Raw genomic sequence first — 57,671 nt, 5'->3', positions numbered from 1 at the left:
ACTGGCGGGAAAGATCGGTGACATGCACACCAATGTAGGCATGACTGGAGTGGGACCAGTTTCCGAGTCCGTAGCTGTAGTTCGAGCCGGCATCCCATTTGAAGCGACCCCGCGGACGTTCGGCCAGCTCGACCGAAACATCAATTTTTTCGCCGTCACGGAACAGACTTATCGTCACCTGATCACCAACTTTGCGTTCATCCAGCAGGTCGACCAGATCGTCATAATCGGTGACTTCTTCGCCATCGACCGCGACAATTATGTCATCGATCTCAAGCCCGACCTCTTCAGCCGGAGAATCTTCGACAAGTTCATTGACGATGACGCCATATTTGATATCGAGGTCGAATGCCTCGGCCAGATCGTAGTCGACCGATTGGGTAACAACGCCCAGCCAGGCGCCGCGATTGGAGCGAGAGCTTTTGGCCAAAGCCACGGCGCCTATCATGGCAGCCAGAGCCAGGATTATCAGAGTTATTTTTAGGTATGATTTCATCTGGTCACCTCGGGGTTCTTTGTAAAGTGTCTCTTTGGCTGTTTATACGGCTTGAAACTGCCAGAGTTTCACCCGGCGCAATTTCAGTGGGGCGGTCAATCCTTTAGGTTTTGAGGACCAATGACCTGGTTCTGAAGCTACTGCTCGGGAGCTTATATTAGCTGCAATGGCCGTGTAAAACCGGTTGACAAAATGCCGAGAAAGAATATAATGGAGCCTGCCCGACGTGGGTGATATTCGTTATACTCCCCTGTAGCTCAGTTGGTAGAGCAGCTGACTGTTAATCAGCGGGTCGCTAGTTCGAGTCTAGCCGGGGGAGCTTAAATTGCATTTGGACCCCTTCAGCTATGTAGTTGAAGGGCTTTTTGTATGTGGGGTAAAGAGTTGTGTTTTAAGTGCACTAGATCGGATCTTCTGCGGGTCTGCTGCAACTGAGAATAGCTGACATCAGATGGTATTGTTGTTTGGGGGCTGCTGATTCTCAGTTGGTATCGGCTTCGGTCTGGATGGGCTGGTCTTTCCTGCCACTGATTTAACTTTGGAAATCGACGCGTTGAGCAACAGTGCTATCTGTTCAATCGAAACCTCGGGGTGATCCCTGATCATTTCTCGGATGCGTTGTTCCAAGTGCAGGTCTCGTCGATCCCTGACTCTACCCATGCAGTGTTCTCCAGCGCATATATCTATGTCTGAAAGTAAGAAACCTATCATAGACGATTACCTGCAACATAAAAATCTCGAAATCATCGTGCCGCTATGCGGCTGGTGGTTCTTTCTTGTATAGTGTCTGATACAATTCGCGGAGCGCATCCTGAGTATCAAAGCGTGTCTCTAGGGAAAGAGTATGGAGGAGGCACTTCTTCCTGGATGGGGAGAAGTGGATTTGCCTGAGCTCCAGATATGACAAAGCCAGGCTCGACATTGACTTGCTTTCGCTGTGTGAGAGATAGGCCAGAAATGAGAGAAGAGCACGTGTCTCGTCGTTTTGGGCCAAACCCGCCTTCTCTCCCAAGATCTCAAGCCTGTGCAGAGTATCTTGGACAACGCGGTGACGGTTAGAAGCCAGAGCGGCCTCTCCAATTTCAAACAGAACTACCGCATTTCCAGCTGAAGCTTTGAGAAACTGGTGACAGACTGTTCTGGGCTGGGTTCGGACAGCTTCAACTCCCAGGCGCCTGATTAGCTCCCACACCAAATTAGCGAGTTTGTGACCGGCTTGGTTTGTATCCTGCCGACCGTCGATAATGCTTGTGGCGAGTGCGAGCAAGCCAAAGTAATTCTCTTCGTTACCCGGCTGGGCAGGATTAATGACAATGTTCACAGCTTTCCTCAGTACCGACTCCAAATACACGTCCCCACTTCTACTTCTCGGTGGGATAAGCTCAACGAGCAGATCAATCACCTGATTCTTCTCTCCGCCGGCCTCACAGTATTCTCCAATGAACAACAAGTCTTTCAAGTGATCAGGAGATATCGCGTCACGATCTTCCAAACCACTCTTGAGTTTCTCACCGAGTAATTGGATCAATCTGGAGACTCCAGAGAGCCTGAAATAGACAACCCAGGTGGCCAAGCTGATCGCCAATCCGAATACTGTTAAGTGGCCTGCAAAGCTACCATTCCAGGGCACGAGCGGCAGCAATGGGGGGTGAGGGAAGATGAGCCAGGCAAAAGCAGCCGACAACCCGAACAGATACATGGTAGCAGGTAGGAGTCCAAAGAATACTCTCCCTTGATATCTCCTGATGAGAGTCCGGAATCTCTCTGGAGTTGCAATCTGGACAATTAGACCGGGAAGACCTACGTTAAAAACCAGTAAGGTCACCGAGATAGTCAGGAATGTAGCGGCATCCGAATGTGAAAGTGGAGTATCCAAGTGATTCTTACTGTAGACTACTGTTTTGCTTCAATACTCTCGATCAATTCGAGAAGGATATTCGATCCGGCATCCTGTGACTTGTTCCGGTATGCATCTTCAGAAATCGCAAGGTCGTCAAGGTGATCGCAAAGCTCCGCCCAGGTCTCAATCGACAGTACTCCCACTTGAGATTGAGTCAGCCACTCGACAGACTTGTCGAGTTTCATCGTCGTCTTCTCCGGCAAGAAAATGGCATACAGCAAGACAAGTCCTAGTCTGGCTTCTTCTTTGTTACCTTTGGCTGATGCGAAGGATTCTCTCCACTTCTTCCCTGATCCTGAGTCCAATCTGATGTCGAAAATGACAATATCAAACTTACCTCCTGCCAATTCTCGCTCAGCATCGGTAGCGTCCAGCGCTATGACCAGTTCGTAATTGCGGCTATTCAAAACTGGAGCAGAAACATGCTTGTACTCAAACAGAGCGCCGTCTTCAATCCAGAGGACTCTTTTCCTTGATTCCATTCTCGACTCCTTACCGTTTTCTCGGTATTCTCACCGTGACAATTACCATGAAGGGCCCGGCGTACGGATCATTTGGGTCTGGCCTTGTTGCCACCGATCTGGCTGTTACTGTGATATCTCCGTCATGTTGGCGAATGACATCCCGGGCATCATGCAGTCCGACTCCGGTCCCAAGTCGACCCCGGTCACCGGACCAAACGCCACGGTAACCAAGTTCGAATATCAGTTCCTGATCGATCTCTTCCTTAGTTATTGCTACACCATAGCTGCTGATCTCGGTGACGGCATCATCTCCCTTAACGTACGAGTGAATTCTAACTTCCGACGGCTGAACAGCCTTGGCCCAGCTATACTTTATCGCATTGTGAATTATGTTCCCAAAGGCTCGGACAATATCTGACTCAGCGGCCGTTATTTTTGTCGAACGAGCATCGTTTCTGAAATCGAATCTGACATTTCGTGAAACGGCAAACGCACGGTGTTCACTGACTCCCTGTAAGATGACTGCATCCAGGTTGTATTCGCTCATGTTAAGGTCTGTGCGTTGACTCGATATCACGAAGCTGCGAAATGCTCGAACCTGATAATCCATATTCTGAACTGCGTTCGCAAGAAATCGAACGTCCTCCAAACAGCAGTATCGTTCAACATCTTCGGCCGCTCGCAGTACGTTACCAACGAGTTCATCAAGAGCTTCGTTGGTCAGAGATACATCCGACAGGGTGGCGATCTTGGTTGCTGAGTCATGGATTGCTGCAAGATGAAGCTCAGGATAGGAGACTCGAGTATCGTAGTCGGCGAGGTTAAGCAATTCTGTGTGTAGCAGGTCACTTGGCAGAAGAGGCTCCACATCTCCGCTTTTCGCAAGCTGTTTAGCAGTTTCAAGAAGTTCTTCAAGCCCGCTCTTCAGATGGTGTAGGATGGTCTCAAGTGTGTACGTTTCGTCATCAGGTGCCGTACCCGTTGCTTCAAATGGCGCTCGTTGGGTATGGGCACGGACCGGCTCAATCGTATATTGGATAAGGTTGAGCATCGAACTGTAAGTATGCAAGGTGTGTCCGACATCCCGCTTCAGTTCCCATAGTGCTGCCTCATCGCTAATATCTCGGATAGCACCGACCCGGCCGATCTCCTGGCCGCTCTTGTCAGTCAACAACCTGACATTCACTTCTATCGTAAACTCACGAGGTTCTTTCTCAAGCGTTTTCACCTTCAGCCCGTAGCCAACAAGTGGACGGCCCTGCTCGTGCTCCTTTTGTACTTCCGCCTTGAGATTCTCGTAGTCATCTGTATTCACATACATATCGAGGATGTCTCTACCAATCATCTCATCGGGTGTTTCGCACCCAAAAATCCTCAGGAAAGCGTTATTGCAAGCCCGTACAATGTCTTTTCCATCCTCCGTCCGCAGCAAGAACATCCCCACCGGCATTTCGTCCAAAATCTCTCGATACCGTGCCTGGGTGGTTATATCAATTACAACACCCTCGCGACCATCGTAGTGATTGTCTGGTGTGAACAATCCTCTAGTGAATACAGAACAGATGACAATCTCGCCCGACTTCTTGGTCAGTTCCACCTGCTCTATAACATCCGTTTCTCCATCAAGCATTCGAGTTTTGATTGCCGATGCCCGGCTGAGTTCGGCGTAGAATAACCCGATGTGCTTACCGAGAAGTTCTTCGGGGGAGTCGTAGCCGAGCATCCGCGCAAGCGACTGGTTAACCATCAGGTAATTCTCATCCTTGTCCAGACGAAAAACTCCAATGGGAACATCCTCAAAGAGGCTACGATACTCAACTTCCTCGGTAACATCAACCAGATAGCCGTGGTAACCAATAACATTCTCGTTGTCATCATCCCGTATAGCTCGACAACTTGACTTAACCCATATCTTACTATTGCTTACGTTAAAGACTATCTCTTGGTTTTCAACGAAACTACCTTTGGGCTCAGCACTTCTAGCGAGCTCAAGTAGCTCTTCGCGACTACGTTTTCTGACGTAGAAGTGTGCGATGGATTTATCCCGCCAATCGGCTTCGGAAAGCCCCAGTATCTGTCGCAGCTTCGGGTTGCAGTCAACAAACTTGCCGTTTGGAGTAACCAGATATAAGCCGAGTGGAAGGTCACGAAAGGGGGTCAGATCAACCTTGCCTTTGAGCTCTTGTTCCAGGCTCTGTGCGTCCATCATATCTCCCTTGCCAAGTGCACCCGTTGACCGATTTGTCGCAATGCAAACACAGCCATCTCCAGTATGAAACTTTACTTCCAAAAGAGAAGTGGGTTGCTAACACACAGTAACATACATCCAATAGACGATCTCTGTCAATCGATATTCGGGTCTGTCGGCGGCTGCACCAGACAGCGAAACGATCACGGCTTCCTGTAAGCTCGAGCGGTAGGCTCACGGCTTGAGCGCAGTTGGGTTGGGTCGGCTCTGCTCCCCGCACCTTCTCCTTGTCGAGCGAAACATAGGATGTGCTGTCACGGCCGATTCTTTTCTTGTCTCCCGGCTGATCTGAGAGCCAAGCACAGAAGGATCCGAGTTGAATAAAGACATCAGAGGCCGCATCCATCAGCCAGTTGCAAAACTCGTCTATTCGGGGGAGCTTTGTTTTGGCACCACAATCAGTTACAAACCTAATCACTCAGGGTCAATCCAGCAAAGGACCCAAAAGCACTCTGACTGGAGTAAGTCAAAAGCAACGATGTGGGTAGATAAGTCGATAGGATCAATCCCCAAATCGCAGATTCTGGGCTCTGTGGAGAATCCTGCAAACAGCTTAGACCCTATTCGCGTATTCTAAGCATGCTGATAAAAAAGTATTATAGGTCTAATATGTACATGTGCAAAGCCGCTCCAGGCAGGCATTTTCAGCTTGCCAGTGGACGGTATTTGTGTTAAACTCTGTTACTAAACAACAGGCCGGCGAATCCATCTTCTTGCAGCCTACAACTACTCACCTTAGAGAGTATGGAAATAAACAGTACTAACCGTTAACGCTCTTTTCTAGAAGGAGAGGGACTATGAAAAACCTGTTCACGACAAATGGAAGGCAGTCCGCTTTGGTGTTCACCATAGCGATTCTGTGTTCTATCGGCCTTTCGGCCACCGCTTTCGGACAGGCAACCAGCATTACATCTACGGGCTACCGCGCCAATGAAGGCGGCGGCGGTGCGATTACGGCTGAATGGACCACCGGTAACCTGGGTAACACCTGGGCCGAAGGCGAATGGGTGCCATATCAGTTGATTATCAGCAACGTCCAAACCGACTTCCCGAATATGGACGGTTTCCCGGACATCCACATGTCTTATGACTTCACCAGCCAGGGCAACCGGTTTGTCGATCTGGTCAGGGGCATCCAGGCCGGCACTACAGTTCTGGCCGACGGTGAAGGCTGGGTCAATGATGCCGGAACGGCCTATCCTGACGCCACTCGGGCCGGAATCGAAGACGCCCAGAACGATATCGGCAACGCCGATCCTCTGGACAACGAATGGACCAACTTCTCTCTGCTGAATCTGCCCAACTCGCAGGTCAACCGCGCCTCCGACTTCACGAGCGAGAATACGCCCGATGCGGCCGAGGCCACATTCACCATCACCAAGGCCGACCTTGTTGCCGCCGGTATTCCGTTGACTACGAATACTATCGTGATTTACTACCAGTTGCACGAGTCACGCAGTTTTGTCTGGGCCAACTCGCTACAGGAGCAGTACGACCAATACCCCACCGATGACTGGGGTGGTTATCTGTATTCGCTGGGCGCTTTCCCGGCCGACGTGCGCAACGGGGCCGGCTGGGTGCCGGGCTCGTCCGGTCACATTGAGGTCGAGTTCGCCGGTGGCGCCAAGACAGTACCGATTCCGATTCCGGAGCGGCTACCCGGCGCGGTCAGCGGTCTCAAGTGGCAGGATACCGACGGCAACGGACTCCTCGACAATGCCGAGCAGACTTTGTCCGGATGGAGGATCTATGTTTCCGGATCACTCGAAGGCATTAACTTTGAAACCTTCACTGTGACGGATGAAACCGGCAACTACTCCTTCCCCAATCTGACCTCGAACGTTGTCTGGAATATTGTCGAAGATGCTCAGCGATTCAATCCGGCATCTATCGGTTGGATGCAGACCTATCCGCAGCCCGGCGACGTCGTCGGTGTTGGCACAGGGTTCGACTTTGGATTCGTGGATGATAGTGCTGCCTATGGTTGGAAAGTCGCGTTGAGCGCCGATGTCACCGACCAGGGCGACATGAATTTCGGTAACAAACTCTGCGCGGTGACGATCACCTGCCCGCCCGATGCCACTATCGGCTGCAACGCCAGCGCAGCTCCGGCCAACACCGGCTGGCCGCTGGTCGATGCCAACTGTCCGCCGATCGACACCACCTACAGTGACAATGTGACCGAAGGTGACTGCGATGTCGACGGCTATCTCGTATGGATCGAGCGCACCTGGATCGTTACCGATGTGGCCGGCATGGCCGACACTTGTGTGCAGAATATCTACATCACCGATGAGACTGATCCGGTTATCACCGGCGTAGGACCCGATGATACAATCGAATGTCCGGCCGTGCCTCAGTTCAGCACACCGAACGCTACCGATAACTGCGGCGATCCGGAGTTCGGGTTCAACGATGTCACCACTCCGGGCGCCTGCCCCCAAGAGTATAGTGTCACTCGTACCTGGACGGCTACTGACGCCTGCGGCAATTCAGTCAGCGTCAGTCAGACCATAACGGTGGAAGACAACACGGCGCCGGTCATCACCGGTGTAGGTGGTCCTGAGACTATCGAATGCCCGGCCGAGCCGGTCTTCAGCAATCCGAGTGCCACCGATGCCTGTGGTCCCGCTGATTTGTCGTTCAACGACGTCACAACCCCGGGCAACTGCCCGCAGGAGTATTCGGTCACTCGCACCTGGACGGCTGCCGATTCATGTGGCAACACGTCCACGGCCAGCCAGACCATAACCGTCGAGGACAACACGGCTCCGGTTATCACCGGTGTCGGTGGTCCTGAGACTATCGAGTGTCCGGCCGAGCCTGTGTTCAGTAACCCGAGCGCAACCGATGCTTGTGGTCCCGCTGACTTGTCGTTCAACGACGTCACCACTCCGGGTAATTGCCCGCAGGAGTATTCGGTCACTCGCACCTGGACGGCTGCCGATTCATGTGGCAACACGTCGACGGCCAGCCAGACCATTACGGTCGAAGACAACACGGCTCCGGTAATCACCGGTGTCGGTGGTCCGGAAACTATCGAGTGCCCGGCCGAACCAGTCTTCAGTAACCCAAGTGCGACCGATGCGTGTGGTCCGGTTGACTTCTCGTTCAACGACGTGACCACCCCAGGCGCTTGCCCGCAGGAATACAGCGTCACTCGTACCTGGACAGCTACCGACGACTGCGGCAATTCATCCACGGCCAGTCAGACCATTACCGTTGAGGATAACACCGCCCCGGTCATCACTGGTGTCGGTGGTCCCCAGACTATCGAATGTCCGGCCGAACCGGTCTTCAGCAATCCAGACGCGACTGATGCCTGCGGCCCGGTAGACTTCTCGTTTAACGATGTAACGACTCCGGGCAACTGCCCACAGGAGTTCTCGGTAACCCGCACCTGGACAGCGGTCGATGACTGTGGTAACACTTCAACGGCCAGCCAGACAATCACGGTCGAAGACAATACTGCGCCGGTCATCAGCTGCCCGAACGATGTTGATTTCAGTTGTGAATCGGTCGGTGCCTTTGGTGAAGCCACGGCGGTTGATGCCTGCGATCCTGATCCAAGTATCGACTTCAGCGACGACACGGTCACTACGACCTGTCCTCTGGAGATCGTGCGCACCTGGACCGCGACCGACGCTTGTGGCAACTCCTCGTCATGCCAGCAGAATATCATCATTAATGATGAAACTCCGCCGGTTATCTCTGGCGTGGGTGGACCGCAAACTATCGAGTGTCCCGCCGAACCGGTCTTCAGCAATCCGTCGGCCTCAGACAATTGCGGCGACCCGACGCTTGAATACAACGACCAAACCACTCCGGGCGCTTGCCCGCAGGAGTATTCGGTCACACGTACCTGGACAGCTACCGATGCTTGCGGTAACACTGCCACAGCCAGCCAGACCATTACGGTAGTCGATAACACCGCTCCCGTAATCACCGGTGTCGGTGGACCGGAAACCATCGAGTGTCCGGCCGAGCCTGTGTTCAGCAACCCGAGTGCGACCGACGCCTGTGGTCCGGCTGACCTGGGCTACAACGACGTGACCACTCCTGGCGCATGCCCACAGGAGTACTCGATCACTCGTACCTGGACGGCTACCGATGATTGCGGCAACGCTTCAACGGCCAGTCAGACAATTACCGTAGTCGATAACACCGCTCCCGTAATCACCGGTGTCGGTGGACCGGAAACAATCGAGTGTCCGGCCGAGCCTCAGTTCAGCAATCCGAGTGCAACCGACGCCTGCGGTCCGGCTGACCTGGGCTACAACGACGAGACCACACCGGGCGCATGTCCGCAGGAGTACTCAATCACTCGTACCTGGACGGCCACCGATGATTGCGGCAACGCTTCAACGGCCAGCCAGACGATTACGGTCGTTGACAACACCGCGCCGGTTATCTCTGGTGTGGGGGGCAACGAGACCATCGAGTGTCCTTCCGAACCGAACTTCAGCAACCCGTCAGCAAATGACGCTTGCGGTCCGGTAGACTTTTCGTTCAACGACGAGACCACTCCGGGCGCCTGTCCGCAGGAGTTCTCGGTGACTCGTACCTGGACGGCTGTGGACGAATGCGGTAACACTTCCACGGCCAGCCAGACGATCACGGTCGAAGACAACACGCCACCGGTCATTTCTTGTCCCAGCGATGTTGACTTCAGTTGTGAGTCGGTTGGCGCCTATGGTGAGGCCACGGCGGTCGATGCCTGCGATCCGAACCCGAGTATCGTATCCAGCGACGACACCGTGACTACCACTTGTCCGTTGGAGATTGTGCGCACCTGGACAGCTACTGATGCCTGTGGCAACTCTTCGTCATGCCAGCAGAACATCATCATTCGCGATGAGACTCCGCCGGTTATCTCTGGCGTAGGTGGACCGCAGACTATCGAGTGTCCGGCCGAACCGGTCTTCAGCAATCCGTCGGCCTCAGACAATTGCGGCGACCCGACGCTTGAGTACAGTGACCAAACCACTCCGGGCGCTTGCCCTCAGGAGTATTCGGTTACTCGTACCTGGACGGCTACCGATGCTTGCGGCAACACGGCAACGGCCAGCCAGGCCATAACGGTGGTCGATAACACCGCTCCGGTTATCACCGGTGTAGGTGGTCCTCAAACCATCGATTGTCCGGCCGAGCCTCAGTTCAGCACTCCGAGTGCGACAGACGCCTGTGGCCCGGCCAGCCTGAGCCATAGTGACCAGACCACTCCGGGCGATTGTCCGCAGGAGTACGCGGTCACTCGCACCTGGACGGCGGCTGATTCATGTGGCAACACGTCGACGGCCAGCCAGACCATTACAGTTGTCGACAACACGCCACCGGTAATCTCCGGCGTGGGCGGCAATGAAACTCTGGAATGTCCCGCCGAACCGAACTTCAGCACGCCAAGTGCGACTGATGCCTGTGGTCCGGCTGATTTGTCCTATGCCGACGACACCACATTCGGCGACTGTCCGGCTGAGTATAGTATTACTCGCACCTGGACGGCTGCTGACTCTTGTGGCAACACTTCGTCGGCCACTCAGACGATCACTGTGGAGGACAACACGCCACCGGTGATTGCGTGTGCTGCTGCCGACACCATCGGTTGCGAGGATGTGCTCGAATTCACTCCGCCAACGGCTACTGATGACTGTGATTCTGATCCGGCCATAATCATGGTCGGTACCGACACAGCCGCCGGTCCGAACGACGGCGAGTTCATCTACACGCGGTACTGGTACGCGATGGATACCTGTGGCAACGCTTCCGATACTTGCTCACAGGAAATATTCAGAGAGTCCTGTCCGCGTGAGTTCTGCACCTATACGATGGGTGGCTGGGGCACCGACTGTCCGGATAGCCAGGCCGATGACATGTTCTCGACCCAACCGGGCTGCATCCGAGATCATTATTTCGATGATGTCTTCCCGGACGGTGTCACCATCGGTCATCCGGATTATTACACGGCCCACTGGACCAATTCCAGTAAGGTCCGGAAGTACCTGCCGGCCGGCGGGACACCCGGCACACTCGACGATGACTACCACAACCCCACGTACACAAGTGCGGGCGTTCTGGCCGGTCAGATACTGGCCCTGAAACTGAATGTCGGGTTCTCAGAAGCCGGTATCCCGGTGCTGCTGGGTCTGCTCGATGGCGGCGGCAATTATGGCGCCTATGTCATCGATTCTTGTGGCGGACCGTTTGCCGGTTTGACCGTCAACGAGTTCCTGGCCGTTGCAGATATGGCGGTCGGCGGTAACACCGCGGTGCTGGACGGCTTCGGAGCAACTCTCTCCGATGTCAACTTCACCGCCACCTGTCTGAATGAGTTGCACAACAACTGCCGCGATGACGTTGTCCCGTTCGTGGCTCACCCGACAGACGAGAACCTGCCGATCGAGTTCGGATTGGGACAGAACTATCCCAACCCGTTCAACCCGCTGACTGAGATCAGCTTCGCGCTGCCGAATGCGGCCCGAGTGACCCTTGAAATCTTCAACATCATGGGTCAGAAGGTTGCTACGGTTGTGGATGGGTCTTTCGGTGCCGGTCATCACAGCGTTACCTGGAACTCCGGAAGAAACGCCAGCGGTGTTTACTTCTATCGCTTGCAGGCTGACGCTTTTGTTGATACCAAGAAGATGCTACTGCTGAAGTAGCAACACAGTAGATTGATTGATCAGAGGACAGACCAATGCGGTCTGTCCTCTTTTTTTATCCCCGCTATTTGTCATTCGCAAAACCGATTTCTCAATCACCCAGTAGTGGAACTTGTTTCGTAGACCCGGCCATTGGGTCGGATGCTATCCCGACTTAGTCGGTGGCGGCCTGACTCACTCCGCGAGGTCGAAGCCCTGAAGACTCTCACCCAGTTTGTCTGAGATAGGTGAGAACCAGCTCAGAGTTCCAGTTCCGTCCAGCCGGGGGGAGCTCTTCTGTATGACCGGGCAAATCAACAAGGCAAATGGAGGGCTTTTGTATGTGGGATAAAGGGATGAGAGCTGCCAACCGTCTCAAACAAGGGCCGAGAGGATTGGGAGACTATCGATGGCTACTGCGGCAGGTTTACCACTGAGCCGGATTTTCATAGATCACTCGACCACTGTTTCGGTCAATATTGCTTGACAAATCTGGGATTCTGGGGTACTTTGTTCGGTAAGAGAACAAAGTCTTGTTTTTCGTAGCGCGACTGTTTTTTGTTGCCACGCGGATGCTTATTTTGTTCGCTAACAAAGACTTAAACAGAAGGTAGACTTGGATGACTACTGCAACTCCGCGTATCAATCATACCGTATCGGTCGTTATTGTCTTGCTGGCCATAGTAATTGCCGGCACTTCCGTTCAACCGGTGATGGCGACTGAAGTACCAACAGTCAAGATCATCAATGACCAATCGGGATCGAAGCTCCAGGTCAACGGCGCCGATTTCATGATCAAGGGAATGAACTGGGGCTATATCCCGATCGGAAAGAACTATGCTTACAGTCTCTGGACTCAGTCGGACGATTTTATCATGGCCGCCCTCGCCCGTGAGATGCCGCTTTTGCAGAATATGGGTGTCAACACCATTCGTCACTATGTTGGCATCCCACCTCGATGGGTCAAGTACATATATGAGACGTATGGCATCTATACCGTTGTTAACCATCCGCTGGGGCGCTACGGGTTGACGCTCAACGGTGTATGGACACCCATCACCGACTACTCCGACCCCACCACGCGCGCCGTGCTTATGGCGGAGATGGAAGCTCTTGTCGCCGAGTTTGATGGTACGCCGGGAATGCTCTTCTGGCTGTTAGGCAACGAAAACAACTATGGACTTGAATGGAGCTCGGCCGAAACCGAGGCTCTACCCGAGGGTGAACGCAGGGCGGCCAAAGCTCGTTATCTCTACACGTTGTTCGGCGATGTTACCGACATGATTAAGTCCAGGGACCCTGGGCGTCCTGTCGCGATGGCCAACGGTGATCTGCAATATATCGATATCATCGCCGAGGAACTATCGAACCTGGATATCCTTGGTTCCAATGTATACCGCGGGATTTCGGCACGAGACGCCTTTGAAGTTGTCAAAGAGAAAATGGGTATCCCCTATATCTTCACAGAGTTCGGCGCTGATGCGTTCAATGCCAAAACCCTGCAGGAAGATCAGCAGACTCAGGCGCGCTATTTGATCGGTCAATGGCAGGAAATCTATGAACAGTCGCATGACAAAGGCAGAATCGGTAACGCCTGCGGTGGATTCACATTTCAGTTCTCGGATGGTTGGTGGAAATACAAGCAGGAGGAGAATCTCGATATACACGACATAAACGCCTCCTGGCCCAACGGCGGATACCAAGAAGACTTGATACCGGGCGAGAATAATATGAACGAGGAGTGGTGGGGTATTTGTGCCAAGGGATTCCCCGATGCTTCAGGTCTATACCAACTTTACCCGAGGGCTGCTTATTACGCGTTGAAAAAGGCGTATACTCTGGACCCATACGGGCCAAGCACCTCACTGGAGACAATTCGCGCTCACTTTTCCAAAATCACTCCAATGGGAGCGGCCCTTGAAGCTAGAGGCAACAAAGCTGCCCTCACTGCGGAGACAGGCGGCAGGGTTAGGGTAAGTCGCGCCTGGTTCAGATTTGAGACAATCAGCACGGGTGGTATCAATGTCACCACACCCAAAAATCCAGGCCCGCCGGGATACCCCGCGTTCCAAGGTTTTGATCACCTGGAGTCTTATTACACAGAAATCGAGGCGAAGCCCTCGGGGGCTGTGCGAGGCACGTTGGCATTGAATTATATAGGACACGTTCCTGAGAACCCGATTGACGAGATTTTTTATGAGAATCGTGGCCGGGTGCAAGCTATCGTGTTCAATAACGGCGAGATCGAATTGAAAGATATCGAACGTCTCAAGGTCTATAGCGCATCAGTTTCCTGGGCCGGACGCTTGTTCGACGTTGAAGGGTTCTACCGAACAGGTCACTATCACTGGGGATATGAGGGAGATTTTTTCGGTCTTTACCGCGAGGCCAACTACGGACCGAACATAGACATTTATAACGGCGAAGCACCGTTGGGGTTGGAGTTCACCGGAAAAAAGAACCTCAATGGTCTTAAGTTCGCGATAGGGCCGGAACTCTGGTGGGGAGCGAACCCGGCCGCCCTGTTGAAATACCAACGGAGAATCGGATCTGTTCTGGCGACTGGAATCTACCAGCATGATCTTGCCGATCAAACGAACGCTGTTACTTCCACGGCGATCCCCCTGCCCAAGACAAAGAAGGCCACTCTCCATCTCGAGATCAATCGCGGACCACTGACAGTCGAACTGGGCGGAATCTGGTCTGGTGATAACAAAGTTGGGCAGCCTTTTCAGTTCGTAAAGGGAACAGAAGGTAACTACGAAGTTTTGCAGGACAGCATAGAATCCAAGGACGCTTTTGGCGGTAAATTCAAACTGAGCTACTCCATGGGAAGCTGGCTTTGGTACCTTCAAGGAGCATCCATGGGACTGGTTGCCGACGGTGGACCTACATTGACCCAAACTTACTCTGATTGGTGGTTGAAGGAGAGTGGGAAGGGAAACCAACGAAATCTCATAACCGGTGTTTCAACCCGTTTCGGAAATCTCGAAGTATCTCCCAACTTCTTGTGGCAAAAACCTCTCAAGGGTCCAATGCCTGCAGATGTTCCACAACCCGGACATCCGCGCAACGTTCGGGACGATGCCTTTGCTGTTCGTGAAAACCGCGAGATGGTCGCCGGCGAAATCGTTATTACCTACGACCCGACCCCTGCTACATGGATGTATCTCTGGGATAGCGATATACGCGAAGACGCCAAACTCGCAGCGACCTTTGGTCTCATTATCAAGCACTATAAAACGACTATGGATGCGGCTCTTTTCTTTGATTCTGCTGCTGGTAATCCTATCTACCCGTTCCCCGGTGCCACCCCGGCACGTGATGTATGGGAAGCTCGTGCTCGAATAGTCTCGAAACTTAGGCCAGACTTTAGTATGATTGCCAATCTTTACGCGGGCAAAGGTGAACCACACGGAGACGATCCAAGACTGATTGATCGGTATGGAGCTGATGTTCGCCTTATCTCCGGATCCACGAGGTTGCAGGCTGCTATTGAACTTAACGATTGGGGCCCTTATGATTACCATCGTGATCACAACCTTACCTTTCCGATTCAATTGTATGCTGACATTTCAACGTTCATCGGGAAGCCCGAGTGGTTCGCCCTGCCGCAAACACGGCTTGGCGTGAAGGCCATCTGGCGGTCGCTCGACGAATACTCCTCCCGGTATCGTCCCACTTCACTGCCGGGCCCGGACGGTCCCATACCAAACCCAGATGCTGACGACGGTAACGAGTGGGAGATCAGAACTTACTTGCACCTATATGTCGGTAACTAAGTGAAGGATGAAGATTGAGACAAGTGACTGACAATCCGGACGTAGTTGAAAAACGGACTACCGATCTTCTGGAGCAAATGACTCTTGCAGAAAAGATCGGGCAACTCTCTCTGATCAACGGTGGGGGTGGCTCCATCCCGCCGGAATTGCGAAACTCCATTGCGGGTGGCAAGATCGGCGGCCTGTTGAACGAAGTTGATGTCACGACTGTTGACGAACTCCAACAAGTTGCACTGAAGGAGAGTCGTCTGGGGATTCCTTTGTTGATTGGCCGCGACGTTATTCACGGATTCAAGACCGTTTTTCCGATTCCATTGGGATTGGCGGCCACCTGGAACCCAACCTTGGTGGAACAATGCGGTCGAATCTCGGCAATTGAGGCTTCCGCAGCGGGTGTCAACTGGACCTTCGCTCCGATGATAGACATAAGCCGTGATCCGCGCTGGGGTAGAATAGCAGAATCATTCGGCGAGGACACACACTTGTGCGCAGAGCTGGCCAAGTCTATGATTGCCGGTTTCCAGGGTGAGGACTTGGCTCGGGCGGACAGTATTGCTGCGTGCGCCAAACACTTCGCTGGTTACGGCGCCAGTGAAAGCGGCAAAGACTACAACACTACCAATTTATCGGAACACGAACTTCGCAATGTCCATCTGGTTCCGTTCCGTGCAGCCGCTGAGGCCCAAGTGGCGTCATTCATGACTTCGTTCGGTGACCTTAATGGCGTCCCTGCATCGGCCAATCCGTTTCTATTGCGACAGATTCTCCGCGAAGAGTGGCGATACGATGGATTTGTGGTTAGCGACTGGGAATCAATCAGCCAGCTATCGGTCCACGGACTTACGTCCGACGACAAGGAGTCGGCTTACGAAGCTGCCAGCGCGGGTGTCGATATGGAAATGACCAGCAGCACATTTGCTGACTACCTTGGTGCGCTCGTTGAAGAAGATAGGATATCTGTCGAACGTATCGACACGATGGTTGGCAATATACTTAGGGTGAAGATTCTGCTGGGACTCTTTGATGATCCAATAAAAACGACGGCAGCATCAGATCCACTGTCGCCGGCCAACCACCTTGAGATTGCCAAAAGAGCGTCTGTTGAGAGTATCGTGCTACTGAAAAACAAGAATGAGCTTCTGCCTCTTAAGCCCAACCGATTGAAGTCACTGGCCCTGATCGGTCCACTGGCTAACGATGGATACGAACAGCTTGGGACATGGGTATTCGACGGAGATCCATCGTTGAGTCAGACTCCCGTGGCGGCACTGCAGACACAGTTTGGCGGAGAGTTTGAAATCCACTACGCTCGTGGCATGGAAAGCACGCGTAGCCGAACACGCGATGGGTTCCCTGAGGCGATAGAAGCCGCTAGTAAGTCTGATGCAGTTGTTATGTTCCTGGGTGAAGAGTCGATCCTGGCCGGTGAGGCTCACTGCCGGGCCGATATCTCCCTTCCGGGAAATCAGGAAGAGCTGATTGAGGAGATGTGTCGGTTGGGCAAGCCGTTAATCGTAGTGCTAATGGCCGGCCGACCACTCGCTTTGCAGAGTGTGGTCGGTAAGTTCGACGCCCTCCTTTGTGCCTGGCATCCGGGTAGTATGGCCGGACCGGCGATTGTTGATCTTCTTTTCGGCAAAGAGTCCCCTTCGGGCAGACTACCGGTTACCTTCCCCCGAGTTGCCGGACAGATTCCTATTTACTACTCGCACAAGAACACCGGTCGTCCGGGCACGTCCGAATCGGTCGTGAGCATGGATGACATCGAGCTCAATGCACCTCAACACTCTTTTGGCGACACCTCGTTTCACCTGGATGTACCAAACTCTCCACTGTTTCCATTCGGCTTCGGTCTTTCGTATTCTAAGTTCGAGTATACGAATCTCATGTTGTCCAGCGTCAGCATACCGATGGGCAGTAGCTTTACAGTGACGGTCGACCTTCACAACTCAGGTGCTGTCGAGGCAGAGGAAGTCGTACAGCTATACGTCAGAGATCTGGTGGGGAGCGTAACTCGACCCGTCAAAGAGCTAAAAGGATTCCAACGGATCAAACTTAGTCCAGGCGCCGGCAAGACGGTCAGCTTCGAGTTGAGCACGGATGATCTGGCCTTTTACAACCGACAGATGCAACTTGTCACCGAGCCGGGAGAATTTCACCTTTGGATCGGGGGATGTTCCGATACTGACCTAAGAGCAGAATTCGAAATCACCGATTGAGCTTTAGCCAAAGTCATACAAAAAAAGCATCACTTCACGGTGATGCTCTTTTTCTGGTCGTCGGTCGACAATCATTACGATGCTACTTCGTTCCCCTTGCCTCTTCTGCGTTCCAACTCTTCTCTTACTTCGCGCGCTTTCTTTTCGGTAATCGGGAATGTGGCCACTGCCCAGATCGCAATCGCTGATGTCACAATTGGGATAACGACGTCAAAAATCCGCATCAAGAAGAGGGCACTAACGGTCTGACTTTCCCCCAGCTCAACATCGAAGCCACTAGCGTTGAGCAAGAATCCGCCACCGGCCAGAGCGGCTGACATTCCGAGTTTTACAACCCACCAGAATATGGAGCCGAACATCCCCTCGCGGCGTTCGTGAGTTTCGAGTTCATCGAGATCAACAACATCGGCCATCATCGAAGGCATCAGCGTGAACAAACCCCCCAGACTGAAAGCAAGCAGCGGCGCCGGGACCACGACCAGCCAGGGAATTTCAGGATTGTAACAGATCCATTTTACAGCATAGCCGACCATGGAGATGCCGGTCGAGTAGAAGAAGGCGCGCCGTTTACCAATCTTGGTAGCGAGCCATGTTACGATGGGAATAACGATAAAGGTGGAAACCGCAGCGACGCTTCCGGTGTACCCTACGTATTCCGCACCCAAATTCTGATCCCCGCCACAGACGTAATAAATAGTCACGTAGGACTGAAAGGCGGCTATCAGAATGAAGCCATTGAAAACTAAAAAGGTCGCCAGGCCGAGTTTCAAAAACGGTCCCGACTTTATAGTAGCGGCAAACCCTTTGAAGAACTCGATAATATTTCGCTTGAAGGCGGCAGCGGTACTCTGGGATTTCTGACCCTCAGCGGTAATCTCGGCCACAGCGATCCCTTTGAGACGCTCTCTGAGAAAGATGGCAGGTAGGATACCAACTCCAATAGTCACCGCGGCGATGATGATGGCCAGGCCGGCGGCGCCGTCGATCTGATCTTTGAACCAACCCTGGTAAGTCATTATCCACAAAAACCAGGGTGATACCACGTAGGCGAGTTGGCTGAGGAAGTTCTGCGTACCCATGAGACGAGTGCGCTCGTGATAATCTGGCGTCAACTCATACCCCAAGGCAACCCAGGGAGTGGCAAACACGGTATATCCCATGTAGAAAAGAATCGAACCGGCAAGGAACCAGATAAAGTAGAAAGTCTCGCTCTGCCCTCTCGGTAATTGCCACAGCGCGGCAAATATCAGACCGGCGGCTATGGCGCCACAAAAGATGTATGGCCGACGCCTTCCCCATCTTGACTTGGTGCGGTCGGAAATAAATCCCATCATCGGGTCCGTCAGCGCATCGGTGAAACGAGGCAGCGCTCCCAGCAGACCGACGAGGGCGGGATTCATGCCGAGGCCGAGATTGAGAACAATCATCATACCGCCACTGGCAGCGGCCAGTAAGTTGTTTATCAATCCGCCGAGGCCATAGACCAGTCTTTGTGCGAGGGAAATCCGGTCTTCCGGAGCAGTTTCAAAGTGCTGCGATGGGTTCATCAAAACTCCTCAAAGGGGTTGTCACGCAGAAGGCCGTGAGTGATCATGACTCTCCAGCGTATACTCGAACGTAGTCAATCAACATTGTTTGCGGGAAAACAGTGTTTTCGTTGGGCGGTCCGACCCAGTGGCCACCTACAGCCACATTCAGAATAATATAGAACGGGTGATCAAACACCCAATCACCATTGGCATGCTCCGGCAGGATAGTCAGGTAGTGACTACCATCCACGTGCCAATCGATCCTCCCCCGGGTCCATTCAACCGCAAAAACGTGAAAGTCGGTATCGAATCCTGCTCCATCAAGCGTGTAACTGCGAGACAGGGCGCGTCCCCCGGCGTAGCCTGGGCCATGCAGACTGCCGTGGATGACATGCGAATGCTGACCACGATATTCCATAATGTCTATCTCGCCGCATTGGGGCCAGCTAACGGTTTTGATGTCATTACCCAGCATCCAGAAAGCCGGCCAGATACCCTGACCGGTCGGGAGTTTGATTCGGGCCTCAATCCTGCCGTACTTTGGTTCGAACAAATCCCGTGTCACGATCCGAGCCGAGGTGTATGGTTGTCCCTGATAGGACTCCTTGCGGGCGACAATGGCTAGATTGCCGTTTCCATCCAGGGAGACATTCTCAGCTCGGTCGGTATCGTACTCAAGTTGAGCGTTACCCCAGTCGGTACCGACATCGTAGCCCCATTTGTCGGAGCCGAGCTTTTGGCCCACCGGTCCGTCAAATTCATCGTTCCATACTAAGCGGTATATCATTTTCGAATCTGTAGAGTTGCTGCATCCGTTCAACACCAAAGTGGCAACGATCGAGATTATATGAACAGTATTTGTTAGCGTCCGCCAGCGCATCATGTCCTTGGCTGCTCACTGCTACCAACCGGTTGAGGATCTGAAAACATCGCCTGCAGGGCCAGTGTTGCCGCACCGACTGCAACCGCTCTCGGGCCGAGTTCGCCGATCCTGATACTCACCGCCGCTTTGCTTACCAGAGTATTGCCCCTGACCTTTTCCCTCAGAGGACCCACAACGAATTCACCGAGACTGGCCATACTTCCGCCCAGAATTGCGAGTTTGGGATTCATGAGATTGAACCAGCCTGCAATCGCAATGGCCAGATAATCGGTGATTTCATCCACAAGTCGAGTTGCGAGTGCGTCGCCCTGCTCTACAGCTACCCTCAAGTCTGAGAAAGGTGCAGAATTGATCTTGAGGCAACTGTCGGGATAATCCCCTGCCAATTCACGCGCACGCTCTGATACCGCCGGCGCTCCGACTAATGTTGCCAGGCAGCCCTTGAGACCGCAGACGCAAGGGGAGCCGTTTGGATCGATAGGCAGGTGGCCCATCTCACCTGCTACGCCTGCGGCGCCACGATATACGTCTCCATTCAGGATGTAGCCGGCGCCGATTCCATGTGCGACCTTAATGTATACGAGATCCTCAATCCCTTGACCAGCCCCCCACCAATTTTCAGCCACCGCGCCCAAATTGGCGTCGTTGTCGACATGGACCTTGACGCCGTAATATTGCTGAAGTTGCTCCAGTCCGCTTTCTCCACGCCAGGCGGGAATCACTACTTCCGAAAGAAGTTTTGGGTTAAGAGGATCTACCGGACTGGGCACCGCTACCCCGATACTCAAGAGCGATCCCTTATCCTTGCCACTCTCATTCAGGCACTCGTCACACAGGGCGATGACCAGTTCTCGGGAACCCTTGGGATCGGATCTCACCGGATGGCGGCGCTCCTTCCAGGCCAGGACGTTGCCTCGAAGATCGGTCAGAACTACCCCTACGTGAGTAGCTCCCAGATCTACACCCAGGATACACCTGGCTTCATCCTGAAACTCAAGTACGATCGGACGCCGACCGCCGCTTGACTTGCCGGCACCGATCTCTTCTATGAGCCCGGTGGTTAGCAGACTGTCAACAATCTCGGAAACTGTAGAACGAGACAGCCCGGTCAACCGTGCAATCTCAGCTCTGGTTGTTCTCTTTTCGCGCCAGACCAGACGGCGAACCGAATTGGCCAGGGGTCGCTCTTTGGGAGGCGTGTTGTTTTTATCTGATTGTGAGCACATTTAGTTTTGCCGTTCAAGAATTATCTGCATCATATTACTTATGAAAGTAGACATTATCAACATATACAGTATTGGGATTACCCGAAATTATCAACTGAGCCAAATGTGCTCTGGTCGTCAGACCGGTGAAATCCGACAGAGCAAGTTCAATACTAACCCAGCTACCGGTATTCATTGTATTGTGGTCAAGAGACAACTCATGTTCGACATCGTCACCACCACCATCCCAAACTCCATTGGCGCCAAAGTCGACCAGCTTGATATTGAAAACCGCTGGAGACATAGTTGGGTCCGGCGTCCATAAATCCATGTGAAAATGAGTCATGGCCGATGCATCAACGGTAGTAGTCTTGAACTCTATACCGGCGTAAACAAGGTTGGTGTATTTCTTGGTGTTGTCAGAACCGATTGCATAGTCCTCAACATCGGCAACATCCCAGACAGCCGACCAAGTGTCTACCGGCACATCGGTGTAGGCATCGCTGAACAAGGATATAACATCGGCAGCACCAACTGTCGGCGTCGGAGCCGCAACTGTCGGAGCTGTGGGAGAACCGGCATCATAGAAGTAAATATTATCCACATAAACTGTATTTGGATCACCCGAGATGAGTAACTGAGCCAGATGCTCTTTGGTTGTCAGGTTAGTGAAATCTGTTAAAGCAAGATCAATACTTACCCAGCTTCCGGTGTTCATAGTAGATTCGTTAAGGGTTATTTCGTGCTCAACATCATCGCCGCCGCTCCAAACACCATTGGCACCAAAGTCTACCAGCTTAACTTTGAACACCGAAGGCGCATTGGTGTTGTCCGGGGTCCATACATCCATGTGGAAATGGGTCATCGCAGAGACATCAACCGTAGTAGATGTAAACTCTATACCGGCAAAGACAAGGTTAGTGTACTTCTTCGTGGCATCAGGACCGATCATAAAATCTTCGACATCAGCCTGGTCCCACGGAGCCGACCAGGTATCAACGGTCACATCGGTGTAGGCATCACTGAAAAGGGAGATTACACTGCCGGCATCAACTGTCGGCGTCGGGGCTGATGTTGCCGGTTCGTCTGGAGGTGCGTTTACATTGACTGTAATCGTCCCGGTAGCAGCCGTGGCGCCGAGAGTTGCTGTTATGGTTGCAGTGCCGATTCCAACGGCTGTGATAGTTCCATCGACACCGACCGATACCACAAGTTCATCTGAAGATAAGAAGCTGAAATATCCCGGCATAAAGCTCACATCTAAATCAGTGCCGTCAACGTCGAAAGTAGCCGTACCGTAATCGACAAAGATAGTATCACCGGATTCCACGTCAACTGTCTGTGAGTTCAAGGCGGGACGCGGGTTGGTTATGGTCGCCAGGTCTTCGAAGATAATTTCATCCATCCAAATCTGATACCCGCTACCGTTTTCCGGTCCTTCGGCAAAGTAGAAAAGTCCTTGCTCATTGTCTAACTTCTCGGCAAGGGGGAAGGGAATGATGTATTTTTGCCATGTTGTCGTAAGTGCAAGGTCATTCACATCGACTGTGTATTCTGATGTTCCGGTATTATCATTGCCGATCCCGGCGATATCCAGTGTTGCGGCTGTACTCGCTTTCGCCCAGAATGTAAGTGCGTTATACTTTGTTAAGTCAAAGGCTATGGAGGTCGTAAATGCCCCCCCGGCATAATTTCCGGATGGGTCTCCAACATCCGGAACGGTTACTACCAACCCCTGTGTGCCTGCATACATAATAGTCTGATCGATCTGAACGGCGTCCAGTTTGGAACCGAGGAATGCCTGATAAAATACCGTACCGTGGAATTCATCCGTGAATACAAAATCCAGCGGGGCTGGACATTCGAGAGGCAAAGGACCACCGGTAAACATGTAGTCGACAAGATAGACCAGGTCACCAATGTCAATCCCCGGACTCCCGTCCATATCGACTTCTTGCATGCAAGGTGGGGGTGAGCCTCCTGAAAACATATAATCGACCATATAAACCAGGTCAGTAATATCAACTGTTTCGCTCGGTGAATTGTCAACATTGCCTGTGAAACCTCGACAGCATGATTCTGCAGATGAACCCCTTTGGTAAACTCTGACATAATCGACGAGCATTGTCTGAGGGAAAACCGTCGAACCATCGGGAGGTCCGGGCCAGTTACCGCCGACTGCTACATTCAGAATAATGTAGAACGGGTGGTCAAACACCCATTCGTTGCCGCCGAGACTGTCCGGAGTGACTGTATAATAATTGACGTCGTCCACATACCACCTGATCACGTCTTCTTCCCATTCCACCGCGAAAACATGAAAGTCGGTATCGAACTGTCCGTCCTCCAAAACATACGACGTTCCAACACCACCTCCGCCATAAGCACCGGGACCGTGAATAGTACCATAAACCGTATTTGTCTGATGTCCGAGATATTCCATGATATCAATCTCGCCACACTGGGGCCAGCCAACTGTGGTGAAGTCACTGCCGAGCATCCAGAATGCGGGCCAGATACCCTGTCCGGTTGGAAGATTGATACGAGCCTCGACTCTGCCGTAAGTCGGTTCATACAGACCCCTTGTCACTATCCTTGCCGACGTATACTGCCGACCCATATAGGATTCTTCACGGGCGATAATGGCGAGATTTCCGTTTCCATCCAAAGACACATTAGAAGGACGGTCGGTGTCGTATTCAAGCTGCGCATTGCCCCAGTCGGTCCCTATATCATATCCCCAGTTACCAGCATCGGGCGACTCTCCGGCCGTACCGCCGAATTCATCGTTCCAGACCAACGTCCAGGTCCCGGATGAATCAGATGGACTGGAATAACCGTTATTGGACATTAAGATCGCAAAAGAGGCCGACAGGAAGATTAGCCTCAGGATACGGCAAAGCATTACAAGTTCATTTTTAGAAGGTTATTCGTTGGCTCTGAGACGATAGAACGGGACAGTCCCACCTGCCGGGAATCGTCCACAGGAGTCGCCTGCTTCTCCCGCCAGATGAGACGTACTACCGGATCGGCCAAAGGTCGTTCTTGGGAACCTAAGTTATTCCGATCCGATAGTACATTCACTCATTGTCTCCGTTCACTAATTATTCACACAAGACTACTTGTGTAGATACACATTATCAACCCACATGGTATTGGGATCACCCGAGATGATCATCTGAGCCAGATGGCCCTTAGTCACCAGACCGGTGAAAGCTGACAGGGCAAGTTCAATACTCACCCAGCCGCCACTGTCCATGGTGCTCTCGGTAAGAGTCAACTCATGTTCAACGTCATCGCCACCACCCCAGGCACCGTCACCACCGAAATCAACAAGTTTGATCATGAAGACAGCAGGTGCACCTGTAGCATCGGGAGTCCAGACATCGATATGGAAGTGAGTCATCGAGTCAGCATCAATCGTGGATGATGTAAACTCTATCCCGGCAAACGAGAGGTTGGTGTACAGTTTCGCGTTGTCGGAACCAACCAGTACGTCTGCAACGTCGGCAGCATCCCAACCAGCCGACCAGGTATCTACCGTCACGTCGGTGTAGGCGTCGCTGTAGAGAGAAATGACGTCGCCACTTGGAAGTGTCGGCGTCGTAGCCGCACTGAGCGGAGCGGTCGAATAGAAGTAGACATTATCCATGAACACTGTACTCAGAGAATCGCTGGCGATAATCATCTGAGCCAGATGACCGGTCGTTGTCAGACCGGTGAAGTCGGAAAGCGGGACATCGATGCCGACCCAGCCACCGGTGCTCATCGTGGTCTCATCAAAAACCAGCTCATGTTCAACGTCATCACCACCACCCCAGGCGCCATCACCACCGAAGTCAACCAGTTTGACTCGGTACAGTTGGCCGCCCGGTGTTGCATCAGGAGTCCATACATCCATGTGGAAGCGGTCCATCGAAGATGCATCAAGCGTGGTAGTCGTGAACTCAATACCGGCAAAGACGAGGTTGGTATATTGCTTCGAGCTGTCCGCATCGACCACAAAGTCTGCTACATCAGCCACATCCCAACCAGCCGACCAGGTGTCGACCGGATGGTTGGTGTAGGCATCACTGTACAGAGCAACAACACTTCCGGAACCGTAGTCAGGTGTCGGAGCCGCTTCTTGTGGTTCGGTAGCAGCAGTCACGTAGAAATACAGATTATCTATGAAGAAAGTACTGTATGTACCGGAGAGGATCATCTGAGCGAAGTTTCCTGTTCCAGTCATACCACTAAAGTCAGCCAGTGCTATATCAAGGCTTACCCAGCTGCCGGTACTCATTGTAGCATCACCAAGAGTCAACTCATGTTCAGAATCATCTCCACCGCCGGGATTACCATCGGCACCAAAGTCTACCAGTTTGATCTTAAACTCAGAAGATCCATCGGTAGCATCCGGTGTCCAGACGTCCATGTGGAAATGAGTCATAGAACTGATATCCTGAGGGCCCGTTACGCCTACTGAATATTCAGACAAGACATAACCCCAGTTGGTGTATTTCTTGAGATTATCAGCAGCGATGGTAAAGGCAACAACATCGCCCATATCCCAGCCAGGTGACCAAACGTCAAACTCTGTGCTTGTGTAAGTATCACTGAATACAGAGAAAACATCACCGGCATCCTGAGTCGGCGTCGGTGCTGATGTTGTCGGTTCGGTCGGCGGACCGGCGGTAGTGTAGACGTAAATATTGTCTACCCAGACCTCTGACATGTCACCTGAGATTATCATCTGAGCCAGGTGACCGGTTGTAACCAAACCTGTGAAGTCGGTGAGCGGGATATCGATGGAAACCCAGCTGTGGCTGCTCATGGTGGTTTCGTCGAAGGACAACTCGTGCTCAACATCGTCACCACCGCCCCAGGCACCATCGGCGCCGAAGTCTACCAGTTTGACTTTGTAGACAGCCGGAGCACCGGTCGGGTTTGGTGTCCATACATCCATGTGGAACCGATCCATACTTGATGCATCGAGCGTGGTCGTGGTGAACTCAACACCGGCAAACACGAGGTTAGTGTAATGCTTGGAGCTGTCGGCATCGACCACGAAGTCTGAGACATCGGCCTGATCCCAACCGGCCGACCAGGTATCAACCGGATGGTTGGTGTAAGCATCGCTCAAGAGTGACACTACATCGCCGGCATCCTCAGTCGGTGTCGGGGCCGCCTCTTGCGGTTCGGTCGGAGGAGGCGTCCAGAAGTAAATATTGTCGACATAGATCTCACCCAGATCACCTGAGATTATCATCTGGGCAAGAGCGCCGGTCGTTGTCAGATTGGTGAAATCGGTAAGTGGGATATCGATACTAACCCACTCGTGGCTGTTCATAGTGGTCTCGTCAAAAGACAACTCGTGTTCGACATCGTCGCCGCCGCCGTAGGCACCATCGGCGCCGAAATCGACCAGCTTGACTTTGTAGAGAGCCGGGGCGCCGGTCGGGACCGGTGTCCAGACGTCCATGTGGAAGCGAGTCATCGCGGAAGCATCGACCGGACTGGATGTAAACTCTACGCCGGCAAAGACAAGGTTGGTGTAATGCTTGGAGTTATCAGCATCGACCACAAAATCAGACACATCGGCCTGATCCCAGACAGCCGACCAGGTGTCAATGGTCGCACTGGCGTAGGCATCACTATAGAGCGACACAACGTAGTCAGGATTGACGGTCGGGGAGGGAGCTGCAACTTCCGGCTCTGAGGGGAGGCCGGAGTCGTAGAAGTAGATGTTGTCCAAGTATACGGTATTGTAGGCTGTTGTTGGGTCAGTCGAAATAACCATCTGAGCCATGTGAGCGGTTTCCGCCAGTCCGCTGAAACTGGCCAGAGGCACATCTATGCCGACCCAGGCTTCAGATGACATTGTGCTCTCGTCAAAAGATAGCTCATGTTCGGTATCGTCGCCACCACCCCAGGCGCCGTCAGCACCGAAGGAGACAAGTTTGACTTTGAACAGATTCGGAGTTCCCGATGGGTTCGGGGTCCAGACATCAATATGGAAATGGTCCATCGCAGAAACATCAACGGTCGGGCTCGTAAACTCTATCCCGGCAAAGACGAGGTTGGTGTATTTCTTCGTACTGTCGGCGCCGATCATATAGGTTGCAACATCGGCATCATCCCATGCCGCCGACCAGGTATTGACCGTTTCGTTAGTGTAGGCTTCGCTGTAAAGAGAGACAACACTGTCAGAGGCAACCGTCGGCGTCGGGGCAGGTGTTGACGGTTCAGGTTCGGGAGGACTGACGACCACCGTAACAGTACCGAGGGCAGGAATAGCAGCCTTAGCACCACCATTACCGAGTTCGGCAGTCAATTCTGCCGTTCCGGCGCCAACTGCGGAGATAACACCGTCGCCACCAACGGTAACAACTGCTTCATCCGAGGACGTAAAATTGAAATAGCCCATCATGGTGCTAACTTCAACATCAACTCCACCGCCAACATCAAAGGTGCAAGTTCCACCTTCAATCACGATGTCGCCACCCAGTGTCACATTGAGCGTGATGGTTGGGATTACGGGACGAGGGTTGGTTATGGGCAGATTTTCAAACGCAATCTCATCCATCCAAACCTGATATCCTTCACCGCCTTCATTTCCTTCGGCAAAATAGAACAGTCCCTGCTCGGCGGTTAGTTTGGAAGGATCCGGGATCGGGATGATGAGTTTCTGCCATTCTGTAGTAAGAGCGAGACCTGTTACTTCGGCCGTGTATTTTGATGTCCCGGTATTGTCATTCCCAAGGCCAGCTACATCCAGGGTTGCTTCGGCGCTTGCTTTGGCATAGAAAGTAAGGGCGTTGTATTCCCAGAGGTCACGAGGCGTAGAGTCGGTAAATGCCCCTCCGGCCCAGTTAGCATCCGGTATCGATACTACCAAGCCCTGAGTGCCGGCATACATACTATCTGCATCAACCTGAACCGCCTCAAGATAGGACCCGAGAAAAGCTTCATAAGTTACACCAGCGTCGTATTCATCAATGAATACAGCACTCGACGTGCATTCGAGGGGCGGAGGACCTCCGGTGAACATGAAGTCGACCAGGTAAACCAAGTCGGAAATATCAATACTTCCGCTAGCATCCATATCAGCTTCGTCGAAACACGGCGGCGGGGGACCACCGGTGAACATAAAGTCGACCAAATAGACTAAATCTGAAATGTCAGCATCTTGGGCCACTGAATTATCTACATTACCTCTGATCCCTATACAGCATGATTCTGCAGGAGAAGCATTCGCCTCAAAGAGATTGCTCGAGAGTAGCAGTAAACAAAGGGCTAAAACGCATTGTAAGTGTCTCATCTTTTCTTCTCTCTCCAATTACTTCGTTGATTACCTAATCCTACGTAGTACCGAATCGGTAAGTGTACGTTCTTCAGGATGTGAGTCATTCCGACCCGATAGTACATTCATTCATTGTCACCTCCGTCTATGGTCTAATCCTGTCATGTCACTTATGGAGATATATATTGTCAACATATAGGGTGTTTGGATCGCCTGAGATGATTAACTGAGCCAGGTGTCCTTTTGTTGTCAAATCAACGAAGTCACTCAAGGGTATATCAAGAGTCACCCAACTGCTGGTATTCATGCTGCTTTCATCTAAAGTGATTTCATGTTCGACATCGTCACCCCCATCCCAAACACCATTGGCTCCAAAATCGACCAGTTTGATTTTGAGTACTGACGGTGAAGCTGTCGCATCTGGTGTCCATACATTCATATAGAGATGAGTCATCGCAGAAGCATCAATCGTAGTAGTCTTGAACTCTATGCCGGCAAAAAGAAGGTAACTGTATTTTTTGGTGGCATCAGACCCAATCATAAAGTCTTCGACTGTTGCGCTGTCCCAGGCAGCCGACCAGGTATCAACAGGCACGTCGGTGTAGGCATCGCTGAACAACGAAACAACATCGGCAGCATCAAGTGTGGGTGTCGGTGCCGGAACCAGCGGGATAGTCGGGATACCTGAATCATAGAAGTAGATATTGTCAACGAATACAGTGTTTGGATTTCCAGAAATAATCAACTGACCAAGTTGTCCTCTTGTGGTTAGACCGCTGAAACTGGACAGAGGAATATCTATGCTTACCCAGATGCCGGTGTTCATAGTGTTGTGATCTAAAGTGACTTCATGTTCAACATCGTCACCACCACCATAGACTCCATTGGCTCCAAGATCAACCAGCTTGATTTTGAACAGGGCCGGCGAAGCTGTTGCATCGGCTGTCCAGACATCAATATGGAAATGAGTCAGCGCAGAAGCATCAACCGTGGTAGTAAGAAACTCTATGCCTGCAAAGAGAAGGTTACTGTATTTTTTCGTGTTATCAGAACCGATCGCATATTCTTCAACATCGGCGACATCATAGACCGCCGACCAGGTATCAACCGGCACGTCGGTGTAGGCATCGCTGAAAAGAGAGATGACATTAGCAGCGCCAACTGTAGGTGTCGGTGCTGGAACTGTCGGCGCTGTTTGGGGACCGGCGTCGTAGAAATAAATATTGTCTATGTAAACCGTTCCGAGATCACCGGAGATTATCATCTGAGCGAGATGCCCTTTAGTAGTTAATCCGGAGAAGGCCAGAAGAGGAACGTCTATACTCACCCAGCTTTCAGAAGACATAGTGTTTTCATCGAATGCAAGTTCATGCTCACGATCGTCACCCCCACCAAAGGCACCGTCGGCGCCGAAATCGACCAGCTTGATTGTAAACTCCGCCGGAGCATCAGTCGGGACCGGTGTCCATACATCCATGTGAAAACGGGTCATTGATGACACGTCAATTGTTGGGTCTGAAAAATCAACGCCTGCAAATGACAGATTATAGTATTTCTTGATATCGTCAGAACCGATCGTGATATCCTCAAGGTCGGTATCATCCCAATCCGTTGACCACAGATTAACCGTTTCGTCAGTGTAGGCGTTGCTGAACAATGAAATCACATCGGCAGCGTCCACCGTCGGGGTAGGAGCTGCTGTAGAAGGAACAGCCTGCGGTGTGTTTACATTGACTGTAATGGAACCTGTGGCAGCTACGGTACCTAATGTGGCAGTTAAAGTAGCATCACCTACTCCGGCACCGGAAATGACACCATCGGCGTCAACAGAAACGACCCCGGTATTCGATGAGGTGAATGTAAAATATCCCGGCATGGCGCTGACATTAATATCTGTACCGTCAACATCGAATGTTACAATGGCATTGCCAACATCAACGGTTTCACCTGATTCAACATCAATAGTCCGGCTGGTCAAAGCAGGACGAGGATTGGTAATTGTTGAAAGCTGGGCAAATTGTACTTCGTCAAACCAGATTGTGTTTCCAACGCCACCTTCCGGGCCTTCAGCAAAATAGAAAAGACCCTGTTCGGCATCCAACTTTTCAGAAAGAGGAATCGGAATTGTGTATTTCTGCCAGCCGGTTGTTATAGCCAGATTCGTAACTTCGGCGGTGTACTTCGACGTTCCTGTGTTGTCGTTACCAATACCAGCAACGTCCAATGTTGCGGCGGTACTGGCTTTTGCCCAGAATGTCAGAGCGTTGTAATCAGTCAGATCGCGAGCAACATTGGCAGTAAAAGCTCCACCTGCATAACTACCCGAAGCATCACCGGAATCGGGAACTGTGACGATCAATGATCGTGAGCTTTGATAACCTGTTTGATCTATTTGGACAGCGTCAAGCTTAGAACCAAGAAACGCCTCGAATGTGACACTGTTGCCGAATTCATCAATGAACACCTCGCTCTGGGTCGGGAACGGTGCCGGGCCCACGCCGTTGTCGTCGCTGCAGCCAAGCAGTCCTATCATCACAATAATCGCAACCACCGCCAAAATGTGAACGGAAGTCCGCATGAACATCTTTTCCTCCTTGGAAAGATTTACCGTGAGAAATCGAGAACGGACTAACAGAATTCGCTCTCACAACTTCCCACTTTGTTCGACTCCCGAACAAAGTAAAAGATAATCCGGATTTTGTCAATAGGATATTTCAACAGTTAAATTCCGATTCTGATGAGGCGAGCCTCTGGGCAGCCCGGACAGACAGTGGGGCGGCGGCTAAGTCCAATTATAACAACCGATTATGATTGGCGACTCGGATTTGCTTGAGGCTTTAGGCTGTATTGCGGTTTCGTGGCTTTTTTTGTGTTGGGATAGTAATCAATGGAGACAAGGGGAGTCGAATCTCGTATCCATGTTGCGGCACAAGAAGTTAGGGCGCATTATGGCTAAATGCGACCTGATTAGTCCGTTTACTTCAGATAGACTATCTTCAGTTTCTTCCAGGCTGACAGTGTGAACGCCAGGCAAGCACCCTAATCCAAAACCTTGCGGTGATGCGGCAGAGACTTGAGAAATGACTCTTTCGGAGTACGATCCTCGTTATAGACTCCCCAATGCTTTTCAACCTCATTTGGCGGGGAATCCTCGCCGCCACCTTTCCAGGATTCGTCGAAGGCTTCAAAAAGGAAGGTAGTAACCTGATTTGACTCGATCCACTGGTTCATTTGGATCAGGAACGTGGCTTGGGCGGCTATGTCGACTTTCCCTTTTATCAGTGTGCCTTGCTCACCGGGTCCGGTCTTGTTGGCATTGTAATCGGTGGCCCAGCCGGTCTCGCCGAGTACAATCATACGGTCGGGATGCACTTCCTGAAGTTCATGATAAACCCCGTCCATCCAACTGATGCCATCCTCCAGCGACTTTCCGTTCCACAGGGGGTGTATATGAGTAAAGACAAAGTCGATTTCGTCAGCCACCTGTTTACTTTCAGGCTTGTTCCAATAGAGGTAGTCATCAGCTGTCGTCACCGGCACAGAGACATTGCTTCGAACGGCACGGGTATATCGTATCAGGATTTCGGGATTCATCTTATGCCCTGACCAGAACACCTGCGTTTCATTGGCCACACTTATGGCGACTACGATATCTGGATACTCATTTGCCAGTTCGACACCAAGGGTAACCTGCTCAATGTTAGATTTCTTCTTTTCGGGATCGTTTTCTTCCGGCTCCAACCAGATACCCTGGATCACCTTGATAGGCAGTTTGTGAGTCTCGATCAGTCGAAGGATGCGCTTGGTATCACGGTCCGCACCATAGACCCTTATCAGATTCCAATGTTTAGCCATGATGTTCAGGTCTTCCAGAATTTCTTCATCGGCGGGGCCCTTCTGTCCCGGAGCCTGACCGGCCCGATAGCAACCATACGCGACAGCATTCCCTATCCAAACATCTCCCAGATACGGTTTGAAAGAACGTATTTCAAATGGCTCTTCCCTCTTTTGTGAAAGGCCGGATTCCAGTTCGGTTATGAGCTTTGTCATGACTGACTGCGGTTCTTTGTGATCTGCGTTCGACTCATTCTGGTTGCAAGCGAGCAAAATCATTGCAGCGATTACGGGAAAACGCAAAACAACGTTTGTAATGAAATTCACGAGTATTCATCCTATAAGACTCACCTGGCAAACAACGAATTGGCCTAATAGTAGAAGCCGGAAACATACCCGACAATTATTATCTGAATTTAAACCAGAGTTGCTGCGATGGCAATGGTTTTCATCGGCTGTCACGGTTATATCCCATTTACCAGTCTTTAACAATCATCTCCCTTGCCAACGAATAGATTAACGGAGCACTATGTCTATTTTGTCGACCTTTCTTTCACGAATGTTATAGGCTATTTCTCCGCTCAAGGTCTCGGTGTTGAATGTTTGAATAATCCCACTTTTATCTGCTATTCTCCATTCGGCAGGTGTCACTCCGGCCGCACCGTATGTGTCTTTCAGTTCGATGTTGTGGTAGGTGACCAGGATTTTACCAAGAAACATAAAGGTGAAGGTTCTGGCCGGCAGTTCAACTTCTTGCCATTGATTCTGTCTGAACAGTCTTATCTTTCGCGTTTCTTGAGTGAAAAGCCACCCAGGCAGGGAAAGGTTGAGACCAAGTTGCAGCTCTCCTTTGGGGCTGAGCCGGAAAGGCCGGGGACCTACTGCCATCAGTTGCACGATGTGAATGAACTCGGCAGTCGCCCCGCTTAATCGTGCCACAAAACCGTTTCCATGGATTGACTGGTCGGGGTGGGCACTGCTGACAATGAAAGACGAGTTTTCCAAAAGAGACCTGCCATATACATCCGGATTCAAGAACGGTATGCATACGTTCTTGAACTCCTGAAAGAACTCAGAGTAGAGCCCGGCGCGCAACAGTTCAAGCAGATATTTGTATTCCATGTGAAGCCAGATTGATTCATTTTCCAGCCAACCAGGTGAAAAAACTCTGGCGCGCCCAATCTCCAACGGCTGGTCCGACAGTGATGCATTGACTTTGTACATCTTCAAAGGACTATCATATAATCCACTCGCCTTGACACTTGCAGCAAATTCCTTAGCCTCTTTCATATCAGTGAGACACTTCAGATAATGCACCGGCCCTTCCAGAAACAGAGGCAATGCGACTTGTTTGAATTCCAAAGCCTTTATACACGGTTGCCCATTGGCATTGTATTTCGGCTTCTTCTCACCGTGAGAATCTGTGGTCTCCAACATCTGGTAACCAGTCACATCATAACAAAAATACGTGAATAGAGTATTACTTTCCTGATCTCGTGCTTTTTCAATACCTTCGTTCAATTTGCCCAGAGCAGCCGCGAAGAAATCTCTAATCCTGACAAACTCGACCGTTGTCTCTTTTCCGCTAATCCCCATTCTTATCTTCTCACGGTAATGTTCTTTGGCTGTTGAAGCGCTGTCCCAGAACTCGAATGGTGAGAGGTTACGTGTGAGAATGTCATGTACTGTCTCCATGAACTCACTCAACTCCTCGAAGATAGCTATCTCCTCAATATCAATCTTCGACTCATGAAGCTTGTCTATAAGAAACAGAATGTGCCGCTTGATCTCCAGCGATTCGCTAATACTCGATCCGAATAAACCAGGTAATCCATTAAGTGCGTCATACCAGCTTGGTTTTCCAGCTTCCATTTCCACACCGACTCCTTCGGGATCCAGAGAAGCCAGCTTATTGACTATCAGACACAGTATCTTATTGAACAGTGATGTGTAGTAGACGTCACCCGTGCCCGATTGGATGCGAACCTGATTAGGATTCTGATCCCGATTCTCAATCAGTCTTTCTTTTTCCTCGTCCAGGACCACGGCGCCGAGTTGCATCGCATTCTGTTCCCAAAGAACATATTTATCTTCGCGGGGCAGCACGCGATGCGGATTATCATAAAAAGAAAACGTCTTCTTCCAAAACAGCAGATTTGGGAATTTGTCCGGATAAACGGCTAAGTAGTTTTCCAATAGATCCAGATTGTAAGTCCAGTGATCGGTCCAAAAACCTTCGCCATGGTCGGGGTCACAGATTCTGCGGCAATGGTCGAGAATCTCTCCGAGAAATATCTCCGAGTCGGCGCCAAGCGCAATATCCTGCTCATCGAGGAATACTAACAATTCCCCAGGAGTAAAGGACTCATCGAAGAAGGACTTGACAGTTTGTACATGTTCGGCCTCTATGAACTTCTCTAAGATAGAGTACAATTTGTCCCTGTCCCCAACTGCGAAGTAGATCTCTCCTAAAACAAGCGGATTGAAACCGTCAAGTTGGATCAGGTTATAGAAGTATTCCACATTGTATTCTTGAATATCCGGATTAAACAGCACATCGGAGCGGCGATTTTGGTTAATGTCACGGAAATTCCCGTTTCCCTGTGAGTAATAAGTTGGCATGAGACGAAAGTCATTGTAATCTCTTTCCATATCGCCATGCTTGCGAGAATACAGATAAAGCGTTGAACGGGCCTTATCTCCATCTATCGTATAGGGAAGGCCACCCCTCATGACATTGTCCAGGAAATTCTGCCTGACATAGTGATCCAGCGTAGGTTCACTGCTACAGATTAGATTATTCTGAGTCAGTGTCTGTACGATCTCCTGATTTGTTTGTGCTTTTGATTCTGCGTAATCTCGACTGGCAATATGTGGAACCATCCCGTTCAATTCCTGAATGGATGAAGCATGGCCAATGATCGAAGTGTAAGTGTAACTCTCCCCCGCCGGGATTGTGGCACGAAATAGGCCCATAGCACATGGGAGTTGGTTTTCCAGGATTTGATCGTTGAAAACCTCTTCCGCTGACACCGCCAGAAATCTCTTAGGATAACTCAGGTCGCTTTGGGTCCCGAAGATTCTGGTCGGGTCGACAATTGGTGCGATTATATTTGTATCTGATCCGTCTGTTTCAAAACCGACATAGAAGTTCCCCCTCGTAATCCGCATGACATCGGCTCGATCGTCCGGCTCCACTTTACTCCTGAAGAAGGGTACCTTTTCACAAAAATTGCTGACTTCGACAAAAGCCTCGATTGTTCGTCTCATATTCTTCAGACAAAAATTATCAACACCATACGGAACAATCAAGGGTAACCCGTCCAGTCCGTCCAAAGCGACCGAGTCGGGGCCCAAATTGTCAATGCGCAGCGTTCGTACAAGACCGGCGTAATTGTCTTGGGGGACGGTGAAATACTCGACCGAGAATTTCAGATTCAGTGAATGATTGACCTCTTCAAGTGTTAAATGCGATGGTGCAATAATCATTCGCTGAGTTCGTTTCAGCTGCCTATCAATATAGTGACTCTGGAACGGCTCATAATAGCTGCATGACGAATCATCGGATAGCTTGATAAATGTTCTGAAGCCTTGTCTGGCTACCAGATTATAGGCCCAGTTTGCCGGCAGGAACTCCATGATGGAATGGTCTTTGTCCTGAATCCCCATGCTGGAGATACACTGCCCACGGTTTACGTAGAAAACCCACATGGGAATTCCGTTCACTCCGGCAATGCCGGGGAAAAAACTTGAAAACGGTTTTGATGAGTTATAATCGGTGATGATAAACTCACCATCTTCATTCAGGTAGTACCGCGATTTATTTGTATCAGAGTGCTCCAAAGGTTTGCCTCTCGTCTTGTCTTGTCGATTATGAATTGAAAGCGCTACCTGTGGACTGCGATGGATGCCTGTCTTGCCCCAGCAGGGTTTTCTTTTCTACGCAATGAAACAGAACGGTAGTCCAACTTCGCTTTCCTCTGTTTGTCTTCTCACAACTGGTGCCGGAATCCAAGACCCAGTTATCGCTTGCCAATATAACAAGAGGATGTCGGTTTAGGCAAATTATCCTGACCCTTGAGGGTTGGTCATTGTAAAGAGGTGACCTTTGATTACTCAGAATACTCAAATGATGTGATGATCACTTCATCCCCGGTTCCTTGAGTCGGCGCGTCTCCACCATAGAGGTAGAGATTAAACCTCATCCTTTCACCGCCCGGTATCGTGATGTCTTCGCCTGTGTAGGTCCAGGTGTGGATTAATGTGGTGGGCGTGGGAGTATCAGCGTGTCCATTCCAGCTTTGGAAGACAATACTATCCGAGCGCCATTCCCAGGAATGGGATGTCTGGGTGCTGTTCGGCATATTAAAGAACTCGATATTTCCAGATGTATACCATGGTTGGATTACAAACTGCGCATTGAAAGGGTTTGCCAACCTCTGCGAAAACTCAATGTCGAATTCCTGGTTCGTCGTCTCGTAAACGAAACAGCCCAAAATGGTATTGAAGTCTAAGCTGTCAACCCTCGAATCAAGCTTGAATGAGTAAACACCATACCCCAGTGAATGATCAAGAACCAGTTCCGCACAATACCATTTGCTGTCACGGGAGTCGATTTTTAGATGCATTCGACCTTGTTGGTCTATCCAAACATTGGCAGTATCATCTGAGAAATAATTCGGACCGGGACCGACAAGATCGCCTGTCTTGACCTGCCAACAAAAGTTGCTCCAATTAACAAACCTAATCGATTTGCCGGGATATTCGTCCCAGCCTATAACTCCAGAATCCAATGATGGATGATAGTCCCTAATAGATTCGGGGAGATAACTCGAATCAACCAGCAATGCTACTATCCGATCCCATGGATGAGTGTAGTTTGACCACGAGCCATCGCCTTGGATATGGGTATACGGGTCTGCGACTGTCGGTTGAACATACCATTGATTGGTCTTAGCCCACAGGACGACCTGGAACTGTGTCGTATCCAGAACGTTCGCGGTACCGTTTACAGTGTCGTCATCTGGTTGAAGTCCTACGATACTTATCAAAGACGGACAAGCACCCGGCGGTGGGCCGCCGGTGAACATATAGTCAACAACGTACACCAAATCGCTGATGTCTATTCCACCGCTGGCATCTACATCGGTCTCGTCGATGCATGGCGGCTCCGGGCCACCGCTGAACATATAATCTACCAGGTAAACAAGATCAGAGATATCGATCTGATCCAAGGGATCTCCGTCAATATTGCCTCGAATATCCACACAGCAGCCATCGATGACAGATTGGAGATTAAACATAATAGGATTCTCAACACCGACGGCTATGTGAGTCCTGTCCGGTAACGGATCGGATTGTGCTGTTACGGAAACCGGAACAACCAAACAGACAAGCAGGATTATCAATACACTGTCTTTAGACATATAAGTACCAAGAGTCATTCACGAAGTTCTCAAGTCTGTTCATACGATATAACCAAATATTCGGATTTCGAAAGAACTTTCTGGACGGTCGCGTTTTTTTCGGCAAACGAATAGAGGTGAAATGATCCTTGAACACAACATTTCCAGACTCGCCAGTTAAGACAGCTGCATAATGATGAAGGTTTACTACCGCTTGCAGTCGTATTGGCTCAGTGATGCTCGAACACAAAAAAGGGACGGCCGGGCAAGGCACCCGACCGTCCTATGGGTACATCGGCAAAGCAACATGCCGAGGTTTTATGAGTCAAACAACAGTCAGTTGTTGTCCTTGTGCATGCGTGTAATCAAAACGGTGCCGTCGGACTGAGCGAATCCCTTGACTTCGACCAGTTCTCCCGCACCAAAGTCGGCCAGGGTCAACAGCTCGTCATTCAGTCCTCGTAAGTCGGCGTTCTCGTTGACAATACCGGTCCATGCCTGTCCGACGAGCGTGATTGTTCTCGCCTCAACATCCACAGTTGCAAGTGTGTCCTTTACTTCCACCTGCATATTGTCGTTGGCCGCGCCATCCTCGATTTCGATAGCCACGGCATACAGCGTAGACTCATTGACCACATTGGCATGGACCTCAAGAGAGTCACCGACCATGATATCCTCGAAAGCAAAGTAGATTGGAAGATGTCCGTCGTCATCATCATCGTCCCCACCACCCCGTTTTGCGAGTGCACCGCCATTTGGGTCGGAGCCGGACTTGACAAAAATGGAGGTGTTGGAATCGACGAATATCTTCTCGGTTCGACTGTCAACGGTAAGCCAGGACTCGGCGTAATTGATCTCTGTTACAGTTCCGTAGAATTCCAGATCGGCGCGGAAATCGTCACCGTCGCGCACGCGAACACGGTTGGCCAGAAGGGAACCATCGGTCTGCACGTCACCCCTGATATCCACAGAATCTCCCGGCAGAATGTCGGACAGTTCAATGACAGTCTCAACACCCGAGTGCTTCTGGACTATCTCGGCTCCGGCTGCCACGTTGATCTGTAAGGCGACGCCGACGAGGGTAATCGTCCGCAGCGCCGGATCGACAGTCTCTACTCTTCCGGATGTCTCCAGCTCGTTCTCCGGGGTGTCGTTGGCGCGCACCCGCACTCGATCGGCCAGAAGGCTGTTTCCACCGGTCATCGTCCCTCGGACGTCGACTGAGTCGCCGGGATTGATTTCGGAAAGATCGATGGGAATCTCGTTACCGTCATCCTTCCAGACGACTTCAGCGTCCGCGGCAACCTCAATATTAGTGGGGTTGCCGACCAGAGTCATCATTCTGGATGCGGAATCAATAGTGGCAACTCGTCCGTACAAATCGACATCACCACCGGTTGCGGCGCCGTCAGGAAGAAAATACTCTCCATCCGAGGTCGAAAGCGACGGACCGACCGGTGACTGTTTGGAACAACCGGCAACCAACATGACCAGCAGGGCCAAACCCATGGTTGCAGTTAATGCGAATCGGTTGACTTTAGACATTGTGGTCTCCTTGATGTTTGTAGAGTACATTGATTCATTTTCTCTTTATTACACAGAGCGGTGAGCCCGTCCTCTCGTACAGAAAATCGAAAAAAAATAGCCCTGTCCGGAGGACAGGGCTAAGTGACCGATAGCACAGAGGTTACTACATGCTATTGTTGGTTTCCAATGGATGCGTTCGGCCTGTCTTTCTTCACTTCAATCAGTTCGATGACCGGCAGTTCATTCCTGGTACGGGGGGCTTTGCCGTAAAAACCCATTATCATCCCCTCTTCGATAAAGCCGAAGATGTCCGGGATTTCTTTGCCGTCGGGGATAAAGAACGCCTGTGCATTCTTGTCGACCAGTACCATTTGCTCTTCTTTACCCAGAGCCAGCACGCGCTCATTCGGCTCGACTTTCATCACGAGGCCGTAGTAGGAATAGGTGTAGTTATTGGTTCGACCAAGGTCGCCGGGCGCCGCCAGGATGTCAGCCCGATTGCTGGTCGTGCCTTCGTTGGATCCGAGCAGACTGTCTGTTGAGCATCCGATGCCCATCGCAGCCACGAGCACCAAAGTCAGGGCTGCCAGCAGACTGTTTTTCTTTCTCAGCATGAGAACCTCCGATAGTTAAAGTTACCACTAACATGGATTGTTTTTCTCCATTTACTACACAGAGGGAGTTGTGGACTGGTTCGTACAAGAAAGCTCAAAAAAAACCCGCTGTTTCCAGCGGGCTTTCTGCCATACTTCGGATTTAAGCCATTATGGATCGCAGGCCGGGGGGAGTCCGCCGCTAAACATGTAATCAACCAAGTGCACCAGGTCCCCTATTTCGGCCGGTACGCCGTCACCGTTCAGATCGGCCAGTTCGAGCACGGGCGGGACGGCCCCGCCGTTGAACATGTAATCTACAAGGTAGATCAGATCTGAGATGTCCGGTCCCTGACCGTTGCCGTCTATGTCGCCGCACTTCTGCAAATCAAGAAAACGGAGAGAGGCAACAGGATCAATCAGTCCCGATCCGAGCATGCCTGCGTACTCCTCGTTCAGACTATCTATGTCTACGGCCGGCTCCAGAATACTATTAATGATGTCATCCCAGGAAGCGCCGGGATGTCGTTCATAGAGCAGCGCGGCCAGACCGGCTACGAAAGGCGCAGCGAAACTGGTTCCGTCCCACCAGGCATACATCGAGTCGTCATACGGCGCGTACACTCTTGTAGCCGGGGCGCAAATATCCACCTTGCCGTTGAAATTGGAGAAGTCAGCCTTGACCAAATTGGAGTCGACCCCCGCTACAGCGAGCGTATAAGAGTCCTTTGCCGGAAACCGTTCGAGACCCGTGGAGTCGTTCCCGGCAGCGGCTGTGACGACAACACCCTGGTCGCGGGCAAAAGAGATAGCCTCATCAAGGGTGGAGTGCTTTCCGGTCATCACAATCGAAAGATTGACTGCGCGACAGCCATCGGCCACCGCCTGCAACAGAGCCTCGGCGATAGTGTAACCATTGCCTCGGCCGGTGGTGTCCAACACTCGGTATGAAATCAAGTCGGCGTCGGGCGCTACCAGGCTCACCAATCCGGCGACAAAAGTACCGTGACCGGAGGCGCGACCGCCCGGCTCGTCAACGGCATTACTGTCGTTGTCCACATAGTCGAATCCGCTGGCTACGTTCTGGGTCAAATCAGGATGAGTCATGTTGACGCCGGCGTCAATAATACCGACGGACACGTTTCCTCCGGTCACAAGATCGTGCGCTCCAGCGAGGTTGATCAGCGCGGCGGCGTTTTGGTCGAGGAAACTGCCTACCTGCATCTCGTCGATAAAGCCCTGAGACGATTGCACACCTTCCGGGGCATCCAGGAGGAAATTTGGTTCGCAGTAAAGGACATCGGGCCGCAATGCAATATCCAAGGCCAGGGCCTCAATGTCCGACCCGTTGGGAACCTCCAGTAAATACCCGCCTATCTGCGGAAGGAAGTTCTTTACGGTGGTGCCGTAATCTATGTTGATGCTGTCGATGAACGCTGGCTGGGTCACGGCGCACACCAAATCTCCGGGACTGTAGTCTCCCGTCGAACCGGCCGCCGCGTTAAACACCGGCCAGGTTACGACAAGAAGAATCGCCAGCCACAACTGAATTCGTATGGTAAGTCTCAACATGGTATCACCTCTATATTCCTGCACCGAACACCGAAAAGGCTGCCCAATGATAGGCTGATTCACAGCTCTCTTTAACGTTCATAGTTGACTTCCGAGCCGCCTCCGCCGGAGTGCGACCGGAGTAATACTCTTTGTAGAAACTGGTCATCCACATCGCTGCGGATATATCGGAGACCGGCCAGTGGGCCGCCACGACGTTACGAACGCCCATCTCCAGGAGTGAACGGACAAGCCCCGTTGATTCCTCGCCGGGAATTGCGACCTGCTCTCCCGAACGGCAGGCCGATAGCGTCACCATCCCCACTCGTGCCCGTCTTAATCGTAGGTCGGCCGCGAAAAACGGACCGTCGGCCATTTCCAGATAAGAGTAGAAGGGGTTGTCCGCCCGATGGACTGCATGGCCGGCAAAGTGCCAGAGCCCGTAGGAACCATCCTCGGGCCAGTCACAACGACGGGCCGACGAGTGTACGTTGATCGGACCCTTTGAATGAAGTTTTAGCGCGGCGATCTCCTTCTCCACTGCGGGAAGATTGTCAACATTACCCAAAAACACTTCTGTTTTGTTTGTTCGACAAACAGTCCTGCGCGCTTTCACATAGTGTCGAACACTGGGAGAAATCACAAATTCATGTTGTTCACACAGGGGTCGACCGTCCAGGTGCAGCGCCTGCCAGGGCAGGTTGGCTAATTCTCCGTCGGGTATCACCAGGATTCGTTTAGCCGACCGCACCGTCTCCAGGGGTCGCCACAGCCACTCGCCGATCTCGGTCAGAACTTTTGTTTCGAGACTGTCGGGGCCGACCTTCGATGGGTTCTGCAAACCTGCTTCTTTCTCAAGTATAAAACGCCACCGCCGCATGTATGTTTCCAACTTCGTGCGACCGCCCCGCCAAACCATAGTCTCGGTGTTTCCGGTCCTGTGTGTGAAAGCCACCAGGTCTTCCCCGATAATGGCGAACTGAACTACAATGGTCTTTGCCGACGAGTGGTCTATCAATTCAAGAATTCGATCAACGTGCAGCGGGTCCCGATCGCGAAACTCCTCCAGTTGGGAAATCCGGCGTTTGACGTCACGCTGCAATCGATCAACCCTGCGTCTGCCGTTGGCGGTTGCAACACCTCGTTCTCCGGCCTGACCACTCAGGTTTGAAGCAAACCCGGCAACCGAGTCGGCCAGGGCGGAAAGCGAATTCTCCACGCCTCCTCGTACCGGGTCTTCAATCAGTGCCGGTGATATTGGCGCCCACAATCCGGATGTCTTGAAACGCTCCAGCCACGCCGCGGCTCGCCGAGGATCGAATTGTATTTCAGAGTGTATCAAACGCAAATGAGGACTGGGGATATCTCGCCCGAAACCGTGGCGCAACTCCACGGGCGGCAGTTGCGACCGGGTTCGGTCCAGCCTATTGGCGGCGCGAGCCCACCGTTTTCTCGCCGCTACCATATTCCCCTCGGCGGCACACTCGTCTCCGATTAAGACCTGCCATTGGGCAAAAAGATGAGGCACCCATTGTACAGCCTTGTTGGCATCAAGTCTCGTCATGGCCTTCTGATCTCCCCGGGAACCGGCCAACAGATCGCAGTAAGCCTGCCACAGCGGTAACTGTGCCCGGTCGAACAACCGGCGAGCCTGCGTAAGACTCTGCTTCTCGCCGACCGAAGATTGATCGGTGGATGCCAGATGCAGGTGAACCGCCCCCAGAAAACCACTGTTTCTTTCCCTTTGAAATCCGTCGAACGCCCGTGAAGCTGATCGAGCAGCCTTGCGCTTGCTACCTAAGGCGGAGGCTGCCTTGGCCACGAAGAAAGCGGCTTTGGCCGCTTCATAATTGAACTTCCTTCCGCGAAACCATTTCTCGGCCCCTTCGGCGCTTACCAGGGCGTCTTCCATCAGGTTCAAACTGAGGAATACTTCAGCCCGGTCCAATTCGCAGAGTGCTACACCGCGCCACTGGGATTTCAGTCTATAACTCTCTTCGCACTTTCCCAGCTCTACCAGTGCCTGGTGGAACCGGCCCTGCAACATGTGCAACCAGGCAAGACCGTAGTGTGAGTCGGTGGCGTCAATCGTATGGCCGGCCCGGTTGTAAATGGAGAACGCGCGGGCATATAGCTTTTCAGCTTTGTCCAATTCAAACAGTTGTACCAGTGTGTTGGCTTGGTTGTAGAGGCAGCGTGCTTCGGCTAAGTCGTTCTTGATCGATCTGAAGTATCCGGCTGCCCAGTCGTACTCGCGCTCTGCATCGACATGGCGGTCCTGTCGATGAAGCAGATTGGCCAGATTGACGCGGGTCATCGCTTCTTCATCCCCACGGCCGAGTTCGGTGAAAACCTTCAACGCTTGTTGGGCGCGCCGTCTGGCCTTGGTGTAATCGCCGAGATACATATAGAGATCGATTAAGGACCTATCGATGCGAGCCTTTGCCAGCCGGTCCGAACCTGCCAACCTCCGCGCTCGCAGATAGGCCACCTCGGCCTGAGAGTGTTGGCTGTTAAGATGATAAACTCGTGCCAGCGACCTGGCGGCCTGATAGCGAAGCGGTTGACCATGTCTGTTGACTCGCCCCGAGAACAGCTTGGCTAAGGCAAGGGATTCAGACAACGACCTACGCGAAACGTCCTGGATGAATCGACCACAAGCAATCGCCAAGTCCTCGGGCGCCAGCCTTCCGGTTGTGCCGGTCCTGATAAACACTCGCGCTTGAGATTCTACTTTGTCGTGCGCTTCCAAGATATCTCCGGCAATTGAATTGTGGAACCGTCATCACAGACAAGGTCAACGCTTTTTGGGGGCCTTTTGGATGACCATTCGAACAACCCGGTTTCGGTTCTCTCGACGGTACGGCTACCCACTTTCAGGCACCACTGCGATTGTGGCAGGTCGGTTTCCGATAACTCAACCAGAAAGTGCCATTCACCTCTTTGCTTCTCAGCTCGCAACATAACGATAGCAGCCTCGGCACCGAACCGCAGAGAACGGTGATCGATTTCGGTTGTTCCCCGAACTCCGGCCACCTGAGGAGTGGCCCAGGAGTCTGAAACCAGATTTGCAACCAGTGATCGTAGTCGCTGGTGGACAGGGACGGAAACAGGAATCTCGCAAGCCCGTTTCACCAGAGCGGCCGGAGCGTCAACCATGCGGTCAAGGCCGGCCGTTGGGAATTCCCTGTAAAGCTCCACGAATATCTTCTCATCCTCGGTCAGTGACCGCAAAAACGACTGGGACAGTTTCCCTTTCTTGATTGCTTTTATAAGGTCTTGTCTTCGGGTCGGCTTTGCCATGATTGGGTCCTTAATATTTCATCCTTCTCTGTCTTACAGAGGGGGCTACACCTTTCCTCGTACATGCGAAAAGCCCAGTTTTCCAAGAATCTCTTTGAGCTGTTCGAGGCACCTTCGCCTGATCGGACCCAGGCTGTTGAAGGCGATCCCCGACTTGGCGGCGATCTGCTCGTAGCTGTGTTCCTCGGGAGCAAAGAACATAAGGTTCAGTAGCTTACGGCACCGTTCACCCATCTGATCCAGACCGGTCTGAAGTTTCGATTGTTGTTCGAGTTGTTCAAATTCAATATCCGGCGTCGCCGACCGGTCCGGTTCAGCGCTTAGGCACTCGTCGGACACCATTCTGCGAGACTGGCGAGACATACGTATGGACTCTCGACGAGCAGTGGTTACCAACCAGGCTGATAACCGCTCAGGTTCTTTCAGGCGCTTCCGGCTCTGCCATAGGGCCAGCCAGGTGTGCTGGAAACAGTCGGAGGCATCGGCCATCGAGAGACCGTTACGGAGAGCCACGGTGTAAACCAGTGACTGATAGCGATCCACCAGTTCCTTCCAGGCGGCGTGATCACCTTTGCACGCATCTTTCCAAATCTGTTCATCTGTACGGGACATATTACTAATGGATGCAACGACTCCATGGTCAATTGGTTCCACGAAAGGTCCGGCAAAACGTCCCCGCTTAAACAAGAAAACACGAAACCAAATCAGGAATCACACACTGCCAGTTGATATAAGCTGTAGTCTTCGAGCTCAATGGTTGTGACTTGGATGGTAGTTATCAATTGTGCATGGTGACCACGTATCGAGACCAGGCAGAAAATGATAGGCCGGACCCGATGAGGGTGTTAATCAGATATGCCAAAGTTCCAAGACAGTCCTCACCCGGTCAGACTTAGACAGGGCAAGACTTGCTCGAAAGTTCTGGTTACATCCAGTCGCGGGGATTTTGTTTTCTTCGTTGGTACCGGACTCGGCCCCAGGTTCACACTCGCAAAAACTATATTCCCACAACCAGCCGCTAACGAATAGACCGCGAATTGACTACCTGTTTGGCCATCTCAATGCTGATAAACTCCTCGATCAACACCGGCCGGCTGTATTCGTAATTCAAAGTGGTCTCGACGTAGTAGTCTTTCACTTTCTTGGGTATTTCAAAAGTCAAAGTTTCCACCCGTGTCTCTTTCGGTCCGATGCGGTTATCGGAATAAACATCGGTAGCGTTCAGAAACATGTCGAGTGCATTCTCGATAATCGTACCATAGGCGTCTGTCAAAACCTTCCGGTACACTTTACGGACGGCTGATAGTTCGATGCCTTCGGCCGATTTCAGCACCACGTTGAGGGCGAGGCTGCGTATCGGAATCCCGGTAGGCAGCATGTGACCGGATTCGGCGTTGGTTATCATCACCAGGACCTCCAGTTTCCTCTCGCGCTTGGTTACGGCGGTCTCCAGCTTGACCGCGTGGGCGAGGTTTATGTTGGAGTGTCCGCCCCGGAATTCGTGTGCAGTCACATAGTAACCGGTAACGTCGTAGTCATCCGCAACCGACAAAAGCGGTGCCGTCGGCATGTGACAGTTCTGACAGTGAACGTCGTTCTTGCGGTAGGGCGATTCTTCCCACTCCTTATAGGTGTCCAACACCCTGACACCATGACTGTTGACGTATTCATGACAACCGGCACAGAGTCTGGACTCAAGGTAGAGCGGTGAGTACTTGGTTTCATGCCCCACATCCTGTGTGGCCCGGTAGGGTCCGTACACGGCGCCTGTGGTATCCAGGTTATAGTAGGTGTCGATACCGCCTTCTCCCACGGAAGAGATACTATGACAGAAAGAACAGGTGACGCCTTCTTCGGCACCGGCAGCATCGGGATCGTGTCCATTCTCGTCGTTGGCCATCGGAGCGTGGCAGGCCAGGCACTTCTGAGCTACCTCATCCCCCCGGTCCAGTCTGGCCGTCATATAGGTTGCCCGAAAGGTGGGATTCTCATACGACTTGGCATGTAGTGAATTCTTCCACAGCTCGAAAATATCACTGTGGCACTCTTTGCAGACTCTGTACGATTGGCACTGACCGACATTTGCCTGTGCCAGGATGACGACGGCCACTATTATGGGTATGGTCGATCGGAATGAAATCATAACTCCTCCTGGCGTCAGAAGGCTGAGATTATTGTCTCGAGAACGAATTCGTCTTCGAGCGCCTTCAGGATGTAAACATCTTTAACCACGTTCCTCTTTTCATTTATCGAAATGGCTCCAGTCACTCCGGCAAAGCTGCTGGTCGAAATAAGCGCCTGCTGTACACCTTTCCGGTTCATTACGGTTGCCCTGCTGAGGGCGTCACTGAGCACTCCAACGGCGTCAAACCCGAGCGCCGACACGGCATTTGGTGTATCGCCGAATCTCTTGCGAAAGTCCTCCACGAATGAAGAGCCGGTTCTCTCGGGATACTGTAGCGAAAAATGGCTACTGAAGAATACCTGGCCGGACTTAATATTCCGGCCACTCAATCTCAACAACTCCGGCGACTCCCAGCCATCACCACCCAACAACGCCACGGAACTACCCGCTTCGGCTATGCGATTTATGATGGCCGCCGCTTCGGGATAGTATACGGGCGCAAATATGAGATCGGGGGCGGCAGCCAGCGCCTGGTCGACGACCGTGAGTAGATTCCCTTGGTCGATTTCAAAGCTCTCCATGAATTCGACCTCGCAGCCGGTGTCTCGAAGACGCATAACAAAAAACTCAGCCAGTTTTTCCGAGTAGGCGGAGCCTTTTTCCAGGATCACCGCTACTTTGTGCAACTTCAAAAACTTGTGTGAGAATTCGGCCAGTGCCTTGCTCTGTAGAGGGTCGGTGAAACAGATACGGCAGATGTATTCTCCGATTTCAGTTACATGGGGGCTGGTGGCCACGGGCAGGATGAGCGGTGTTTCGGCCTGCTGGGCAACAGCCGCGGCGGCCGCAGAATTGGTCGAAGTGATCGGACCAATAACCGCGATAACATTCTGGTCATGGATCATTCGGGAAACCACCTGAGACGTAGTGGCCGGATCATCGGTGTTATCGGCAACAATCAGCTTAAGCTTGGTCCCCCGGACGCCGCCGCCGTCGTTGATGATTTCGACGGCGAGATTGATACCCTTAAGCGCTTCGGTTCCGTAGTTTGAAGTATGGCCGCTCAGAGGCAAGATGACGCCGATGTCAATAACGTCATCGTCGGCCTGAACAGAGGCAGCGATCAACACCAAGCCCAAAAAAACCAGTATATATCTCATATTCTCACCATCCAATCCGGCTGTATGGTTTCCCGGAGTCATGCCTACTACTTATCAGCAAGTCAGGTGTGGTCATTGATACCTCCTTGGGCTTTGCCCTGCCATCTGAGTTTTCCCTCCGCCGGTCCCAGACGCATAACGCCTGTGACCTTCAATATTTCAGCTTCCGAATCTATGGTGGCGGACGCCCGGCCTGAGGCGATGCCACAATTTTATCCTGGACCATCCTCGGCGCCCTGGCATGCCATGGTGTAGCCGAAGTCATATACTGCCGGGCATGGGCTCGCGGAAACGAAGGCGGCCGGGCGCATTCCTCGCGCGGGATCAGCACACTGATAAGCAATGGAACGATACAAATCAGCCCGATTCCGGTGAGCCACTTAAGCGGAGCATAGTCCCCTTGCCAGGTTGAGATGCCATACACGACCATGGCCACCGAAAAAAGCGTCACACCGGCGATTATCAGATTCTTCAAACGCCCCGGTAATGTAATCCATGGGAACAGGACAAACCGGGAGTCCGTGCGTATAGGCGTGTCTTCGGGCAACTCGATCACCGGCACAATCTTGAGAAGAACAGAGAAAAACAAAATCGCAAAAACCCATGTGCCGCCCATTACGATTCCCTCCTCCAGCGTGGGCACGTAGGGTGTTATCCGGTAGGGCAGGTGCGGATGATAAAAGGTCGGAACGACAATCAAATACCTAATGCACCACAGCCCGATGTTACACATAACGGCCGCCGTCACGGTTAACGCCACGCTGCAGATTCTCTTGGTTACGCCCTGAATGAAAAGGGCCGCAAATGGAATCAGCAGGCCACCCAGGAGTGCGCACCAGGTTAATATGGCAAATCGTCCCCACAGGATGTCGCTCCAAACATTGTTATCCGCCTCCGGTGGCGAGTACTGGCCGGTGAGTATCTCTGAGAACAAAAAGTACATGTACAGCCATATTACAAAACCCAAAAAGACACCCAGCCCTTTGAACATTCGCGGTGGCAGGAACTGTTTCCAGGGGAAAGTTTTGCGCACGATTGCCGCGATAATGATCATAGCCGAAAAGCCGGACACGATAGCGCCCAGCACAAAGTACGGCGCCAGAATCGGATTGAACCAGCCCGGTCGACCGGCCTGAAGACCGAAAACGTATCCATAGACCGAGTGGACCGACACCATGATGGGGAGAATTATCACGGCGCTCCACCACACCGAGCGCTCGTGCCGTTCTCTCACTTTGGGCGTGTCCTGGTATCCAATAGCCAGGATGCGGTACAGCCATCGACGCTTGGGGATCATATTGGCTGCCAGACAAAGATCCCGCCGCATGGCCAAGTATAGATAGATGGAACTTCCGATCACGTACCAGGTGATGACGGTACAAGACCACACGAACGGACCGTGAATCTTGCCGTGCAAAAGGATGTTCACCAGAAAACGGTCGATACGTCCGACATCGAGAGCGATGTTCATCACGGCAGCCGTCATCGAAACCAACGTCACGATCTCGGCGATCCGGGCCAACGGCTTGTAACGTTCCAGGTTCATGATCCGCACTGTGGCGGAGATGGCAATCCCAACGTGACTGATGCCGATCAAGTGAACGATATTGGCCACGACAATGCCCCATATCGCACCTTTTGTTCCGCCTCCGCCGATGCCGTGACCCAATTGCGTCTGGTATACCACGAAATATCCCCACACCACAAGCAGGGGCACCAGGGCCGCAATGAAGAGGTAAAATCGCCGTGAAGTGTGGGCCAACGGCAACAGCGCTCGACGGATTATTGAATCTGTTTCTGACGGTGTGTGAGTATCGTTCATGTTCGTTCCCGTAGATAGATCACCTTGGGGTGCGTTCCTAACTCCTCCAGAAGGCTGAAGGCACGTCGGTTCCTGGCCATCTTGGAGACCGTGCTTTCGCTATCATCCAAATCACCGAACACACGCGCCCCGGCCGGACAGGTCTGACAACAGGCGGTGAGCTTGATTACATCCTCATCTCTGATCTCACGCCCTTCTTCGCGGGCCGTCTCTTTCACTCTGCGGATACGGTGAATGCAAAACAGGCACTTTTCGACAACACCTTTTTCCCTGACCGCCACGTCGGGATTATGCTGCTTTTCCATGGGCGAGGGCCATTCGGCCTCAAGCCAATTGAACGAACGGGCCGTGTAGGGACAGGTGCACATGCACATGCGGCAGCCGATACAGCGACTGGGGATCTGTCCCACAATGCCTTCGTCGTCGCGGCTGGTGGCATTGACGGGGCAGACCTTGCTGCACGGCGAGTTGTCGCAATGCATGCATGGCCGGGGGAGGTAGCGAATCTCCGGGTATGGGTGCTCCCCTTCCAGACGGACAATGAGTTCGTTCCAGAAGATGGCGCGTCCCATCGCGGCTTCACGCGGCCCGGCGAACGGTATGTTGTTCTCCGCTCGACAGGCTACGGTGCATGCCTGGCAGGCTGTACACCGATCTAAATCAATGACCATTCCCCAACGAGGCACGGGCGCTTCCTTTCAGTTTTGGCGGTGTTTCTCCGGGGGCAACAGCGCGATAAACTCTGACCCGCGTACCGTGGATGGCCTGAGCTCCGGTTAGCGGGTCGACCAAAAGAGATATAATGTCATGCGGATTGCCGGCTATGCCTTTGGCCCAACGCCCGTGTTCGGTGTGCCCGTATCCAAGCGGCACATTGACCACGTCCGGTCTTATTCCCGGATGGAGCTTGGCCGGGAGCTTGAGGCGACCCCGGTCCGACTGGACCCACACCAGGTCCAAATCGTGAATGCCAAGGTGTTCGGCCGTCTCCGGGTTGATCTCCGCCCACGGTCGCCAGCGTTCACTGAACATCACACCGAAGGACTCCTGCAACCAGGGTTGGTTGCCGCCTCGTCCCTCCGCGTACATCATCGTCTTGTAGGTCTGGAGATGAAGCGGAAACTGCTCGGACTCTCCCGCAAAGCGGGGTGACTCATAATGCGGCATAAGGGCCAGATCACCGCGCGCCTGGATGCCCAGCCGGTCCAGGAGAGCATCAACCGGTATTCCGGTCCGTTTCGCTTCTGTCTCTATATGTTCCTTGAAGCCAAGGGACGCGAACTCGAACTTACCCGAAGGTGTTTTAAGAACCCGCTTCATGTCTCCAAAGGGGTAGTCCCCACCCGACCAGAAACCGTGCGCCTTCAACTTCGTCCAGAAGTCCCCGGCGCTCCGGCCGGTGAACGAACCGGTTCCAGCAGCGGCAACGGCGGCCAGACTCTCTTTGAGTGCTTGCTCGTAGTTTCTCCACGGGAATGAACCGGCGACAGAGCCGCCGACACGGCCGGCCAATTCGATCAGCACGTCTCCGGTGTGTCGCGTGTCGTAGAGTTTGTCCATGACCGGCTGCCGCAGATTGAGTATTGGATAGCCCGTGCTGGGTAGGGCGAAATCATCCTCCAGCCGCTCCAGGAAAGTGCTGTCCGGCAGCACCAGGTCGGCCCGAGCCGTCGTTTCGTCCATGAATGAGGAAAAGCTGACCACAAAGGGGATACGGTCCAGCGCCTCTCGGTAGCGAGCGGTATCGGGACCGGCGAACAGCGGGTTACTATTGTAGACAAAAGCGGCCTCGGTGGCGTATGGTTGGCCGGATATGACAGCATCCAACAGGGTGCCGTGATCGCCCGACGGCCAGCCCTCTTTGCGCAGCGCCGGGCTAACGAGGGATGGCTGCGCAAGACCTTTCCTTGCGCTGTCATCCAGGTTGACATCCGACCATTGACGGGATGGTACCGACTGTTGTACGATCTCTCCACCGGGGACGTCGATACTGCCGACCAGGGCGTTGAGTGAGCGGATGGCCATCTGGGTGAAGAGTCCGTTGGTGTGGAGTTCAGGACCCCGACCGGCCACAGATAGTCCGGGACGCGCCTTGGCATACTCGCGCGCCAGCCGCCGAATGTCGGCCGCAGCCACACCGGTGATCTCCTCGGCCACTTCCGGACGATACTCCCGCGTCACCATCGTGCGGAATCCCTCGTGTTGGGCCGTCTGTCCGCCCGGCTCTTCCCAGTCGTCGAAACCAAAGGTATGATTGGCCACGAAGTCATGGTTGTACAAATCTTCGTCGATTATGACATAGGCCATGCTGAGAGCCAGGGCGGCATAGGTTCCCGGACGGATAGGTATCCACTCGTCGGCCTTGGACGCCCCCACACCCAGATGGGGATCTACTACCACTATCTTGGTCCGCTTCTCCGGTCGCCCACGCAATGATCGACCGTGGGTCCGCAACGTGTATCCAAGAGGTTGCCAAGCTTCCAGGTAGCCCGCTCCGAAAAACATCAGATAGTGAGTGTTATCCAGGTCATAACCGGGCAAATCCGATACGCCCTGGGCCAGAAACCGGCTTAGGCGTCCTACACTGTTGTTGAGAGATTCGGCACTAACCAGGTTGGGCGTGCCGTATGTTTGCGCCAGACGCTCAAACATCGCCTTCATGTGACCGGGCAAATGTCCAGCCAACAGAAGGAGAGACTCAGACATGCCGGCTGCCCGCAATTGGCTGAGTCTGTCAGCCACGGTGGCCAGCGCTTCTTCCCACGAGATAGCCTCCCACGTCGAAGACGACCGACCGCCGATCTTTTTCATTGGACCCGGAATGCGGTCGGGATCATAAAGAGCTTGCAGACCCGCCTGTCCTTTGGGGCAAAGCCCGCCGAGGTTCAACGGATGGTCTGGGTTGCCTTCGATCTTCACGGCTCGACCTTCGTACACCCGCACGTTTATGCCGCATCCGCCGGGACATTGCAAACAGGTGGTCGGCACCCAGCGCTCCTCACCGCGATTCCATCCAGCCGGAATCAATTGGACCCGTCGCGGTTCGGCATGCTGCTCACATCCGAACAGGAACCAGGCGCCGGCCGCACCCATGAATTGGAGCATGGTGCGCCGGCTGATTTCATTGTTGTTCCGATTGTCGCGTTCTATTTGTGACATGTCAGGCACCCGTCCGAGACGTTGTTTTCTTCATGACATTCAATACAAGCTTCCATGGTCGTGACATGCAAGTCCAGCGGTGTATCCACCTGCTGATCCAGTCCGTTGTGACACTGGGTGCAGGCATAACCGGCGTAACGAATGTGGGCCTTGTGGGAGGTGTGAACGTGAGGGTCCATCTCCGTTATCCGCACCCACGGGATATCCTCGCTCCGGTCGATATACTCACGCAGATGAGCCTCCTGTTCACTGTCGGTTCGCGGTTCGTCGGCGTGACAAGAGCGACAAACGGTTACACTGGGGATCCCCGCACTGTAACCGGTCCAGGTGGAGCGGTGACAGGCAACGCAGGCGCGGACATCCTTGCGGGCGCGCAGGGCCGCATCCTGGAACAGGATGTGACACCCGGCACAGTCCGGCGCTTCGTCCGTCAGGTCATCGTGACACTCCAGACACTGCCCTTGCAAAACTTCCTCCGAAGCCTCGTCTTCACCGAGAATTTCTTTGTGCATGTCGATCTTCTCGCGGCGATGTTCCCCTTCGGAAAGGTAGGTCACGTGACGCACGTGATCGAAGGCGATCGGCTGTTCGATCTGGGTTTCAGGACCGGCCATGTCACATCCTGACAGACCGACAACAAGGCACACCAGGACAATTGCAAATAGGCAAGGAAGTCCCTTTGGACCTACAGCGATGCCTTTTTGGTCGATGGCTGATCTCAGACCTTGTCTCCTTCTCCGTTGGCCTTGTTCAATGCCGCCAGCCCGGCGTAGGCACCCACGTTCATCGATTCTACCAACCCTGAAGGAACCACCATAAGGGTTGTCTTCTCTTTCATGCCCTCGTATAGCAGATTCAGACTTCTGAGTTGTATGGCCACCGGGTCTTCATGGTAATGGCTTGAAGCCTTCGCGAATTTCTGCGCGATCTCAACCTCAGCGTCACCCAGAATTACTCGGGCCAGTTTTTCTCGTTCAGCCTGGGCTTGCCTGGACATAGCGTCTTCGAGCGCCGGCGGGATAACCACGTCGCGAATCTCAACCGATCTCACCATGATCCCCCAATCGTGCGTCCTCTCATCGATGAGTTTCTGGAGTTCAACATCAATATGCTCTCGCCCCACCAGCATCTCGGCCAGATTGGTTTTTCCGATGATATCCCTAAGCGCCGTCTGGGCCGCCCAAGCCACCGCCTCACGATAGTCCTCAACGGCCAAAGCGGCTTTCTCAGGGTCGGTAACGGTCCAAAAGAGCACGGCGTCAACGTTGACAGGAACGGTATCGGCTGTAAGTGTTTTCTCGGCCGCGAACCCGGTGGTGCGAACTCGGGCGTCGATCCACATAACGACCCGGTCGACAAACGGAATAATCCAGAACAGCCCCGCTCCCTTCAGACCGCGATACCTTCCAAGCCTCAGGACGACCGCCTTCTCCCACTGATTGGCCACACGCGGCGACCAGGCGAAAGCAACTCCGAGGAGCACACCGAGTCCGCAAATCAACAAGCGCACCGCCTCGGGAAGACTGGATGTCCAGGCGGCAAGGCAGATAGCACCCGCCACAAGACCGAACATCATCAGACCAATGATATTCAGACCCGTTTTTATGGACCTGCCGCCAAACTCTCCTGATTCACTCATCGCACTCATACGATCACCTCATCTGTGTCTATCGGCTCAGGGGAACGTCGGACGACGGCGCCTTGGGTGTTTGCAGAAAGGTCATCGCCGACGGTTCCCGCGAGTCCGTTTCATTACTCTTGTCTTTATCTATGGCACTTTTTTCTCAGGGCGCTTGATAGCACCTCCTTTAGTTCCTTCTCTGCAAACGGCCTGGTCAGATAGTAATAGAGTCCGAATTCCCTCAGTTCACGTTCGGTGTCCAGAGTCTTTTCTTCGGATACTGCAACAATCAGCAAGTCCCGGACTATCTGTTTCATGATTCGAATGGCCGCAGTGGTTTTCAGGTCCTCCTTCCCGTTGAAGTGGTAAAGGATTACGATCGAATACTTGTGGCGGGCAAGGTCCTCTACGGCCTTGCGGTAACTGTCGGCGATCTTGGTCCCGACATTGTGCTCGGCCAGAACGCATTCGATCAGAGTTTTCTCCGTCGGCGATAGATCCGCCGAAACCACTAATACATCCACCTCACTTCCTCCACCTAACGCATGGCAATAATTGTGCCGACTCACGCGGCATGCGAACGATTGAATGTGAGAGCCTCAAAAGGCTTGACTGACAGGACGTTGAATGTGGTCTAGATCAAACGGTGGGGAACGAAGAATTGGCGCGTGAAGATAAGTGTCCCAGAATGTCGCGCCGGCGGGACATTATTGGACATCATCGTCGTGGTTCAGATGGCGTTGGATAGTTTTGCGGTCAACTTTGAGGACTCGGGCCGCCAATTGCTTGTTTCCGCCCGACTTGTCAAGAACCCAAACGATATATGAGTCCTGCAATTCTTTGAGTGATGGCAATTTGTGCCGGTCGTACTGTTTGAGGATCGATCTCAGAGGAGAAGCGGTCAACGGCAGTTCGCCGACATCGATAGTCGTCTCATCAGACAAAAGCACCGAACGCTCCACGATGTTTCGAAGCTCCCGGGCATTACCGGGCCAATCGTGCTGCTTGAGTGCATCCAAAGCCGCTTTGGAAAAGCACCGAGTCTTATCGTCTGATTTGCACAGCTCCGATAGAAAAAAGTCTACCAAAAGCGGTATATCATCGGGATGCTCACGAAGCGGCGGAAGCGAAATGTTGACAACATTGATACGGTAGTACAGGTCCTCCCGGAATTCCCGCTTGTGCACCATATCCTTCAAGTCGCGATTGGTTGCGGCCACCAAGCGCACGTCGGTGTTGATTCTGTCATTGCCGCCGAGCCGCCGAAAACTTTTCGTTTCGACTACCCGTAGCAGTCTGACCTGTAACGATTGAGAAATGTCACCGATCTCATCCAGGAACACCGTGCCGCCGTCGGCGATCTCGAAAATCCCGTGCTTTTTGGTCACCGCTCCGGTAAAGGCGCCTCGTTCATGCCCGAAAAGTTCCGATTCCAGAAGGTTCTCCTGAAGCGACGTGCAATCGACAATAATGAACGGCTTGGCTCGGCGCGGAGAGTTCTTATGAATGAGGTTGGCCACCAGCTCTTTGCCGGTGCCGGATTCACCATGGATTAAGACTGTTGATTCCGAGTCTGCGATACGACCTATCAAAGATCGAATCTCCCTGATGGCTGATGAGTCCCCAATCAAACGGCCGTCACTGAGATCGGACATGCGGTCCACCAGCGTCCGGTTTTGCGATTGAAGCCGCCGTTTCTCCATACATCGCCTGAGTATATGCTCAACGCGGTCCAGTTCCACCGGCTTGGTGATGAAGTCGTAGGCCCCTTCCTTCATCGATGTAATCGCGTTGGCAACGGTGGCGTTTCCGGTCAACATAATGACGTCAAGGTCTTGTCGACTGTTCTTGATTGTTTTCAGCAACTGAAGACCGCTCACGTTGGGCATGAGAATGTCGAGAACGATGATGTCGAATTCATCCTTGTCCAGGCGGGAGACAATATCGGTCCCGAAACCCTGCTCTACCTGGAATCCCATGCGCGTCAGCTCGCTGGCGAATACTTCGGCAAAAACTTCGTCGTCATCTACCAGCAGGATCCGGCCCAGGTTCTCTTCAGTCATGGCTCTGCCGCTCATCTTGTACCGTTGGGAGTGTCACCATTATAGATGTCGAGCCTTTCGTGCTTTGCAGGATTTCCATTCTCCCGCCGTGTTGCTTGACAATGCCTTGACTTACCGACAAGCCCAGCCCGGTGCCGACACCGATCGGTTTGGTAGTGAAGAAGGGATCAAACACGCGCTTGAGATTCTCCTCATCGATTCCGGGACCGTTGTCTTCCACCGTAACATCGACCGATTTCGCCCCCACTTCCACACTGGCATGCACCACGCCGCCCGGCTCGACCGCCTGGATACCGTTGAGAATCAGATTGACGAAAACCTGAACCAGCGAATCTCTGCAGCCGGAGACGACCGGCATTGTGGCCGGTTTGGTCGTACTCATCTGGACCTGCTTTCTTGTTGCCTCGAATTGCAGCAGTGATGCCGCTTCCTGCAGAACCTCATCCAGATCAATGATATCCATCCGCATAGTGGAGGCGGCCGAGTAATCGAGAAGTTTTTGGGTTATGATCTTACAGCGTCGGGCGGAGTTCTTTATGATGTCCAGATATTTGCGTTTTCCATCTTCGACCGCCGGTTCGCTTTTGAGCAACCCCTCGGCGCAGGTCATGATGGAGGCCATGGGGTTGTTGATCTCATGAGCGATGCCGGCCGCGAGTCGCCCGATAGTGGCCAGTTTTTCCGCCTGATAAACCTGGTTCTCAAAAGTCACGCGCGCGGTTATGTCCCTGATGACAACAATGACCTCCGGCTTTAACCAAGGGGGCAATATGAGGTTGCCGACATGCACCTCCAGATGCTTCAGTGGTTCATCGGGAATCTGAAACTTGACCACCTCTTTAACGGCTGTGTTCCGCTC

Annotated in this window: 32 protein-coding genes and 1 tRNA gene (2 of these 33 running past the window's edge); 4 read left to right on the top strand and 29 right to left on the bottom strand. The window is 52.6% G+C overall.

The window, feature by feature from the left end; all coding sequences use genetic code 11:
• A protein-coding gene (locus OEV49_09175) for a PDZ domain-containing protein (GenBank protein MDH3891242.1) crosses the window boundary here: on the bottom strand, positions 1-496 show its start. 539 nt of this gene lie to the left of the window's left edge; the window shows 496 of its 1,035 coding nt (coding positions 1-496); its start codon is at positions 494-496; the stop codon falls past the left edge of the window.
• Between the two features lie 246 nt (positions 497-742).
• Between OEV49_09175 and OEV49_09170 the strand changes: the two genes are divergently transcribed.
• Positions 743-815: transfer RNA gene (locus OEV49_09170), tRNA-Asn, on the top strand.
• Positions 816-1,250: 435 nt separating this feature from the next.
• On the opposite strand, the gene OEV49_09165 is transcribed toward OEV49_09170, so the two are convergent.
• From OEV49_09165 to OEV49_09155, 3 genes are read right to left on the bottom strand one after another with little or no spacing between them, the layout of a single operon-like run.
• Positions 1,251-2,372: a hypothetical protein gene (locus OEV49_09165; GenBank protein ID MDH3891241.1), complete on the bottom strand. Its 1,122-nt coding sequence runs from the start codon at positions 2,370-2,372 to the stop codon at positions 1,251-1,253.
• A gap of 17 nt (positions 2,373-2,389) precedes the next feature.
• The gene (locus OEV49_09160) at positions 2,390-2,878 is read right to left on the bottom strand and encodes a hypothetical protein (GenBank protein ID MDH3891240.1); all 489 of its coding nucleotides are present in this window, start codon (positions 2,876-2,878) and stop codon (positions 2,390-2,392) included.
• Between the two features lie 10 nt (positions 2,879-2,888).
• Entirely contained in the window at positions 2,889-5,066 is a 2,178-nt protein-coding gene (locus OEV49_09155) for a PAS domain S-box protein (GenBank protein MDH3891239.1), read from the bottom strand.
• 839 nt (positions 5,067-5,905) lie between these two features.
• Between OEV49_09155 and OEV49_09150 the strand changes: the two genes are divergently transcribed.
• The 3 genes from OEV49_09150 to bglX all read left to right on the top strand — a co-directional run bounded on the left by OEV49_09150 (position 5,906) and on the right by bglX (position 17,747).
• Positions 5,906-11,767: a T9SS type A sorting domain-containing protein gene (locus tag OEV49_09150; GenBank protein ID MDH3891238.1), complete on the top strand. Its 5,862-nt coding sequence runs from the start codon at positions 5,906-5,908 to the stop codon at positions 11,765-11,767.
• A 599-nt stretch (positions 11,768-12,366) separates the two neighbouring features.
• Positions 12,367-15,528 (top strand): glycosidase, encoded by a 3,162-nt coding sequence (locus OEV49_09145; GenBank protein ID MDH3891237.1) that lies wholly within the window; start codon positions 12,367-12,369, stop codon positions 15,526-15,528.
• Positions 15,529-15,551: 23 nt separating this feature from the next.
• Complete coding sequence (bglX, locus tag OEV49_09140; GenBank protein MDH3891236.1) at positions 15,552-17,747, top strand: beta-glucosidase BglX; 2,196 nt, start codon at positions 15,552-15,554, stop codon at positions 17,745-17,747.
• Between the two features lie 74 nt (positions 17,748-17,821).
• Here the strand turns inward: bglX and OEV49_09135 are convergent, their stop codons facing one another.
• The 25 genes from OEV49_09135 to OEV49_09015 all read right to left on the bottom strand — a co-directional run.
• The gene (locus OEV49_09135) at positions 17,822-19,294 is read right to left on the bottom strand and encodes an MFS transporter (protein ID MDH3891235.1); all 1,473 of its coding nucleotides are present in this window, start codon (positions 19,292-19,294) and stop codon (positions 17,822-17,824) included.
• 43 nt (positions 19,295-19,337) lie between these two features.
• On the bottom strand, positions 19,338-20,063 hold the full coding sequence (locus OEV49_09130; protein MDH3891234.1) for a glycoside hydrolase family 16 protein: 726 nt from the start codon (positions 20,061-20,063) through the stop codon (positions 19,338-19,340).
• A gap of 92 nt (positions 20,064-20,155) precedes the next feature.
• Positions 20,156-21,385, bottom strand: coding sequence for an ROK family transcriptional regulator (locus OEV49_09125; protein ID MDH3891233.1), 1,230 nt, complete (start codon positions 21,383-21,385; stop codon positions 20,156-20,158).
• A 34-nt stretch (positions 21,386-21,419) separates the two neighbouring features.
• Positions 21,420-24,269, bottom strand: a complete 2,850-nt coding sequence (locus tag OEV49_09120) for a glycoside hydrolase family 16 protein (protein MDH3891232.1) — start codon at positions 24,267-24,269, stop codon at positions 21,420-21,422.
• 213 nt (positions 24,270-24,482) lie between these two features.
• Entirely contained in the window at positions 24,483-28,544 is a 4,062-nt protein-coding gene (locus OEV49_09115; GenBank protein MDH3891231.1) for a hypothetical protein, read from the bottom strand.
• 271 nt (positions 28,545-28,815) lie between these two features.
• Complete coding sequence (locus OEV49_09110; GenBank protein ID MDH3891230.1) at positions 28,816-31,113, bottom strand: Ig-like domain-containing protein; 2,298 nt, start codon at positions 31,111-31,113, stop codon at positions 28,816-28,818.
• 575 nt (positions 31,114-31,688) lie between these two features.
• Positions 31,689-32,699 carry a glycosyl hydrolase family 17 protein gene (locus OEV49_09105; protein MDH3891229.1) on the bottom strand — a complete coding sequence of 337 codons (1,011 nt, stop codon included), beginning with the start codon at positions 32,697-32,699 and terminating at the stop codon, positions 31,689-31,691.
• A gap of 300 nt (positions 32,700-32,999) precedes the next feature.
• Entirely contained in the window at positions 33,000-36,326 is a 3,327-nt protein-coding gene (locus tag OEV49_09100) for a hypothetical protein (protein MDH3891228.1), read from the bottom strand.
• 269 nt (positions 36,327-36,595) lie between these two features.
• Positions 36,596-37,909 (bottom strand): hypothetical protein, encoded by a 1,314-nt coding sequence (locus OEV49_09095; GenBank protein ID MDH3891227.1) that lies wholly within the window; start codon positions 37,907-37,909, stop codon positions 36,596-36,598.
• 315 nt (positions 37,910-38,224) lie between these two features.
• A complete protein-coding gene (locus OEV49_09090) occupies positions 38,225-39,433 on the bottom strand; it encodes a DUF5666 domain-containing protein (protein MDH3891226.1) in 1,209 nt (402 codons plus the stop codon).
• A gap of 152 nt (positions 39,434-39,585) precedes the next feature.
• Positions 39,586-40,029: a hypothetical protein gene (locus OEV49_09085; protein MDH3891225.1), complete on the bottom strand. Its 444-nt coding sequence runs from the start codon at positions 40,027-40,029 to the stop codon at positions 39,586-39,588.
• A 150-nt stretch (positions 40,030-40,179) separates the two neighbouring features.
• Positions 40,180-41,580: a S8 family serine peptidase gene (locus OEV49_09080; protein ID MDH3891224.1), complete on the bottom strand. Its 1,401-nt coding sequence runs from the start codon at positions 41,578-41,580 to the stop codon at positions 40,180-40,182.
• Between the two features lie 10 nt (positions 41,581-41,590).
• Positions 41,591-44,311: a CHAT domain-containing tetratricopeptide repeat protein gene (locus tag OEV49_09075; protein MDH3891223.1), complete on the bottom strand. Its 2,721-nt coding sequence runs from the start codon at positions 44,309-44,311 to the stop codon at positions 41,591-41,593.
• A complete protein-coding gene (locus tag OEV49_09070; GenBank protein MDH3891222.1) occupies positions 44,290-44,862 on the bottom strand; it encodes a hypothetical protein in 573 nt (190 codons plus the stop codon). The genes OEV49_09075 and OEV49_09070 overlap by 22 nt, the downstream gene beginning before the upstream one ends.
• Before the next feature lie 45 nt (positions 44,863-44,907).
• Complete coding sequence (locus OEV49_09065; protein MDH3891221.1) at positions 44,908-45,474, bottom strand: sigma-70 family RNA polymerase sigma factor; 567 nt, start codon at positions 45,472-45,474, stop codon at positions 44,908-44,910.
• Between the two features lie 406 nt (positions 45,475-45,880).
• The gene (locus OEV49_09060; GenBank protein MDH3891220.1) at positions 45,881-47,005 is read right to left on the bottom strand and encodes a cytochrome c family protein; all 1,125 of its coding nucleotides are present in this window, start codon (positions 47,003-47,005) and stop codon (positions 45,881-45,883) included.
• A 14-nt stretch (positions 47,006-47,019) separates the two neighbouring features.
• On the bottom strand, positions 47,020-48,147 hold the full coding sequence (locus OEV49_09055) for an ABC transporter substrate-binding protein (protein MDH3891219.1): 1,128 nt from the start codon (positions 48,145-48,147) through the stop codon (positions 47,020-47,022).
• A gap of 172 nt (positions 48,148-48,319) precedes the next feature.
• Complete coding sequence (gene nrfD, locus OEV49_09050) at positions 48,320-49,969, bottom strand: polysulfide reductase NrfD (protein MDH3891218.1); 1,650 nt, start codon at positions 49,967-49,969, stop codon at positions 48,320-48,322.
• Entirely contained in the window at positions 49,966-50,640 is a 675-nt protein-coding gene (locus tag OEV49_09045; GenBank protein ID MDH3891217.1) for a 4Fe-4S dicluster domain-containing protein, read from the bottom strand. Before OEV49_09045 ends, nrfD begins: the two co-directional genes overlap by 4 nt.
• Positions 50,630-53,128 (bottom strand): molybdopterin-dependent oxidoreductase, encoded by a 2,499-nt coding sequence (locus OEV49_09040; protein MDH3891216.1) that lies wholly within the window; start codon positions 53,126-53,128, stop codon positions 50,630-50,632. The genes OEV49_09045 and OEV49_09040 overlap by 11 nt, the downstream gene beginning before the upstream one ends.
• Complete coding sequence (locus OEV49_09035) at positions 53,116-53,742, bottom strand: hypothetical protein (GenBank protein MDH3891215.1); 627 nt, start codon at positions 53,740-53,742, stop codon at positions 53,116-53,118. The genes OEV49_09040 and OEV49_09035 overlap by 13 nt, the downstream gene beginning before the upstream one ends.
• 104 nt (positions 53,743-53,846) lie before the next feature.
• A complete protein-coding gene (locus OEV49_09030) occupies positions 53,847-54,776 on the bottom strand; it encodes a slipin family protein (protein MDH3891214.1) in 930 nt (309 codons plus the stop codon).
• A 116-nt stretch (positions 54,777-54,892) separates the two neighbouring features.
• Positions 54,893-55,273: a hypothetical protein gene (locus tag OEV49_09025; GenBank protein ID MDH3891213.1), complete on the bottom strand. Its 381-nt coding sequence runs from the start codon at positions 55,271-55,273 to the stop codon at positions 54,893-54,895.
• A gap of 183 nt (positions 55,274-55,456) precedes the next feature.
• Positions 55,457-56,812, bottom strand: coding sequence for a sigma-54 dependent transcriptional regulator (locus OEV49_09020; GenBank protein MDH3891212.1), 1,356 nt, complete (start codon positions 56,810-56,812; stop codon positions 55,457-55,459).
• A protein-coding gene (locus OEV49_09015; GenBank protein ID MDH3891211.1) for an ATP-binding protein crosses the window boundary here: on the bottom strand, positions 56,805-57,671 show its 3' portion. It continues 1,011 nt past the right edge of the window; the window shows 867 of its 1,878 coding nt (coding positions 1,012-1,878); its start codon lies beyond the right edge, outside the window; the stop codon is at positions 56,805-56,807. Before OEV49_09015 ends, OEV49_09020 begins: the two co-directional genes overlap by 8 nt.

The sequence above is a fragment of the Candidatus Zixiibacteriota bacterium genome (genome assembly GCA_029860345.1).
In the GTDB taxonomy this organism is placed as follows: Bacteria; Zixibacteria; MSB-5A5; order GN15; family FEB-12; genus JAJRTA01.
The sequence above is the reverse complement of the archived record's forward strand: the minus strand, read 5'-3'. Positions and strand labels throughout refer to the sequence as shown.

Excerpts from the sequence above, each read along its gene's own strand:
- OEV49_09125 (MDH3891233.1), bottom strand. The coding sequence starts at position 21,385 with ATGTGCTCACAATCAGATAAAAACAACACGCCTCCCAAAGAGCGACCC.
- OEV49_09055 (MDH3891219.1), bottom strand. The coding sequence starts at position 48,147 with ATGAGATATATACTGGTTTTTTTGGGCTTGGTGTTGATCGCTGCCTCT.
- OEV49_09045 (MDH3891217.1), bottom strand. The coding sequence starts at position 50,640 with ATGGTCATTGATTTAGATCGGTGTACAGCCTGCCAGGCATGCACCGTA.
- nrfD (MDH3891218.1), bottom strand. The coding sequence starts at position 49,969 with ATGAACGATACTCACACACCGTCAGAAACAGATTCAATAATCCGTCGA.
- OEV49_09135 (MDH3891235.1), bottom strand. The coding sequence starts at position 19,294 with ATGAACCCATCGCAGCACTTTGAAACTGCTCCGGAAGACCGGATTTCC.
- OEV49_09130 (MDH3891234.1), bottom strand. The coding sequence starts at position 20,063 with ATGATATACCGCTTAGTATGGAACGATGAATTTGACGGACCGGTGGGC.
- OEV49_09160 (MDH3891240.1), bottom strand. The coding sequence starts at position 2,878 with ATGGAATCAAGGAAAAGAGTCCTCTGGATTGAAGACGGCGCTCTGTTT.
- OEV49_09040 (MDH3891216.1), bottom strand. The coding sequence starts at position 53,128 with ATGTCACAAATAGAACGCGACAATCGGAACAACAATGAAATCAGCCGG.
- OEV49_09070 (MDH3891222.1), bottom strand. The coding sequence starts at position 44,862 with ATGGCAAAGCCGACCCGAAGACAAGACCTTATAAAAGCAATCAAGAAA.
- OEV49_09120 (MDH3891232.1), bottom strand. The coding sequence starts at position 24,269 with ATGCTTTGCCGTATCCTGAGGCTAATCTTCCTGTCGGCCTCTTTTGCG.
- OEV49_09080 (MDH3891224.1), bottom strand. The coding sequence starts at position 41,580 with ATGTTGAGACTTACCATACGAATTCAGTTGTGGCTGGCGATTCTTCTT.
- OEV49_09060 (MDH3891220.1), bottom strand. The coding sequence starts at position 47,005 with ATGATTTCATTCCGATCGACCATACCCATAATAGTGGCCGTCGTCATC.
- OEV49_09020 (MDH3891212.1), bottom strand. The coding sequence starts at position 56,812 with ATGACTGAAGAGAACCTGGGCCGGATCCTGCTGGTAGATGACGACGAA.
- OEV49_09030 (MDH3891214.1), bottom strand. The coding sequence starts at position 54,776 with ATGAGTGCGATGAGTGAATCAGGAGAGTTTGGCGGCAGGTCCATAAAA.
- OEV49_09065 (MDH3891221.1), bottom strand. The coding sequence starts at position 45,474 with ATGTCCCGTACAGATGAACAGATTTGGAAAGATGCGTGCAAAGGTGAT.
- OEV49_09105 (MDH3891229.1), bottom strand. The coding sequence starts at position 32,699 with ATGACAAAGCTCATAACCGAACTGGAATCCGGCCTTTCACAAAAGAGG.
- OEV49_09095 (MDH3891227.1), bottom strand. The coding sequence starts at position 37,909 with ATGTCTAAAGACAGTGTATTGATAATCCTGCTTGTCTGTTTGGTTGTT.
- OEV49_09090 (MDH3891226.1), bottom strand. The coding sequence starts at position 39,433 with ATGTCTAAAGTCAACCGATTCGCATTAACTGCAACCATGGGTTTGGCC.
- OEV49_09035 (MDH3891215.1), bottom strand. The coding sequence starts at position 53,742 with ATGGCCGGTCCTGAAACCCAGATCGAACAGCCGATCGCCTTCGATCAC.
- OEV49_09145 (MDH3891237.1), top strand. The coding sequence starts at position 12,367 with ATGACTACTGCAACTCCGCGTATCAATCATACCGTATCGGTCGTTATT.
- OEV49_09150 (MDH3891238.1), top strand. The coding sequence starts at position 5,906 with ATGAAAAACCTGTTCACGACAAATGGAAGGCAGTCCGCTTTGGTGTTC.
- OEV49_09085 (MDH3891225.1), bottom strand. The coding sequence starts at position 40,029 with ATGCTGAGAAAGAAAAACAGTCTGCTGGCAGCCCTGACTTTGGTGCTC.
- OEV49_09155 (MDH3891239.1), bottom strand. The coding sequence starts at position 5,066 with ATGGACGCACAGAGCCTGGAACAAGAGCTCAAAGGCAAGGTTGATCTG.